Genomic DNA, 57,671 nt, shown 5'->3' with positions numbered 1-57,671 from the left:
ATGGCTTTTCAATATTTTCAATGTTTTTTGGATCAGGTAATCTAGTATTCCCATTACAAATAGGTGTAGAAGTTGGTAATCACTGGTTTATAGGTTTCATTGGATTATTTTTAACAGGAATAATTTTACCCTTTTTAGGACTATTTGTTATAAAGCTGCACAAAGGAAATTATAATGATTTTTTTGCAGAAGCTGGAACCTTATCTCGCTTGTTTCTTCCATTATTTACCTTATCTCTTTTAGGTTCTTTTGGAGTTGTACCCCGGTGCATTACTGTTGCATATGGCGGGATAGAATATATTTTTCCAGGACTTTCATTAATAATTTTTAGCTTTTTATTTTGTACAGTTTGTTTTGTTGTTTGCCTCAATGATCGTTATATGATTTCAATTTTAGGTAAATGGTTAACTCCTCTATTATTGCTCTCTCTAACTTTTCTAATTATCCTTGGTGTAATTAACGCTCCTGAAATTACAACTGAAAATCCCACTCTAAGACTGAAAGAGACTTTTTTAACTGGATTTCTACAAGGTTATGAAACAATGGATTTATTTGCTGCTTTCTTTTTTTCGTCATTAGTGTTTAAACAAATCCAATCTTTTATGGGAGAATCAGTAAATCACAAAGATATTATCAAATTTGCTCTGAAACCTAGTATTATAGGGGCAGCTTTACTATCAGTTGTCTATTTAGGTTTTGTTTACTTAGGATCTAAATATGGTCATTTATTACAAAATACAACAGCTGAATTGTTTTTTCCAACTATTATTTCACATTTGCTTGGGTCAAAAGCAGCACTGATTATAGGAGTTATAGTTATTTTATCTTGTCTTACAACGGCTGTAGCTTTAAATAATATATATGCACATTATATATGTTCTTCACTTAAAGTAAAAGAAAAAAGCTTTCCTGTTATTCTTTTGATTGTAACTATTATATCTTTTGCTGTATCATTAGTTGATTTCAAAGGAATAACTGGTTTCTTAGCACCTCTACTTGAAATTTCATATCCAAGTTTAATTGCTCTTACTTTTTTATCAATATTTTTAAAAGAGCATAGGCTATTAAAAGCAATATTATTTTATGGAATTATGATCGTAGTTCTATTGTATAAGTTTTTATACAGCTAATCCGGTTAGCATTACCCCGTCTATTAGCTAGGAGCTACAGACGAAGCAATCCATAAAAGTGATTAGAAATGGATTGCCACGACCACTATATGGTCTCGCTAATAGACTCTTGTACTTTTCTGCAATTTTTAAATTGCCATGGGGGTTATGTGTAAGGTGAGTTAGTAATAAACTAACAGGATTTAAGATGGCGCTATTAAAGTTTACTTTGCTCATTGAGAAGGAACTTATTAAAGATATTGTACTTTTTTATGGCGGTAATCCAAACTTGGTGGAACTGAAAATATGATCCCATTCGAACTTTCGACAGTTGTGGATGTCACCCCTGCGTAGGCAGGGGTCTAAAGAAGTAGCGAGGATTAGGTGCTTAAACATTTTTAGATCCCAGCTTTCGCTGGGATGACATCGTTTTGACGTTAGTACTACAACTGTAGTACTAGGTTAACTAGGAATTAAAATTAGGAAAGTGAGTAAAATTAAAAAGCAATATATATGTACAAATTGTGGTAATAGTACATCAAAATGGGCAGGACAATGTTTTGATTGTGGCTTATGGGGAGCGATTGAGGAAGAGGTAATTAGTCAAGTACAAGTTAGGTTAGGCAATAAACAACAAATACAAAAACTTGATGGTGTTGTTGTGGAATCATTACGTACTCCTACGCCTATAAATGAATTAAATAGGGTGTTGGGTGGCGGGTTGGTTTCCTCTTCGGCAATTTTAATTGGTGGTGATCCTGGCATTGGTAAATCAACTTTATTATTACACTTAGTGGCAAGTTCTTTTTGTGATAAAATTAGAATGAATTGCTTATATGTAACTGGTGAGGAATCCATTGACCAAATAAAGCTAAGAGCCTTAAGATTAGGCCTTAATAATGAAACAACATCTATCTTAGCTGCCACTAATATCGAAGATATTATCTCAACTATTGATGCTGATAAGAACAATATTGATTTGGTAGTAATCGATTCAATTCAGACAATGGTAACTCGCACACTATCATCACCACCTGGTACTATTTCGCAGATTCGGGCCTGTGCTAATGAATTGGTTAGCTATGCTAAGCAAAATAATATTATTATTTTACTGAGCTGTCATGTGACAAAAGATGGGCAATTAGCTGGTCCTAAGTTACTCGAACATCTTGTTGATACCGTACTATATTTTGAAGGTGATCATAATAGTCATTTTCGTATTTTGCGTTCTATTAAAAATCGATTTGGTGGAATAGGGGAAATCGGTGTTTTTGAGATGACTGCTAGTGGTCTTATGGAAGTCTCTAGCCCTTCCGAGCTATTTCTGATGAAAAGGGATAAAAATGTTAGCGGAACAACGGTATTTGCTGGAATTGAAGGGTCTAGACCGTTATTAATTGAGATTCAGGCATTAATTGCTCCCTCCAATATGCCAATGCCAAGACGTTCGGTTGTAGGATGGGATTTAAATAGATTATCAATGATAATAGCTGTACTTAATGTACGGTTTGGTCTTAACTTAACTTCTAAGGAAGTATATTTAACTGTTGCTGGTGGGCTTAAAATTTCAGAACCAGCTTCAGACTTAGCTGTTGCAGCTGCTTTAATTTCTGCAGCAAATAATAAAGCTGTGCCAAAACATAGTGTTTTTTTTGGAGAAATTGGTTTATCTGGTGAAATAAGAAAAGTCAATGCAGCAGAAATGAGAATAAAAGAAGCAACGAAATTAGGATTCAATAAATTAATTTGCTCCAAACTTGAAAAGTTAAGTAATAACCTAATTTGCCCAATTAGTAATATAAAAGAATTGAAAGAGTTGATATAGTTAAAATAGAGATACTGTATATGGTTAATTTAGATAATATAACCTTAGTTTGATGTAAGACATCGTTTTGACGTTAGTACTACAACTGTAGTTAATTGGGTTGATTTGGTTTTTCTCTCACTATTTCAAATAAGTTATGCATAATATTTACCTACAAAAATTAAAATTACTAAATTATCGTAATTTTCAGAATTTAGATATTAGTGCTGGTAATAATCCTGTTATACTAATAGGGGGGAATGGTAGTGGAAAAACTAACATTCTAGAATCAATATCACTATTTTCACCTGGTAAAGGTTTGAGATCAGCCAAATTAGATGATATTTGTCAAAGGGGAGAAGATCATTGCTTAGCTTATGCATTATTACACAGTAAACTTGGCTTAGTTGAAATTTCAACGAATTTAAAGCGTGAATCTAATAGACGTTTTACGGAATTTAACGGTGTTAAAATACAAAATAATGAACTAAGTAAGTTCTCTGCTATGATTTGGCTTACACCCCAAATGGAAGGTATTTTTTCTTCCGGTATTAGCGATAGGCGTAAATTTTTTGACAGGATTGTTTATAACTTTAATCCATCGCATGCAGGAATAGTTAGTAAATACGAATATTACATGTATGAACGTAGCAAAATACTAGCACAAGACCAAGTGGATACAAATTGGCTAAGAGTGGTTGAAGAAAAAATGGCGGAATTATCAATTGAGATCGCTATTAATAGGCTAAAAATTTTAGAACATATGCAAAAAGCTATCAATGATTTGGATAATGATTTTCCTAAAGCTATTTTATCGATTAATGGGGTTATAGAAGATATAATATTAAGAAATTCTGAAATAGATATTGATTTTATAAAAAATGAGTTAATGGTGTCTCGTGTTCGTGATAAGATATCTAATAGAACTAATTTTGGAGTGCATAAAAGTGATTTTGTAGTTATTCATAAAGAAAAAAATGCCTTAGTTAAATACTGTTCCACCGGTGAACAGAAGGCTATGCTCATTGCCATAATACTTGCCCAAGTTAATTATTCTATTAAAGAAAACATTGCTATGCCTATTTTACTGTTAGATGAGGTTTTTGTACATCTTGATAACAAAAGAAGGCAGTACTTAATTGATTTCTTTCTAGGGTTAGGATTACAGCTATGGGTGACTGCAACTGACTTAAATGGCATAGAATCTTTAACAAAAAAAGCAGAATTAATAAAATTATAGGATGAAATTTCTCTTACTTTAATATTTAACAATCAGGTGAAGAACCGCTTCAAACCTGATTGTTTCTATATGTATCCCGCAAGTTCGATGTAACAAGTTAACCTCAAATATTGATGTAATAAATTAATAGTAAGCTCAAGTAATCATCCCTATTAGGGGTGATGTCACCGCCATTATGTCATCCCAGCGAAAGCTGGGATATAGAAAAATAGACCGAGAGGGTTTGTTAAATTTCTTTAGACCCCTGCCTACGCAGGGGCATAGTACCCTACATTTTTCTATAATCGTCATCGCGAGGCATCTTTAGATGCTGTGGCGATCTAGGTAAACAGCGAAGCTGTTTTGTCTAGTACGCTTCGCGTATCCTGGATTGCCGCGTCGCCGCTTTCAGCGACTCCTCGCAATGACTATCAGCAGCCATTTTAATAGTGGTTATATAAAAAATGTAGGGTACTATGATGCAGGGGTGACATCCGAAGGGGTAGGGATGACACCCTAGGCTATTAAACCGATGTCTTATATACTTGGTGAACTTCAAGAATTGGCGTCGTCGTGTCTAAAGATCTCCGCTGCTCACGTACTAATGTACGCTCCGCTGCTTGACTTTGACACTCCTAGCTCTTCTTGAGTTTGACCTTCGTCTACCAACTATTCATTTACGAGCAGTATACCATTTCCCATTATTAACTACGCTAATACTACAGTTGTAGTTACTACCCAGAGCTGTCATTCCCGCGTAGGCGGGAATCTAAAAAAATAGCCTAAAAGACTATTAAACATTATTAGATCCCAGCTTTCGCTGGGATGACATAGTTTTGACATTAGTATTACAACTGTAGTGCTAAATAGCGTAGTTAATAATGGGAAATGGTATTACATCAATACTTGAGGTAAGTTACATCGAACTTCCGGTTAATTTTAAGGCAATGCCTTAAAACTTGATCACGGCGTTCTAATATAGCATTAAGGTAAGAATTATTTAAAAAATCAGAACCTTTTGCTGCTATAAAAATCTTTCTAAGAAGAGGTAAGTCTAATTTTTTTATAGCTTTTATAGTGTCGTCATAACATTGTGTCGGATAAGATATTATAAAACTCTTATCAAATGCATGATACTGACGCCATAGGCTGTTTTGATAAATAACAAACCGAAAAGGTTGGTTATAAGACTGAAAATTTTTGTAAAAGCTATTAGGTATTTGTTTTTTAAATCTTTGTTTTAGATTTTCTTCATTAGGGAGATCAATAACCTCTGCTTTATCAAAAGGAAATGGTTTATCATAATCATTGGTATTTAATTTATCACTATACAGTACTCTAACAAAAGGAAGTTCACCAAGCTTAACATATTGGCGATTACGAATGCCTGAATTATCTATTGCAATAAAATATGTTTTATTAGTATCTTTAAATATTAATAAATTATGTGGTCCAGAGTCCCACTGCCCAAAAACAAAGTAAAAAATGCGTAGGTTCATTTGATCTTCTATGGAAACCTCTTGAAGAGCTTTTTCATACTTTTCAGGTACTAAAGGATCAATTTTAGTATCAATGTAAAGTTGTAAGGATCCTGTCATTCCATTAATTTTACGCATTACTGTTGGAGGAATATGAGGGAAACCTAAAATTAGAGAAGCTTGATACGCTGCTACTTCAGCTTGTGCATCTCCTAAATCATCTACAGGTAATTTTTTAAAAACAGCTTTTACCTGATCATCTAAAGTAACTAAAAAAACTTCTCCATTGAATTCCACTTTTTTACCTTTCTCCGTGAGAAATTTTCTCATAGGTTCTATATGGTGTACTTTAGATGTTTTAAGCAATTTTGAGATTTCAACTTTTTTCCATGTTTTTGGATGGTTAAATGGGCTGGCATATACAAAATGTATAGTTAATAAGGATGGTAGAATCACATAGAAGGAGACTAAGAGTATTCTAGAAATTTGCATATAATTTTATTATTAGTTGATATTTTTTAATTCAAAATCTTTTTCTATTTTGTAGAGCTTCCTTGGCTATATCGAAGTCGCTAAATGGTAGTTTTTTATTACCGATTATTTGATAATTTTCGTGACCTTTGCCGGCAATCAGCAAGATATCATCTTCTTGTAAATTATTTATTGTTTCAGTAATTGCAATTTTTCTATTATTTATTTCTATATATCTATTAGTGATAGCTATAATACCTTGTATAATTTGCTGCCGTATGAATTTTGGGTCTTCATCCCTCGGATTATCGTCAGTGATAATAACTCTATCTGCAATTTGTGCAGCAACTTGCCCCATTAATGGTCTTTTACCACTATCTCTATTACCCCCACAGCCAAAAATTACTTTTAATGACCCCCTATTTGAGTATATTTCTGATTTTATTTTTTTTAGTTCTAGCAAGCTTTTTTCTAAGGCATCTGGAGTGTGAGCGTAGTCAATAAAAATATTGCTATTAGCTACTCTCTCTAAACGTCCTTTAACTGCTTTAATTTGTGGTAATTTCGATATGACTTGTTCAAAAGGAAAGCCAGTCAAATGCACCATCATAACGGCAATCAGCAAATTGGTTGCTTGAAAACTACCAACTATATCGGTAGTAAAATTATATTTCTGCCCGTTATAAGTACAAATTGTATTGTCGATAATTTTCAGATCACCATTCATGCCAACGGTTAAAAATTTTATATTACGTTCTTGTAAATAACTTTTGATATAATCTAATTGTTCTATTTCCGAGTTTAATACAGCAACTCCTGCCTGCGATAAATTATCTGTAAATAATTTTAGCTTGGCTAAAAGGTAATAATCCATATTTTTATGATAGTCAAGATGATCTTGACTAAAACTAGTAAAGCAGGCAGCATCTACTTTTATACCATGTAATCTTTCTTGATCTAGACCATGGCTGGAAGCCTCAAAAGCTACATATCTTATATTATTCTCAGCTAGATTATGTAAAATATGTCTGAAAGTTACAGGATCAAGGGTAGTGAGGGCAGGGGACTTATCTAAAATCTCTTGGATGGGTGTTAAATCGAAATTTTCAGGACATTCTATACCGATAGTACCAATAGAACAGCTGGATGCTCCTAGCAATGTGTATAGCTGTTTGCAATAGGATACTACCGAGGTTTTACCGTTAGTACCAGTAGCAGCTACCATATATTGTGGTAATAAAGGGTAGAGAATATTAGCAGCTTGGCTTAGTGCCACCCGTGCATCACTCACAAGCGTTATATGTACACCATTAGCGATAATGTTAGGGTTTTTCAAACTTTCAGCATCATCGGTAACAATGAATTTTACTCCTTTGTTTATTACATCATCAATAAACTTATTACCATCCGAACTTGCTCCTTTAATGGCGAAGAATAGACTAGTTGATTTAACTAGTCTAGAGTCGCAACATAAAATATTCATTATCTGCATCATAATATGTTATTTAAATGTTGTCACTACCATATTACAGTTCCCCAAAGCCTTGATCTGCGGTACGGAGTTCTGTACTGTCTGCAGTAGTGTCTTTTAAGGGCAAATCAAACTCAATGGCGAAAGCGGATTTTTCATCATCAGTGAAACAGCCTTCTGAGACTAATGTACGCTTCCAAATTTCAAGAAACATTTCAGGTGAGCAAGCTTCTTTAAGATCTTGTAAATAAGTGTGCTTTTCAAGAAAATTCAAAACCGGGAAGAAGCTCGAGCTATCTAATAAAACATGTTTAGGCAGACCTCTATAACTATCTACGGTAACCTGCTGCAGCTCTTTATCAGAATAAAGATGCCATAATTCAGGCATTAATATGGTTTCTTCTTGATAAAAATGCAGAAGATTGTCAGACAAAAACTTATCATATAAGGAGCAGATATGGCAACCCTGTATAACCCGTTCTTCATCATCCACTGTTTTTATCGCATTTGCAAAAATCCCCTGGAACTCCATCAGCTCATCTTGCTGGTTGAAATGCTCTTGTTCAACATGCTTATGCACGGTTGATCCTTTTTTATTAAACAGTGGGGTAAAATATTTTTCTTCTTTTTGTGCATGCATTTTTAGATCAAATACAATATTATCAAAAGAATCTTTAATACCGGTTACAGCTGCTATTTTTCGAAAATCTGTTTTACCTAGCTCCTCTCCGAACTGGTGCAGCTCCTTACGAATGAACTTATGTACACTTCTATACAAATCATATCTTGGCATTTGATTATACTCCTTAACTAAATTAAAGGTTTACATTCTACATAATACCGACCCCATTGCAAATTTTTTTACAGGAATATTCGGCATTGCCCAATAACTATAGATAGAACTCTAAATTTAGTAGATATTTCCAAAACAAAAGCAGCAAAGGTAATTTTTAAATAGTTAAATAATTTTTGCAATTTAAATATAGCCTAATTAGTTTTTATGTGTATGTTTACCACGTATATACTCAAATCATAGCAGTATATAGTAGCCCATGTAAAGTTAGTAGATAATTTGTTAACAAGAAATTTAGGGTTTCTTATGCAAAAAAAAGATATATCAATTCTAATAGGTAATGCTCTAGATCATTTTGATACGGCTATTTATGGTTTTATTGCTCCAATCTTAGCAACAATCTTTTTTCCCAAGAGTGATCCTATAGTTGCTTTGATCTTAACCTATAGCGTATTGACAACTTCCATAATTACTAGACCAGTTGGTTCGATAATTTTTAGCATAATTGTAAAAAAACGTGGGCCAACATTAGCTCTATCTTACTCATTAATAGGTGTTGCCATTACCACTATATCAATAGGATTTATACCAACTTATCAAACGATTGGCTGGTTCTCACCGTTGATGTTGACCATTATTCGAATGATACAAGGAATTTTTGCCGAAGGAGAATGTGCTATTGCCAAATTATATATTTTAGAAAATAAGGTACAGACTAAAGGCATACAAGCATCTTATCTATACCAACTGTCAACAATGTTTGGCATTATTATTGCCTCTTTTGTAAGTACCATTCTAATTAGTTCTAATCATCATGAATATTGGCGTTTATGTTTTATATTAGGAGGAAGTACTGGGATTGTAGGGGTTTATCTTAGACGTTATTCCAATATGTTTCAGAATACAATAAAACAAAAGTCTTATACTTTACATACGATATTGAATAATAAGTGCAATATTCTGCGTGTGTCTATAGTTAGTGGCTTTTCCTATATGACATATGTGATACCTTTTGTCGTGATGAATAGTTTTATACCTCTTATTACCTCTATCTCTTTGGAGATGATGATGACTTTTAATACAATCTTATTAATTATAGATGCGGCAATGATTCCAATAATAGGGTCTTTGGTTAAGAAATATCGTCCTGCAAATGTAATGATCATCAGTACTAGCATTTTATTTATTAGCATAGTACCGTTATGGTTATATATGTCTGATGCTTCCTTATGGTATATTAATTTTGTCCGTTTATGGATTATTACGTTAGGGGTAACTTTCTTATGTCCACTAAATTATTGGCTTAATAGCTTATTCCATGGCTCAGATAAATATATGCTGGTCAGTATTGGTGATGCTTTAGGTACTTCAATATTTGGACGATTTACCCCTGCAGTGTGCATAGCTCTTTGGCATTTTACTGGCTCTTCTATAGCCATAGGAGTTTATATTGCAATGATTACTTTAGTTACCATATGGGCGGTGAAGAGTATACTCAAATGATTTAAAGAATTGGAGAAGTGCTACTGAATAATAAATATCAATCTATTCTAATTTTACAGTCTAGTTCTTTGAATACTCCTGTTTCTTTCCATAAGTTCTTATTTCCTATAACATAGATAACTTCTTTAGCACGTGTAACTGCTACATTTAAGATATTAGGAGATCTACCTGCCCATATCCGAGTTTTATTTTGGTTTGGTGCTTGAGCCCCTAATACTAGAATTACCGCTTCAGCTTCTCGTCCTTGTACAGTGTGTATTGTTCCAATTCGTTCATTAAGCCAAAGATTCGTATCCATAGTTATCCAAGAATCTAAAACATGATGATCTTTTATAATTTTGCGTAAATTACCTGCAACAAGTTTAAAAGGGCTTACAATATATAGGTTTGGGAATATTGAGGCACTCTTTAGTTTATATAATAGTTCAACTACCTTTTTTCCTTCTTCTAGACACCATGTATCTAGTGCTTGACCTTGAACATCAAACCACATAGAAGGACCAAGACAGTTACGTATTGGAGAATTGTTGGGACTTTTTGCTTGTACCATTAAATTTTCGTAGGCAATTGCATTGGAAATACTAAACATAGGATCTGCACAACGCCTATGAACCAATAAAGGTACACCGACTAAACGACTTCCGTCTTTGGTATTAAATTCAGAAAAATATGAAGTTACAGAATCTGATAGGGTTTGAACTGATGCTTCTGGTGCATTAAAACGATTTGGGTCTACCAAAAATTGTTCACAGATACTTTTTGTTAAATTGTTAGGTAACGTAACCACTGGTTCTATCTGTAAAGGATCACCTGTAACTATAGCACGTTTTGTTCTCATTATAGCTCCTACAGCAGCTTGCGGCAGAGCCTGTCCAGCTTCGTCAATAAGAAGCCATCCAAGAGAATTTGTAGGGAGATCTTTTAACATTCTTCCTATAGATGCAAAAGTTGTTGATACACTAGGTACTACAAGGAAAAAAGATGACCATAAATCTGGCAAAAGTTCCACGGTTTTTTTATCTATTTCACTAGAAGAGCCACCAAAATTTCTCATCAGAACTCCAAGATTGTGACGTAAAGGTTTTGCTGCTGCGTCTATAAAAGCTTTATGCAGCTTTATAGCAGAAATAAATACCTCATCGCGTAAGGATTGTGTTTGCGTGTCACACCATGGGGAAACTATATGCCTTTCTTCATGGGATTTTGAAAATAAATTATTATCAATAAAATGAGATCCAAGTTTGTTAGCAAATGTAGGTACAATTCTTTTTACATAATCAAAATGAACAAGTTTTTGGCTTTCTTTATGGGCAATCCTTTGCCCTTCTTTTTGCCAAGCACGAAATGAAGGAGTATTTAGGATACGCCAAATAACATGTGGTTTTGATTTATAATGTTCTAATAAAAGCTCTTCTAACGTTTGCCCCTGTTCTGATCCATTTTCTAGATTTGCTAAATCTTGAACTAGATTTTTTATTTCTTGTAATTCAGAGAGTCTAGTTTGGCTTGCTTGTAATACATGTTTAAAATCTGTACTAGCTTGTCTCCAACGTTTTAAAGCATCACTGTGATTATGTGGGGGATCACTTTCTTCAATAATTCTCGGTTTTCTACGTTCAAGGATTTTGCCGGTTTTTTGATCTTTAATTTCAAATATCTGTGGCATTCCGCTTGCTTCTGCTAAATATGTTAAAAACCCAAAATCATTATTCCACCAAAAATTTTTACTAAAATTATTACAATTAGCAATATTTCCAAGTACTGCTGAAATCAAACCCCAACTTTTGCATCCAAATACTAAATCAGATAGAACTGTAAAATAACGCAAATCATTCGCATCGTTTGCAATAGCTTTTAAACTAGGTAATTCAGCACTAATATTTTCAACAGCCTTATTGTTAGAGGATGCAATTAATATTTCAAAACCTTTTAGACTCTTATCTAATTTATAGAGATTTAACCAACTCTGTCCCGTTTTTATTTTGTGTCCTGAATCGGTAAAAGCTTTTTCAGGATCAGCAAACTTCAGTAACGCTTCTGCTCGCTCTGTGACTAATTTTGCAACAATATCACGTAATAAAGTTGTTTTTCCTGTTCCTGGTGGTCCATTAATTGCAAGAATTCCACTGTCTTTTAGTTCAGTCATGGATAAATTAACTACAGCCTGTTGAAGTAATACTAAAGGATGTCGTCCTAATCCAGGCCATCTTGCTGTAGGAATGTTTTTGGGAGAAAGAATATTTTGTAAAACAGAAGGATCTAGGATATTATAACGCTTTAATGGGATATTCACACCTAAATACTGCAAGAGGTTTGTTTGAACATTTGGCTTTTGAATTAAATTACTAGCTTTAATTAGATCATTTAGGTAAAAGCTGTTAAGTAGTAAAGTTTTAGTAGGGGTATCTTTTTTACTTGATTCATAACTTTTGATAGCAAATTGTTTATTTATTAGCATTTCTGCTGGTATCTCAAAAGTATTAGTAAGGTAATTATGAGCCTCATCTATTACTACTTTATTCAAGGGAAGTTTTTGACCATTTTTATCTCTTTTACACAAGATTGTTTCAAGAGCTATTTCAGTATCTTTTTCAGTTGATGACCATTTACCTAAGTTTTTAAGATTTCCTTTTAAAGCTTGAGGAGCACCCCATGCAAAACTTGAAATATTAATAGAACTATCGTTTTTAATAAGATGGCCATATTGATCTACAATAATTACACCCATAATGGCTTCCCCTGATACATATTTTGCTTCTACATTTGTGTCACCATATTTTTTAGTTAGAGCGGAAAATACATTCTTAAGATTAATTGAACCTATTATTATTTGATAGAATAATTGGAGATAAGGAGGCAATTTTTCGCCGCCATTCTCCCAAGGTAGTCTATTATCTAATAAAACAACTAATTCTTTATTTCCTCCTACTAGGTCTTCTGGTTTATTAAATGATTGAGGCGTTAATATTTCCAAGACAGTCCAAGCTGATAAAACATCACATGCTTCTTGCGTAGTTAATTTTTTCATTTTATTAGCAATTTAATGTTCTAAGAAGTTTGCCCTTTAAGCATGCATTTTAAGAGAGTATATTGCAACTCGTGTAAAATAATAATTATTATAAAGTTTGGTTGAAAAACTTTATAATTATTCCTTATGATTGTAACTTAATAGTCTCATACCACAATATTTACTATTTTTGAGGGTATTATGATAATCTTTCCTTTTTGCCAAAGTTCTCCTGTAATATAATTATAAATCAAAGGTTTGCTGGTAAATCTCATTTGCTGGTAAACCTATAGCAGTTATATCAAATTTAAGAGATGGAGTTACTTTGCTTTCTGCATTGTGGATTCTAAAGTTGATGCTATAACCACGGTTAAATACGATGGTTTTTGAATATTGACCACCATTCTTATTGTTTATTGCATTAATACATGTTGGGTGCTTTGTACGTTTTATAGATAAGGTATTATTTAAATTAAACCCTTGTACAATAACCCGTTTTTTTCCTTCTCTAATGATTTTGTAAAAATCAAAACGTCCAACGATAAAAGATATAATTGTCTTGCAAAGTTCAATCTCTTTTATCTCGCTGATGGCACACACTCTACTTATTTCATTGCTCCACGCATCCAATATCGGCCAATAAAAGCGAGATGGTTTATTAATAACATCCCTCCATAATGCAGTTCCATTAGAATCGTTTTTAATTTTAGCTAACTCATCAAAGATTGTTGTGACAATGAGCCAATATTCATCACTACAGCCAGAGTCATCAATACTCCATTCTTTAATAAAGTTAGCTGTTCTTGATAACCTTGGGTGTTTTAAGGCTTTGTGATTATTTTTACAAGATATGCCGAATGTTTTGCCATTTATTGTTATCAACACATCTCGTACATCACCCTGCTTACCTGCAGTATCACTATTAAATGAAATTAATCCATTGTTACCGGATTCAAAGAAGACCTTTTCTTTCAACATAATATGTTCGATGGCGATAGTAGCTGCATTCAGGAAATCAGATTTGTCCCTATCTGCTATTTCATAAAATGCTTTCTCATTAATTTCTGAATAGGCATTTTCTTCAATTGACATATTTGTTTGTAATTTAAGTACTAAGCCTACCGCCCACTCAAAAGCTCTGCCATTATTTGTTTGCGTAGCCATTTATACCCCCAAGTCCTTTCTAATTGATTTGGCTACCCAGTACGCCAAATTTACTGGTACAGCATTACCAATCATTTTATAGCCGTTTCTGATATTGGTATAAATGAACTCATAATCATCTGGAAATGTCTGAATTCGTGCACATTCTCGGACTGTTAATCTTCGATATTTGTTTTCATGACCAGGGGCGAATTTTCTTAACTCTTGTCCATCAACTTTTATCATTTTAGGAGCTTGTGGATGGAATGGAATATGTCTATCTGTTGCCAAAATAGTAAATGATTGTTCATCCCAACCTCGCACTCGATTTCTCGACATAAAAATTGGGGAATAGCCTGAATCAATTAGCTCATGATTTTTAACTTCTCTAGTTGTTCCAACTTTTAGATTAGCTAGGTCACCTATCACTTGTTTTAAAGTGATTTTGATTCCCAAAGGTTTAGGAAATTCAAATTTTTTGTTCAAAGATTTGTGATAACCAATTATAAAAACTCGCTCGCGATCTTGGGCTACACCGTAGTCACTTGCTTTTAACAACTTCCAAGTAACCTCATAGTCTTCTTTTTTGAACATATCTATGATATTCATAAAGGATTCAATATTTCTTGAATGGATTATTCCATGAACATTTTCTGCAACACAAAACTTTGGCTGTACATGCCTAATAACCCTGATATATTCGTGGAATAATTGACCTCTTAAGTCATCAAGTCCACGCCTAGCACCAGCTTCTGACCATGATTGACATGGCGGTCCACCAATAACACCTGTTGCACCAAGTGGAATATCTTCATCTGGAATATCCAAAATAGAACGCCCATCAAACTTTGATTCAGGAAAGTAGTTTTGATAAGAAGGGGCAATTGTTTTATCATACTCGTTTGCCCAAATTGTCTTGAACCCAGCTTTTTCAAAACCAATATCCATACCACCTGCACCGGCAAATAATGAAATAAGAGTAATGTTTGAGGCAGATTCTTTTTGTTTTGCTGTTTTAACTGTAGCATTTTTATTGACATTGTCTTTCATCCTTATTCACACCACAATATTTACTATTTTTTTTGGTACTATAATAAATTTTTTAGGCTCTTTACCATTTAAGTGTTTTTGAATTTCTAGTAATTGCATTACTGTGTTCTGAATTTCAATATTGCTCGCCACAACAGCGAATTCATGCGTAGCTCTCAGCCTACCATTAACTTGGATGGCCATAGTATAAGATTCTAGTTCTAAGAATGATTCGTTGAAAGAAGGCCAAGGGGTTTGATATAATCTTTGCTTTTTACCTAATTTTTGCCAAATTTCCTCTGTAATATGTGGAATAAATGGGTTAAGTAATATAATCAAGATGCCGAAACTCTCTTTGATGCTATCAATATCAGCTTCCTTGCCCTTAGATATTTCATCTGACAACGCATTAAATAGTTCCCGCATCCTTGCTATGGCTTTATTTAGCTTAAACTCCCTTATCTCGCTGGTAACATGCTTAATAGTGTGATGAGTAAGCTTTGTTAGTTTATTCAGTCTATTTCTAGGAGTCTCTGTTATTTCACTATTAATTATTACTTCAGCCATATTTTCTAACTTACTAATAAAACGGCTGCACCCTTCAAGACCATTTGCTGACCATTCACAATCTTTCTCCGGTGGGCTATCAGAGAGTACAAATAGCCGGATAGCATCTGCACCATGGTTTGCTAATATTGATTCTAAATCCACGACATTCTTTTTGGATTTACTCATTTTTTCTATTCGTCCTTGAAATATTTCTTCTCCTGTATTTTTATGAACCCATTTATTAGATTGTTTTGTTACCTCATTTGGGTACAACCAATTATTATTGGCATCTTTATAAGTAGCATGTAATACCATACCTTGAGTCAGCAAACTAGTAAAGGGTTCACGAATATTAAGATAGCCTTGTTCGTTCATTACTTTAGTGAAAAACCTTGCATAAAGAAGATGCATTACTGCATGTTCAATTCCACCAATATACTGATCAACAGGTAACCAATAATCACAGGCTTGTTTGTCAGTCATATCTTTTGCATCTACATTACAATAGCGGGTGAAATACCAAGAAGACTCAAAAAATGTATCTAACGTGTCAGTTTCGCGAATAGCTGGTTTTTGACATTTTGGGCAATTAGTATGTTTCCAAGTAGGGTGTGAATCAAGAGGATTGCCATGCCCATCAAATGTAACATCGTTTGGTAGGGTTATCGGCAATTGTTCTTTAGGTACTGGTGTGATTCCACAAGTCAAACAATAGATTATTGGAATAGGACAGCCCCAAAATCTTTGCCTAGACACTCCCCAGTCTTTTAGTCGGTAGTTAATGGTACGTTTGCCTAAACCACGTTTCTCAAGTTCTTCTATAGATTTTTGCTTAGCATCTTGGACAGCAAGACCATTCAGAAAGTCTGAATTGATCATGATACCATCACCAGTGTAAGGTTTCGAGTATACGTCTATTTGAATATCCTTATTAATTATTACCTGCTTTATTGGTAATGCCATTTGTTTGGCTAATTTATGATCTCTTTCATCATGTGCTGGGCATCCAAAGACCGCTCCAGTACCGTAATCCATTAGTACGAAATTTGTTATTATAACAGGGATAGTAATGCTAGGATCAAATGGATGAATGGCCAAAAGGTTAGTACATACCCCTTCTTTTTCAGCTTTATCTACGACAACATTAGTGTCTAATTGCGAACATTTTTCAATAAAAGATATTATAGCATCATTTTTATCTACTAACCGCCCAATTATTGGGTGGTTATAGGCTATCGCAACAAAGCTTGCTCCAAAGATAGTTTCTGGTCTAGTAGAAAACACTTCTATCGCACTGTCATTCGAGCTGTGGCGGGAATCTAGATCCTCGCCGTAGCTCAGATGACATAAGGAGGAGCGTATTTTAAAACTAAAATTTACTCCTTCCGATTTGCCTATCCATTTCTCCTGCATAGATTTAACAGAATCAGGCCAAGAGTCCAGTTTTGTAATCTCATTTAACAGTTCTTCAGCGTAATTAGTGATTTTTAAAAACCATTGTTTTAGCTGTCGTTTTTCAACTAAAGCACCCGAACGCCATCCACGACCATCTACTACTTGTTCGTTAGCTAAAACAGTGTTATCTACAGGATCCCAATTGACTAGAGATTCTTTTTGGTATGCTAAACCTCTCTCATAAAGTTCTAAAAAGAATTTCTGTTCATGCTTATAATAATCTAGATCACAAGTTGTTATTTCTCTTGACCAGTCATATGAAAAGCCAATTGATTTTAGCTGATTTCGCATAGTTGCGATGTTTGAATAAGTCCAGTCTTTAGGATTAGAATTATTATTAATGGCAGCATTTTCTGCTGGCAAGCCGAAAGCATCCCAACCCATAGGGTGTAATACGTTATAGCCCTGTGATTTCATAAAACGGGCTATGCAATCTCCGATAGAATAGTTACGTAAATGTCCAACATGAATCTTCCCAGAAGGGTAGGGTAACATTTCAAGTACGTAATATTTAGGCTTGTCGCTATCGTTTGTTGCAGCAAAAGCTTTTTCCTCAAGCCAAATTCTTTGCCATTTCTTTTCAATATCTCTCATAAATTTGTATTGTAAACTATCCTTATTGTAGCAAGTATATCATTCTTTTCTTTCAGCCCTAATATATAATTCTCTAGATTTTCTTAAAATTTTATCTTCTATGCTATTAGCTAGGTTCGAATTAGTATGATTATCTAGCCAATTACCATTTTTAAGTGTTTGTTCAAATATTTTTACTTGGATGGCATCCGGGCTAATAACGTTATCTTTAATAAAAATATTTATTTTAAATCGAAAATTTGTTTGTCCTTTTGGACTATACCATTCAGTAATAATGACTCCGCCGACTGAATCGGTTGAAGCAAGAGGCACAAAACTTAAGGTTTCTATAGAAGCTTGCCATAAATATTTATTAACGTTACAGCCCACAGTTTTTGTAGATTCATTTTTGATTCTACTTGGTCTAAACACCAAACCTTCTCCTCCAACTATCGACCCCATTTCATCCATATTTCTTTCTTGCACAGTTTTGGGATAGTCTCCATTCCTTGCAATTGTAGAAGTTGGAAAAAGCAATAAAGCTAACATTATGCCAATAATAGTTTGTTTTAAATGTGTTTTCATAAATGATTTTATTTTTTTACTATTTACCCCAGTTCGGGATAAGAATTAGTTAATTCTTATCCCGAATTCGTGTTATACCATTTCCCATTATTAACTACGCTAATACTACAGTTGTAGTTACTACCCAGAGCCATCATTCTTAGCAACGGCGGGAATCTAAAAAAATAGCCTAAAAGACTATTAAACATTATTAGATCCCAGCTTTCGCTGGGATGACATTGTTTTGACATTAGTACTACAACTGTAGCACTAAATAGCGTAGTTAATAATGGGAAATGGTATTATTTCAAGTAGTTTAGCTTCAGTGTACCATAAGAACCACGTGATGTAAAGGATAGCCCCGTTCTTTAATTAACAAAATAAATATAATATAGTTGTAAAAGAATAAAGGATACGATAATTTAAATCTCTATAAGAAAATGTGGAATATCCATCTTCTAATAGAAGTTATGCGAATTCGGGATAAGAATTAGTTAATTCTTATCCTGAATTGGGGTAAGTTATTAAACATAAATGGTAAAAAATGAAAAATTTGTTATTTTTAATCTGTTTGTATTCCACTATTGCTATAGCCAGTGAATCTAAGTTTTATCCTAATAAGCTTAATTGTTGTAAGATCACTAAGAGTACAATGAATGATTACGAACCGGAAGAATTCCAATTATCCAATAACTTACTTAGAAAGACAGGACAACAAGCAGTCTATCGTGGTACAAAAATTATAGTAAAGGGTAGATTATTAGACCAAGATTGCGTTCCAGTAGCAGATGCAAAAATATATTTATGGCAGGTTGGAAGTGACGGAAAATATTCATACATACCACTTCGTACTTGTATCAATAAAAAAATGCTAAACCTTGTAAGTAAATCAAGTTTTACCGGATCTGGCATCGCTACTACTAATAATAAAGGGGAATTTTATTTTATTACTATATATCCTAGTGGAGTTTCGCGTGAAACGCCTAATGTAAACATTAGAGTTGACCACCTATATCTTGGACAGCTACAAACAAAGCTATATTTATCTAATTCAAGGGCTAATTTAGAAAATTGCGGAGAAGTTAGCCATGCTTTGTCCACTGCACTAGATGGCATTAAAACGTATGAATTTGACGTAGTAATGCCGGGACAAACTTTCAAAAGATATTAATGTTTTGAGTGTTCACACCCTCCGCAACAATCTTCTGCAACTGGATTTTCTGAAGGTGGGTTTTCTAATGGTTTTTTTAATCCACAAGAAGTTAAGATTAAGCAGCTTAATAATATTAGAGATAAAAAAATATTGTTTTTCATGATGATAAATAAATTAATTGGAAATATATTTGTTATTTATATGCATATTAAAAAATATAGTAAACGATTTTTTTTAATTGTAACATATTTGTTGATCAGCACTAATAGTTTTGCATTAGATCAGATCAAATCAGGTGTTAAAATGCTTGATTTATCTAGTGTTCCTGATACGGTGGTTTTCTTTGATGATAAAGGAGAAAAATATTCTCTTGATAATTTTGAAGGAAAAACGATATTATTGGTATTTTGGGCAACATGGTGTGCATCTTGTATTAAAGAAATGCCTGATTTAGATGTATTGCAAAAAGATTTTAGAAAGCTGCCATTTGCGATAATTCCTGTATCACAAGACTACCAAGGAATAGAAATTATCCAAAAATATTATAAAGATTATGATATAAGATATCTGCCAATTTACCATGATTTTAAGAATCAACTATTTAAAGCTTTTTCAATAGTTGGTTTACCAACTGCTATTCTAATTAATCCAGATGGAAAAATGTTAGTAAGTTTTGTTGGTACTATTAATTGGTATGATGAAGAAATTCGCAATATTATTTTGTCAAATATTCCTGGAAACCACCCAGAACCTAAAAATAGTTATCGGGAACAAACGCTTAATCAACCGGTTAATAAACAGTTAAAGTCTGAAGAGCAGGAAAACAAAGATGAAAAACCAAAAATACAACAGAATAATGAGGAAAATAATGCTTCTAAAAACGATAATAAGGAGTAACTAATGCACATAGAACATAATAAAAATTCAATTGCTGAGGCAAAATTTGATCAGGTAATTGCTAAACGTCAAATAGGTAAGTTAGAGCAATTACTTTCATTACTACCTGGAATAGGTTCTAAGGCATCAAAGCCGGTAATTGCTGTTCTTCGCCTTAGTGGGATTATAGGTAAAGTAAGTTCAGTAAAATCAGGACTCAGCATTGAGTCACTAAATGAGTTAATTGACAAAGCTTTTGAGATCAAAAATCTTAAAGCTTTATGTTTAACTATCAATTCTCCAGGTGGTTCACCTGTACAATCTGAACTGATTAGCAAACGTATAAGGTCATTAGCTGGGGAAAAGAAAATACCAATTTATAGTTTTGTAGAAGATGTAGCGGCATCTGGTGGATATTGGCTTGCTTGCATTGGTGACCAAATATATGCATCTAAGAGTTCAATTATTGGTAGTATAGGGGTGGTTTCGGCTGGTTTTGGTTTTCCTGTTGCTATCAATAAGCTTGGAGTAGAAAGGAGGGTTTATGCAGAAGGTAAAAATAAATCTATTCTCGATCCATTTCAACCAGTACAAGAGGAGGATATTGAAATTATTAAGCATATACAAAAACAGATTCACGGGCATTTTATAGATTATGTTAAAGAGCGTCGTATTGGTAAGTTAACACAAGAAGATGATATTTTATTTAATGGAGCATTTTGGTCTGGGGAAACTGCTGTTGATTTTGGTTTAATTGATGGTATAGATGATATGTATAGTTTCATAAAACAGAAATATGGTGATGTAACTATTAAATATATATCTGCTAAACAATCGTGGCTTAAGAAGAGGTTTGGTATAGTAAGGCAAGATTTCGTGCAAGAATTTTCTGATACATTGATTGAATCGGTAGAGAATAAGATTAGTTATGATAGGTTTAATATACGGTAATGGGAATATACTACCTAACTCTTGAAATCATAGCAGTATATACTCAAATGATTTGAAGAATTGTTTTTTGAAAATATCATGGATTCGCATGCTCACGTACTATATGTACGCTCCGCTTGCTCGCCATTCATTTTCAAATCCAATTCTTCAAATCATTTGAGTATACCAGCGTGGATCAAAACCCATAGTATCCTACATATTTTTATATAACCACTATTAAAATGGCTGCTGATCGTCTATTAGCGAGGAGTCGCTGAAAGCGGCGACGCGGCAATCCAAGATACGCGAAGTGTTAATCTAAAAAAACAGCTTCGCTGTTTACCTAGATCGCCACGGCATCTAAAGATGCCTCGCGATAACGATTATAGAAAAATGTAGGGTACTATGATCAAAACCTCCAACATAAGTAATGGTACTTACAAGGGCAGAAACGATGTCATATATGGACGAAGTCCATGCAATCATCCTTGCATCGATGTCATCCTCGTCCTTGCATCGATGTCATCCTCGCGTAGGAGAATACCGCAAATTTTAGCTTAATATCTTGCTTTGTACTTGACATTTAAACCTCCTTTTTCTTCTTTTTTGCCTCTGAAACCCTAATACTCTTAAGATTTTTGCTCTTTAAGTAGTTACAAATTATCTGAACTTATTATATTTGTCAATATGATTAAAATTAAGACAAAAATTTTTTTTACACTACAGAAAACCAACAAAAAAATAGTACTTTTACACCATATTTTCATTTGATTTATTTATTAACTTAATAGGCCCAGTGTTAGGGAATAAGCGATAAAGTGCCAGTTATATTTCAGACAGGAAATTTCTTAATTACATTATCATATTCTTTCTGAGCATCCCCTATAGATAATTTTGAATAAATCTCTAAAGATTGACGACTTTCATGCCCTGAATATGGCTGAATTAAAGCATCTTCTACTCCTTGCTTCTTTAACCAAGTAAATAAAAAATGTCTTAATTTATGTGGGGAAATGGATTCTTCTATGCCAGCTTCTTTTGTATACTGCATTAGGATTTTTCTAATACCTCGATCAGTATATGGCTTTTTCCAAGATGATTCGAACAAATATTGTGCCCCTATTTTTTCCATTGTCTCCACATGTAATGCTAGTATTTCCTTAAAGTTATTAGGAAACGGAACTATTCTGTCTTTTTTACCCTTACCTTCGATGATTCTTATTTGACATCTATCTGAATCAACGTCACTTAATTTTACCTTAACTAACTCACTAACCCTTATACCTGTATATAATAAAGTCTTAATTATTACTACATGTTTCATATTACGAGATTGCCAAACTACTTTATAATATTTACCTATCTCCTCTTCAGTTGGCACGTATGGTAGTTTCTTAACTTTATGATTTACTTCTACGTTTAATTCTTGTCGCAAATGCCGAAATAACTCGCGTAAATAATCATAATTTGGATATTCTTGTCTTAATGATTTAGCTAATTGCTTAGCCTTTTGACGGACAGGAGTACGTGTTAATCCAGTATTATTAATCATGCTGCTACCTTTACTTTTGGTTGCTCTATGATTAAGCGTTTATCCATATCTAAAGGAAATAAGCCATATGGATTAATATGGCTATGAATTAGTGGACTTAAAGCTCTTTTATCTTCAATAGTTAGCTTATTTTGCCAAACTGGATCTGATAAAACTTCCTGTATAATCAATGTATTAATATATACCATACATACTTGTAATAAATGTAGGCAAACTATGGCTAATTCTTGATCATCTCGGTTATTGGTAGAGATTTCACCCAACTTACCATAAAATATGAAACCCATTATACTATTTAATCTCTCAACAACATTTAATGCTTCATGGATTTCTATACGCAATTCTTCGGACATTAGATAACGAGATAGAAATATGGTCTTTACCGCTCTACCAATCTCAATTAGCGTCTTATAAACAGGATGATCATTATTGCTGTTACTCAGAATTTTAAACATAACCTCTGGTTCAACGTGACCAGTCCTTAATGCTGCTATGTATCTTATTACCTCATGATAGTATTTCTTAATCAAACTCCAATTTATCGATGATTCTAAAATACTAGTTAAATTTTTATAATTTCCTCTATCTTTTGCATGCGAGTAAAAAAGTTTTTGTTTCTTTATGTTTTTAAGACGTGGTAATAAATCAAAAGTTAATAAGTAACTGCAAGCAAAACCAATAATACTTTGTCCGTGAGTATCTACATAGGTTTTTTTCATATCCATTTTACTCGAATGGTCAAGTACTCCTTTGATCATAGATCCAACTTCCGAGGAAGAACATGTTTTGAGTTGAGAGTATATGCATGCGGCATTTTTATCTACATGCCAATAAATCATTACACCACGTCCTTTATAACGTGTATGCCATTCTGTCATTAGATTTTGATCCCAGCTACTTACCTTAGTTGAGTCGCAAGCACATCCGGTAGTAGCATCACCCCAAATTTTAGAATCTCTTGTTTCTAAAATAGCATTGATAACTTCAGCTGTAGCCTCTCGTACATTAGCTGTATTGAGATATCGTCTCTTAATATAACGCAAATCGGAGTAATTTATTTCATCATTAGCGGCACTAATACGTTTTAATCCTGTATTACTACCGATAGCATATAATGATAGTAGTATACGTTTAAGAAGTTTAGATTCCTTAATATTCTTTCTACTTGCTACTGTATGAAAATGTTTAGTAAAACCAATACGTGAGTCTGCTTCTTTTAATACATCTATTAAATTTATGGTTCCCCAACGTTTATTAATTGATTGTTGGAATGCTAACAAATTAGTTGGTTCAATTTGAGCATCATATGGAGTTAACTTAATATGTCCATTAGTACTATTCTTAGCAATAGCAATTTTTACCTTTTTATTATCACAGATGTTTTTGTTAAATTCTTGTAAATGCTTATCTAAGCTATCTTGCAATGATTGAATGAATTCATTGCCATCCATTGGTAGTCCTAACTTTTGATAATAATATTGTGCATTGGAATCAAAATCCTTTGGTAAATCCTCTTCTGGATTACGGTAACGATATGCCCCTTCAACCCATATTTGCTTAGTATCTAATAAATTATGTAATGTTTCTAAAATCGCTACTTCATAACTCATTCGATTGATTTTAACATTTATAACTTTATTTATATTATTTTTCTTACTATCTTCAACTACTTCTTGTTCCTCTATTACCGTAGCTTGCCACTTACTTGGGATATCCTCTTTAGCTGGTACAAGCTTGGAGTCAGGATAATATTTATCCTTAATATTCTTGTTAGTCTTAATAAATTCAATAGCTTGCAATATTGCTTTACAAGCTTGATTATTTGATCGAAAAGTAAATATTTCTAATAACATTAGTAATATGCGGCGATTGGCATGTGAGTAACTTGAATGCATTTTCTTTTGCACTTCTGATTGATACCAGCTATTTTTATTAGATACTAGTTCTTTAGCTAGATCACTCAGCGTTTCTTTACTAACTTTTGGATAAATTGTATCATGAATTACACCATGTGGTTTGGCTATAGATGTGTCGGCTAGAGTATACAAAATATCAAATTTACCATTAACACATTTAACTTCAGACAATATATCTTTATTAACTGATATTTCCGCTGATGTTCTTATTTTATGAATTAACTGAATTAATGTTGTTACTAAATTATCTGTTATTAATCCACAACGAAAATGACAAAATATTGCCATAGTTGCATAATGAGTATCAGTCTTAAGATCTTCTATCTCACTTGGTAACTCAGCACAAATTCTTGTATAGTATTTTTGCTTTAGTTTTCTTGGAACTAAGCTTAGCATACTAGGTAAATTCAGTATTCTTAGTCGCTTTAGTTTATCTATTTCATCACTAACATTTTTTAATTTAGCTCCTGCTATATCTTTTTTAAGATGCCTTAATTGAATTTGCTTTAATCTTTTAATAATATCTTCTTTATTATTGACTTTATAGATGGTTGCATCATTTGACTCTTTCTCTAGTGTTTCATTGTCATCCTCTATTTTTAATAAAGCATCTATAGAGTTCATAGTATCAACAGATAATTGCTGTGAAATACTAAAGAAAAATTGCATCTCAAATCTATGACAAGCTGATGCAATATAGCGATCTAATTGTGCAGGTTTAAATGGTTCAAACTGATGTTTAGTACAAAATTGATAAGCTTGTTCTGTAATTTGAGGTAATGTTGGTACTTGTGGTAAGATATCTTCTATTAACCAAGCAATTAACTTCTTGCTATCATTTACACTAGCTTTTCTATACCCTAATAACAACCTAATTGCTTGACGAAATCGCTTTGAACTTCTGCTATCCCAGTTATAATTATCAAGGCTGACATCTAGGCAATCTAGTTGGATAGCAAGACTATTAAACATTGGTTGTGGTATTACATCAATCTCCCTAGGGTATCGTTTTTCCAGTTGAAAAAACTTAAGCATAACAGCAAAAGCTAATTTATTTTCTTGAGTATTTTTACCCTGTGCCAAAGCAATTTCTTCGCTATCTAACGTAAAAATAGCTTCATTATCAAGAATATTATTATGTTGGGATAAATTGTTTTGCATTTTCTATATTTTAGATCCGTATTATTACTTAAACTGAACTAATTTTGGATCAAACTCTTCTGGATTAAAATCATCACCTAACCATTCGATACGCTCCTCGTATTCTTCATGATTTGGATTGGCTATAATCTCTAAAAGATATTCATAACCACCTACTCCTCCACAGTCTTCTGGTGGGCATGCCATTTTACCAGCAAGACATTGAGGATAGGTAGCACCAACAACTGCAGGTAAAATCTCTTCTAAAACAATTTCATGTTTCCATCCATCCCCAAAATCATACTCATAAATCGCTTTATCTTTAGGGGATAGAAAATATTTAGCTATTTTTGCTTTATCTTCAAGAATTACATCGCAAAACCCTTCATCATCTGGCATACTAATCAAATCTTTTTGGCCAGTCTTAGGGTTTATTATCTCAAACTGATGTAAATGATAGTTCTCCCATCCCATACAGTTTTGAATGGCAAAGTGTAGATCTTCAAAACTGTATTTTTCTAGCACTTGTATACGTCGCCAAATTTTAGGTTTTGTATATTTCAAAGTAATTTTAAATTGATAAATATTAGAGACTTTTGTTATCATATTTGTTATTCTGTTGATTTATATTAAGTTCCTAGAACCACTAATGTCGGCACTTAATAACCAAGATATAGAATAATTATAATTTTGCAAGCCTGATTTGTAGACATAAGCAAAAATATATTTGATAGATTTCTAATCTAATTCTATCACTGCATTATACTCGGTACTTTATAAATTGCAATATTTCTATTCTTATTTTATCAAACTGGCACTTTGTCGCTTGTTCCCTAACACTCCGCCAACTATCCTAGATTATTTGAATCAATTAGAAGATTTTAGTTTTTGGATTTCTTCAATAGTTAAACCAATAACTTTGGCAATATATTCAAATGTGGCATTTTCTGCCAATAATTTTAGAGCAGTAACAGTTTGAGGATCGTAAGTCATTATTTTAGATTTTCTATTTGAGATTTACTTAACTTAGTGTATTTAATAATTTTTTCCATCGGCTCATTGTTTAATAGCATTTCTTTTGCCATAGATATTCTTTCTTCCTCTCTACCTTCCTTTTTACCTTCCTCTCTACCTTCCTCTCTGCCTTCCTCTCTACCTTCCTCTCTGCCTTCCTCTCTACCTTCCTCTCTACCTTTTTCCAGTTGTTTTTTTAGAGTGTTAGCTTCTATACGAAGCCATTTAAGATGGTCTTCATAGGCCTCTCTTTCTTCGTCAGTAAAGTTCATAACATCTAGCACTGTTAGAGCTTTTTTTAAGGAGGCATTGTCTAATTCTTTAGGCAAATTATCTTTGTTCAGTAGATCATGTCTTGTTAAAAAAGCTGTCCACATATCTAAAGAGTTTTTTACTTTTTTCAGTATATCAGGTAATTCCTCATAAGAATTATCAGTAAACTTATTAAGCTCAATAGTATGTAATTCGAGATCCTTGAAATACAACAATCCACTATCTTTTTCAACTATATGAAAAACATTGTGATACTTAGTTACATTCGGAATAGAAGTAAAGTTTAGAATATGAATACCAATGGCTTTGCTTAGGGTAGAATAGTCCTGAGCTACCTTTAATTGTTCAGTATATAATTTAGCCCAGTAATATAAAGCTCGCTTATCATAATCAGCTTCGTCGCTAATTTGAATTTCAATATTGAACCTTTTGCCATCAACGGATTTGGCTTTAACATCTAATATTGAGAGTTTATCACTCTTAAAGTTCTTTGGATTATATGGATTAAGCAGCGTTAGTTCTGCCACCTGATCTTCCTTAGATACAATTGAATTAATCAAGGATATCAGCAAATCCTTATTCTCTTCTACGCCAAAGATTTTCTTAAATGCCAAATCAACTCTAGGAGTTATTTTATCCATATATATGCTGCTATTAGTAGTTATCAATTATAAAGCTATAGCTAACACGAAAAGGTTTAAGGCATAGTAATGGTAATAGAATTGATGTCATTCCCTCGTAGGCGGGAATCTAGAATGTTTAAAGCACCCTTTCTGTCTGTTTCTTTAGATTCCTGCTTTCGCAGGAATGACATCGCTTCTAGCTAAACTAAGATTAACTATAACTAAAACCTTTTCGGGTTAGCTATAGTATAGCACATAAATTATAAAGCACTAAGTAATATAATGTGAAAAAAATCGTAAAATGTGAATTACCAAGTGTCTTTTGGCAGTTTGGTAGTTCACTATAGGAAAGTAATTGCTATAAATTATTCAGATCAGAATCACTATTGGAGTTTTGTTGAGAAGCCTCATGGAGTTTTGTTGAGAAGCCTCATCATTATCAGCAGTAGTGGGCTTAATTCTACCAACCATTTCATCTATTGATATTTGAAAATGATCTGCTAGGGCTACTATAATTTGATTATTTAAAGTTTTTTGTTCTCTATTACTATTAACAAAACTATGTAAAGAGTTATTACTAAATCCTATATCTATACTTAGTTTATACAAATTGATATTTTGGTTACTGACTTTATTTTTTAGAAAATGCTTTATATTAGCTGTCACCTCATCTAAAGTTATTTCATGAAATTCAAAGTCTTTTGAACTATGTAAAGTAATATATTTATTTCTCCCAATAACTTCATCAATTGGACATCTAAAATAATTAGCAATTTTAAGTATACTATTTATAGAAGGATTTAATTTAAGTCCTTTTGTTATATCAATTACAGTAGAGTAAGGAATACCACTTTTTCTAGAAAATTCCTTTCTTTTTAAGTTCAATTCATCGAATTTTTTCTTTAAAAATTCTTGTATTTTATGAACAAGAGCCATTATATTAACATAAAAAGTGCTACTTAAATAAAAACACGTCACCATGACGCAATTTTTTTCTTGACACCTCAAAATAATTGTAATAAACTCCCAAAAATAGGATGAGAGCAAAAAAATAGGTCAGTAACTACTGACTATTTTTTTAGAACCAAAATACACATTTTGGTTTAGCTATCCGATTAGTATTTAGCCATATAAATTGGCGTCATTGCGAGAAGCTACTTTAGTAGCGACGAAGCAATCTAGAAAAATTAAATTTGGATTGCTTCGTCGTGCTTATGCACTCCTTGCAATGACGGAGTAATGCTAATCGGATTAGCTATGAGTCTCAAACTAAAAAAGCCAGTGTAACGCTCAAGTGTTTAGCTTATTAATAAAGTTAAAACTTGAATGTTACATTTGGGATATACACTAGTAAGTACTCTAAAGTTTGAGTGCTCAAAGTACTTACTAGAAAAATTAATCCAATAGCACTGCTATTAAATTACAACCATTATTGAGGTGTAACTATGATCATACACAAATTTTCTCCACTAGTCAAACTCTATTATTTTTGCAGTCTTATAACGTAAGTATTACCACGATATTGACGTCATTGCGAGAAGCTTTAGATTGCTTCGTCGCTATTGCCCCCCCTAACCACATAAAAAAATTAGTTAATTTTGGTTAAAATTCAGATAGAATTTTCTAAAATCATTGTAATTTTTAATTAATACCGTAGTCTATTATTTTAATCTTTAATCTACATCTTTCCCTCCTCTAAAACTTTTATTACCAGTTTCTATGATTTGACAATGATGTGTCAATCTATCGATAATTACTTTTGTTGCCTTAGCATTACCAAACATATCATTCCATTCTTCAAATCTCAAATGGGTAGTAATGATCACTGAAGTTTGCTCATACAATTTAGCAAATAACTCAAATAACAGGAATCTAGCTTCGCCTTTTATTGGTACATAGCCTAATTCATCTACTACAATCAGATGGAATCTCTTAACTGAATCGATGAATTTGCTTTCATAATTATGGATTCTAGCATTAAGCAATTGGCTAGCTAATTCATTTAAAGTATAAAATCTTACCCTGTAACTTTTTTCAATGGCGGTGAACGCCAAACCAATTGCTAGATGAGTTTTTGCAGACCCAGAACCACCTATGAACATGATATTCTGATGATTATCAATCACTTTTTGTATATCAATATTTTCAACCAATTTAGCTTGGCATGTATCTGATAGTAACTTTATGGTTGGGAACTTAGCTAGTTGCAACCTATAACCTAGCGAGCGTGACTTCTTATATTCACACTCTGCTTCAAGAAGTTTCTTTAACACATCATACACACTAGTAGTAGGAACATCATTTGTTAAATTACTTGACTCAGCTAACTGCATCTTCATACCGACTAAACCTAATTTATCTAATAACAATATTAAGTCTTTCATTTAATTTACCTCCGTTGTTAAATGCAACTTGCTATAAATACTACAATCAGCATCAGGAGGATTTTTTAGCTGAATAAACTCAGTCTCTTGGATATCTAGTTTCATTGCTGGTTGCAACAAATATTGCTCAACTAATTTAGAGCTACAGCCGCCAGCAGCAATTGTTAGGTTACAAGCATTTGTTACCTTTTCTAATCCATACTTATTAACAAGTAGCAGGATATCTATAAATTGTTTATCACCATCCTTGTAAGTCTCTAACTTATTTCGTAGTTTGCCAAATATCTCAGGTAACAAACTCATTAACTCTTTGAACGGTCCACCATTACGTAAAGCACCGGGTTTACGTTCTAGAGCTGCTATATAGTGCCATGGATTATAATTCTTCTGATAGCGTTTAAAACTACGAACATGCTCTGCAATAATCTTGCTTTTATGTAAAATCACTATTTGCCAAGCATAGGATTTAATCTGTACGCTAAGTCCCACATATTCACACGGAACACTATACATATTGCTGTCGTATTGTATTAAACTCAAAGGTGATACGGTCGTTGGATGTAATCTATAACCGGTAAACTGCCCTCTATATCCTATTAAATATGCCTTCTCTTCCTCATATATTTCTAGAATCGTTCTTTCTGTAAATTCAGGATGTCTTTTAGTTTTAGCCCACTCTATAGACATCTCTCTTAGCTGAATGTTAATAGCTTCATAACTATCTCCTTTCAATATTGGAGTAAAAAAGTTACGTCTAGTGTCTCCTACTTGTTTCTCAACCTGTCCTTTCTCCCATCCTGATGCTGGACTACAGGCAAGTGGCTCAAATAAATGGTGAGAGACCATTTGGATAAACTTCTCGTTAAAGATACGATCCTTGCCAATCAATATTTTTTTGACAGCCGTCTTCATATTGTCATAAATACCATTCTTACAACAACCAGCAAAAAACTTGAAAGCTTGATCATGGGCATCCATAACCATTTCCAGCTGCTCATTAGGATAAACCACTACCAAAGAATAACGACTATAGCATAGCTTTATTCTCGCTGCTTTAACTCTAGTAACCTCCCCATTTAAACATATTTCTTCCTCTCCCCAATCAAACTGAAACGCCTGACCAGCTTCAAAATTTAATGGAATAAAAACTTGCCCGCCCCTTGCCTCGTATTCTCTACGGAAGTTTCGTACAATTAGATTCACAGATTCGTAACTTCCTGTATAACCCGATATCTGAAGCTGTTGGTATAGCTGCCGTCATTCTACGTCGAACCGACTCCTTGCTATTCTCTGCTAATAGCTGATTTAGTACTTCAAGATGATTGCCAAGAACAGGCTTACCTTTGCTATATTTTGCTAACTCAAATTTAGTTTGATTGCTGCGAATGACTTTTTTTACTGTATTCTTTGATATATTCAGTTCTCTAGCAATTGCTTTAATTGCTTTGCCATCAACGTAATACATTCTACGTATTCTTCCAATTGTTTCCACTATAAACAACCTTTTAAAAACTCCTTAAAAAAATATTAAAAATATTAATTTTTTGGAGATATTGTTACTTATTTAGGGGGGCAATTTTCATTACAATTTTTCCCTTAAAGGGGTCAATAGCTGATTACAATTTACATACTAAGAGCTGTAAGATAAATTCCAGCCTTCAGTAGCAGGATATTTGTTTAAATATCGTTGCCACTCGACAGTTTCACCTGCAGTAAATGATGTTGGTTCAGAAATCACCGTAAGATATGATTTAGTAATTGAAAAATTTTATTGTTGACTTTTGCTAACTATAGTTTAAAACTAAAAGTGAAATAACTGCAAGGTTATTTTGGAGTGTAACAACCTCCATTCAGCAGCGGTATACATCAGCCTGTAAAAATGATGCCCCTCGATTTGCCATGGTCGGGGTGATGATAGCTATGTTCAGGGCTTGGGGTGTAAATCTCAAGCCTAAAAGCTATTGTGCTGTCTGCTGACGGTGTTGTTACCCCCCGATCGCCAAGATTATGTATAACCTATAAAACCTTGTCTTTTATCATTTTATCTTGGCGATCAAAACTCTTAATTATTAAAATATTAGAGAAGGGGTCGCATATGAACAACCAACAAGCCATTATCTTATTATATTCATCACATGCCCGTTTTGAACTCATAAGGCAATCTTTGATCAATTTTTGTAAGGAAAATAATTTTACAATAATAAAAATTATCGACACACCAAATAAATACGATGACCGTATACTTCGCGAATTAATTTATACAGTAAGCAAACAAAATAATTATAATAGTCCTATCAATCTAATCATCGATGATAGTATATTTGGTAATATTTGTTATTTCGTAACTTGGGTGGTAATTACTACTTTATTAGAAGCTAAGCTGATTAATAGGCTTTATATTCAAGAAAATATATTGCATACTGCCAATACTGAAAAAGATAAATTTGATAATTTTTTAGCAAGTAACATAATAACAGAGCATTATTTATTAAAATACTGTTTCTCATATTTTAACGTTATAATGCATGCTGCTAAAGCAACAGATGATGAAGAATTACATAAAGTCGGCAATGCATAATATATCGAGATTTTTTTAAGTGTTTTTAAGATTCCCGTACTTACTTGTTTTTTCCAGCCTAGAAGTTAATTTTTTATATACTTCATTACGGTTTCTTTTCCCTATGCTTAAAACAAGTACTGTTATTCGTATGTCATCAACTTCATAAACTAACCTATATCCTGCATATTTTAGCTTTATTTTATATAAATTAGTCCCTCCACTTAGGGCATCTTTTAGTATATGAGGATTAATTAACCTGCTTGATAATTTCTTTTTGAATTGTTGTTTAATAACTTCACCTAATTTATCCCATTCTTTCTTTGCAGCAGGAACAAATTCAAGTTTATAAATCATTTAGATTAACTGCTATAGCTTCTTTCTTTTCTTTTAGTCTTTCTTCAGCAAGTTTAAGTAAATCTCTATCATCTAATATTTCAACTATTTGTTCGTATAGCTCAGCTGGAACTAAATAAGCCGTTGGTTTATTATGATTCAATAAAGCAATTGGCTCACCGCTAGATTTAGCCAGCAATGCTGTAGGACTTTTTTTAAATTCTGATATACTGTCGGTAAGATTAGTATAAATATGGTGCATTGTTATACCGTGATTAATATTTAATTAACCTCAGTTTGATGTAATAAATTAATAGTAGGCTCAAGTAATCATCCCCATCAGAGGTGATATCACCCCTGCTTCAGTGCGGGGTCTAAAAATGCTCAACAGTACCTCGATCTACTTTCTTAGATCCCGCACCGAAGCAGGGATGACACCCTAGGCTATTAAACCGATGTATTACATCAAACTGAGGTTAATTATGTACCTATTATAGTACTTAATTTAGGTTTTAACAATATTTTAATTTACCAATTTTTGACAAAACCAGTTGTTCTTATGATTGGCTTGATAAACTTTAAACTCAGCTTTTCCTCAGCTTCTTTAACTTCTACTTTTGTTGTTTGCTCAAGCATTTTATTTGCTAAAAGTTCTAAATTTGGGTTTAGTATGTACAAGGCTGCTAATACTAATTAGCTTTCAATATAGAATGAATATGGTATAATTTAAGTTATAGAATAAAAATAAAAAAGCTAAAGTCAGGTTATCAATATGTTTATCCATCAGAAACAGTTTGTCGGATGGACTTTTTAGGGGGCAATATTTCAGGAATTTTAGCTTGAATACCACATATAAACCACATATGGATTTTTTAGTGAAATTAGAAAAATTCTGAATCCCTAATAGAAGAATGGTGGACCCTAGTGGATGATTTACGAACCCAAATCGATGTAAGAATTGCTATAAATCAGCATCTATATTATGCCAGCACGCAACCATAAAACTTCCAATAACCATATGGCTAATATACTATTTTAGTAGTTTGTTGATTTCTTCAATACTTAAACCAGTAATATTAGCTATATGCTCAGATGTCATATTTTCTTTAAGTAATTTTCTAGCTATAGTTATTCTTTCTTCTTTTAATTTAGTTTCACTGATTTTTCTTTCTTCCTCCCTACCTCTAGCTTCAGCAGCTTTTTCAGCTTGTGCAATTTTAAACTGTTCTACTGCTAGATTGTCTAGCTGGGTTTTGGTTATTTTATCATAGGTATTTAACTCTGCTTCCGTCCAAGAGGCTTGGTCTATCGCTTGAAAAGCTCTTTTAATGATAATATCATGGCCAATTAAATGTTCCATTTCAGCTAAAGTGCTATGATGAGCATGCTTGAAAAAGTACATCCATTTTTCTTCAATATTCTCTAACTGATCAATGGTTTTATGGAATTTTTTTAGTTCAGCAAAGATAAAATAAAAATCTTTGAGATCATGCTCATGCGTCTTGCTGTCCAACATTCGATGGGTTGATTTCCAATCTTTTTTGTCAGGAAACATGATGAAATCAGCAATAGCCAAAAATATCACTCCTTTCAGTTTAGCATATACTGCTAACTTCTTATGATTCTCATCTTCTTTGAGTATTTGCTGTGAATAGGCTTTAGCTGCGTAATATTGAGCCCTTTTTTCAAAACCAGCATGTTCACTAACTTGCATCTCGACAATTACTTGCGTGCCATTTTGGTCTTTACACAAAACATCTACTATAGATTGCCGATATGCTGCAATAGCAGGGTCTTGTATAGTTTTAAGAAAACTAACCTCAATGATTTGATCTTTTCCTTGATATCCCAAAATATCATTAAGGAAGTGAATTAATATATCTTTATTTTTCTCTGTACCAAAGATTTGCTTAAAGCAAAAATCATTTTTTGGATCGAGAAAACGGGAAATAGCCATACTAGATAATCAAAATTATATCATATTTTATTTAGCATAGTATAGCACAGAAATTATAAAGCACTAAGTAATATAATGCAAAAAATTAATAGCATAGTATCCATGAAAATTCAATGCACGCTACGCTATAAATGCATTGAGTTTCCATGGATACTATGCTGAAAAGGTCTCCTCAAGGATGAATGCCAAAGGCATTCATCTGATTTATTTCTATTTTTTTATTAAATTTTAACATTTTTTTGAGGTGATTTATGACTAAATATTTTAATAGTGGGCTTTATGAACTGACATTTTATGCCAAACATGAAATAGACTATCACACTGATACTATTATCGAGGATATAGAATATAATATGGAATTACTAATGGAATATTATGCCCCTGATCTTGAAGAGTATAAGGATGAGAATGATAAGTGGGACGCAGTGGAGGAGATATTTTGGGATAATTTGAGCTACTGGTCTACATATTTTAAGCCTTTAATTTTTGATGAGAAAGTAGCTTTAGAATGTGGGCTAACACCTTTTACTTATAAGGGAATAGATATGTTAGCTTTATCGGGGTGCGGTATGAATTTGTCGCCTAAATTAGATGCTTATCAAGTCTTAGTACATAATACGATTGATAGATGTAGTACATTCTTTTCTAAAGATAATCAAGGTGACAAATATTTTGAATATGTGGTAGGAAAAGATGTAACCAACAGAGTACGACAAGCACTTGGTATTTAATATTTATGTTTTTCGGTATTTTGCTCTAGAAGTATTTCAGCCCTAGAGCAAGATATTCTGAAACCGGAGTTAATGCAGGGTAAATAACTTTCATTTTGCATTAACTTCCTTCCTCTTTTAGTTCTTAATTGGTATTAAAGTTCAATAAATAGACTTGCAAATTAACAACATAGTTAATGAAGTTATAAATAGAATAGTAACTTATTTTCTGATTTCTTGTAAATATTTATAATCTAGACAATTTTAACAATAACTATTATAATTAAGCACATTGAATTAGGTGAAAAGATAATTGATATAATCAGTTGACTATAGGAATTATTTTTAGGCTCTTTGTCACCTAGACTATATTATAAATAATAACAATTATAAAAAATGAGAAGAAATAGTATGAGTGAAATAGATGATAAAGAATTAGGATTGTTGCTAGAAGCAATTGATAATTATGATTTATATGCACCAAGTTATCGTAAAGTATTAAAGACGCTTGTTAAGTTGGCTATAGATGATGTTGTAATAGTTAGTATTACAAAGCTTTATAAAATGTCAAATGTCTCTAGACCTATGGTCTATCAAGCTTTAGAGATATTCCAAGACACTAAAATTATTGAACTAATTAAAAAGCCAAAATGTAAGATTACCAAATTTATACTGAAGCCACTTGAATTTCATGAGATAATCAAACATTATAGAAAACAGCGAGAAATAAAGACAAAATATTTACATGAATAAAGAAATATCCTTGACATAAATACAAATTTAATAGGACAGTCTTAATGTGTGCGAAGAGAGATAACTACGCTGATATAATCAGTTTGTTGGAGTCGTTATAAATTATTCAGATCAGAATCACTATTGGAGCTTTGCTCAGAAGATTTGTCAGTATCTTTAGTAGGGGCAATTCTACCAACCATTTCATCTAGTGATACTTGAAAATAATCTGCTAGGGCTACAGTAACTGTACTACTAAGTGTCTTCTTAGGATTACTTTCTTTTAAGAATTTGGGAATGACTTCTTGGCTAAAACCAATAGTTATACCTAATTGAGATGGATTAATATTTTTCTCTTTAAGTTTTTTATTAAGAAAGTGTCTTAAATTAGTATTTATGTCTTCTGAACTAATTATTTGAAAGTTATAATCTTTTTGATTTATAGAAACATATTCATTTCTACCAATTACTTCGTTCATAGAACATTTAAAATAATTAGCAATTTTCAATATAGTTTCCAATTCCGGATTAGATCGTACAGAATTAATAATATTACATACGGTTTTATATAAAATATTACTATTTTGTGCGAAAGTTTTACGTTTTAAATTATTATCTTTTAATTTATGTGTTAAAAATATTTGTATTTGATGAACAAGAGCCATACTTTAAATAATTTAATATTTCTAATAAAAAATGAACAAACATTGTTCATTTCTCTTGACACCCCAAAATAATTATAATAAACTAGCAAAATAGGATGAGATCATTAAAAAAAAGATCTGTGATTATTGATTAATTTTTTAAAGCAAAGAATATACTTTGCTAAATCTCAAACTAAAAAAACCCAGTGTAATACTTAAGTATTAAGCTTATTAATAAAGCCAAAACTTAAATGTTACATTGGGGAATAATATACTGGTAAGTACTCAAAGTTTTGCAGGCTCAAAAGTACTTACCAGTGAAATTAATCAAATAGCATCAAATGCTATTTAAATAACAACCTTTTTATTGAGGTATCACTATGATCATATACAAATTTCTTAGCCAAATCAACCCCCTTTATTTTTACAGTTCTATAGCAGCAATCAATCAGCCAAGCGAAAGGCTATAGCAAACAAGCACAATCCTAGGCAACAAAGGAAGTAACATATGAATTACCAAATATTGGCCTTGGCTATTTTAGCATTCAGCATAATCATCGGACAGATACTCTTACTCCTAATATCGATAAAATGGCTTAATAATATCAGATTAGCCTATAGCGAGATCGAGGTTATTTGCAAGGATTTCTCTAATATCTACATTAAAGCACAAAATGAAATAGCAAGTCTGTATCAAAAAACCACAGAGCTAGCTAACAGTACAGCTAAGAAAGAACATCACATATTGCATGCTACCTTTCAGTTAGAAGATATAAATCTGCATCTTAAAATGCTACTTGATGAATTTAGAGTATTTGCTAGGTCTAATACTAATTAATAATAAAGTGATTATCGATGCTTTAGCTGGTAAATTTTAGTAAAATTACTTGTATTTATTTTTTAAATCGGTGATATTTAAGGTAACAGTGTGATTTGATAGCAGCAAAAGCATAGAAAGGAGATATCCTCTTTTTCATAACACAAAGCTAGATGTCTATGGTGTCAGGTTTATCACTACAAACCATTGCTTGGCAGATTAATTGGTCAAGAGTAAAGGGTTCTTCAGATTGGATAATTTCTACTATCGTTAGTCCGTGCTTTTGGCTGGCAATGATAATTATCCTTTCTGAGCTTAAGGCTGTCAGGGGTGTCATAAGGTGGATTCAGTAAAACTATTGCTTTGTTGAAATCAAGGTTGTTGTATAATAAGCTTATTAATCTTTATTTTGAGTATTATGATGACAAAAAGACAGCGATTAACAAAAAAGGAAGTAAACGCCATTCCTCTCAATCATAGACAAGAACATTTAGTTTCTTATTTTTCTAGTGATAGTGATCCGGAATATGATATCGTGAGGGATTTTGCTCTCGAGACTATTTCTAAGACACCAAATTTTCCTCTTATGATAAGATATTTTAAACAAGCAAATAATCAGCTAAAAAAACTGTTAGTTTTAGGGTTAAAATATCACCCTACAAATTTGTTGTTTTTAACGAATCTTGCTGAGTTTCATATATACTCACCTATGCAGCAAGAGTTAATAGATGCATATATTAATGCTTGTAAAATAGAAGATGATCCCAAACATTTTAAAAGTATAGTAGCAAACTTCATACAAGAAGGGGTTGAATCTAAATTTAACGCCTTAGCTATTTTGAAAGAACTTTTTATGACTACTGATAGCTATAAGGCTGAATTTATAAAGCTAAAATTAAGACAGAGGGATGGCAATGTTTACTCCCTCTTTTGTTAATCGCTGTCTTCTTATATCATCAGAATACTTAAAATAAAAATTAACAAGCTTATTATACCTGTGTTTATTTATTTTTTTTCAAATCAACTATTTATCACAGGCTTAAAATCCTTGCAACCCCTATTATATATCAACTATTCTCTCTTACCTTATCCCGAATTTGCGTAAGAAACAAAAATAATCCTACTCCCATAAATCAAACATAGAGGAAGAGTATTTTTATACGTCACGGCTACTGTGAACCTTAGTACTTCTTTGATGTTGATTCTATCGTATACCAATTCTTTAAAGCAAAAGAGTATGCATTTCAAAAAAGTTATAGCTCCGCTATAAGTTCAATTCAAGGATGAATGCCATTGGCATTCATCGGGTTTATTTTCATAAAGTTTGATATATGTCCTAACTGCTCTTTCAAAGATTTCTGATTTAACATTTTGAGGGAAAGTCAAATAGAAGTCATATAATTCTTGTGGAACTCGTAAAGAATAAGTGAGTTTATTTTTCGTACTCTCTTTTATATCATGAGCAGTTAATGTCATGCCATTTTTGTGGGCTACAAGTGCATTACGTAATAGATCAGAAACACTAGTATACTGATAATTACCGGCTGCTTTGTTTGAAATAATAATATTTTTTAACTGATTAAGTAAAGAACCACTTAAATAAGTACTAAGTGTACAATTAAGTGGTTTCTTGTTCTGCATATCATTAGCCATGTTAATGCTCTTACATGTTTTGTTAAAAATGCTTAATTCTTTAAAAAAGAGTGAAGCTTAGTTTTTGTTGAAAAAACGTAAGGTAAATTGGTTTCGAGATCGTATTGGCTATAATCAAAAGTCATAGTGTGAATAAGACAATGGTCAACCTCGTTCCCTCTAGATTTTTCTAGATATACTATTTTTTGCATCATTTGCTTTTCTACTACTTCTTCTCTTTGAATTTCTTCCCAAGCTTCGATGTAATCCGGATCTTGAGAGCAAATTTCAAGCCAAGCTGCTGTAGCTTCTTGATGTGACATTTCAGCAAAAAATTTTTCATCTTCTTCTGAATATTTTTCAATATTGTTGTTCATAGTATTACTCCTAAATTATCTTACTTACTAATAATACATTACAATACAATACATTTATTGGATATTTTATAAAAAAATTATTATATTTACTGATTGATGCAAAATAACAACAGTATAATTATATATGATAAATTATAGCTATTAGTAGAATTAGATATTAGAGGATATGTAGATTAATGACATACTAGTTAAGTGAATCTTTAATAATTTGCAGATCGTACTTAACCTCAGCAAGGGCATCTTTTAAAGCTGGTAGATTTGTAACGTATCCATACCATTCTTCCCGCAATCTGTTCCATTTGAGTGAATGGGAACGAATAGCATCCCGAATCTCTTTAGAAGGTTTTTCAGTAAGAATTCTTTCATAATCGTTAATTACAAACTTAATATAGTTTACATTCGAACAACTACTATATATTGTAAATTAAAATATTATTCTAGTTTTTTCTAGCAAGAGTTCTATAATATAAATTTTACTGGTACTTTCTTGTCTAGTCACGTTTACACAACGATTTGTAGGGTATGTGAATATAAAGGGAGTAGCTGTCTATTTATACAACAAAATGCAAAAATATTCATCTTTTTCAAAAAAATATAATAAATTCCTAGTAATATTCTAATTTTTAGTTTAACTTGTATAGTGATTTAAAATATTATAGTTTTTTTATGGAAGAAGAAGAGATTAATTATTGGGACAACTCACAGTATGAATCTTGTCAATATGCACTAGATTACTGGACAAATTACGTAAGATGAATGAGGAAGTAAACCGACCAATAGATATTGATGAGGTTAGAAAGGCTATTTATTACGCCAAGAAATATCATGGTAGCCAAATGAGGCAGTCAGGTGAGCCTTATTACTCTCATCCAATAGAGGTGGCATATATGATCTCTGATTATCTTTACCGCACTGACATTATTGTTACCAGCATACTACATGATACCCTCGAAGATACAAAACTTACCGAAAAAATGATTGCTTATATTTTTGGGGATCAGGTTGCTAGTCAAGTAGAATCTTTAAGTAGGAACAAGCCACACGGTAAGATTAGCTCGGCAGAAACATTAGCTTTATTAGTTCAACAAAAAAAATATGATGTGGCTTTGATTAAATTATTTGACAGAAAGCATAACTTGCAAACAATAGGGGCTAAATCTCCGGAGAAAAGAGAGAAGGTATTGCTAGAAACGTTAAAGAGCTTTATTACTCTTAGTATGTATCTAGGTATGCCAGAAATAAAAGATGAATTTATGGAGATTTATTTACAATCGATATCTACTGTACAGGATTTAGAGGTGTCAGCTGTTCAACAAATTTCTTTTCAGAATAATTATCGTTATCCATTTCTAACTGCTCAAAATGCAGTATCCCGAATCTGTAGCCTATACTTAAAGGAATAGTAATAATTAATATTCCCCAATTGCCAAAATGCTCTACAAGATAAACAAAACTAAAAGATGTAACCACATATACTAAAGCACGTGATAGAGCATATAAAAAACTTGAGTAAGAAAATCGTTTGAAAACAGGAAAATATTTGAAAAAAATCGGCACAGCTGGTGCATCTCCTAAACCAAACACAACTATGATCGATTGTATTAAAAGTAATTCAAACGGGCTGTGAATATTATTTAGCCAATAAGGACATACTACTATAAATAATGAAAATACTACTAAAAACAAACGAAGAATTTTTAGAGGGTGTACTTTGCTACTTAGGTAAGTTCTCAATATTAATCCACCGGCTAATTGTACTATTGCAACAATAAGATTGTGTCTTATAATTTCTTCAGTATGATAATTAAAAAGTTTTTTTAGAATGTCACCGCAATATATATACGCAAGAAAAAAAGATACGGGCCAAGAGCATTGTATTAAAAGATAAGCTAAGGACGTTTTCCAATTAACTTTTTCTTTCCAAACAGGATCATGTTCAAGGATATTAATATCCACTTTAGCTTTATTGAAACTACTTTGGACTTGGCGTTTTGCATCGACAAAATCAGGCGTTTCCCTCAATCTAATTCTAGCAATACCACCAGTTATTGCGATTACAGTACCGATGAAGAAAGCTATACGCCAACTAAAACCTTGGGAAGTAACAATGGATGCTACACCTAAAGCAGCGACACTGCCAAAACCAGCAAAACAGGAGATTATTGCTACAACAGGATATTGTATAGCCGGATTTTTTATTAGCTCTGTGAGGTAAAGCTCTGCTCCTACTATTTCTCCTAATGATGACACACCTTGAACAATACGACATATTGTAATCAGCCAAGTAGCTGTTATACCTATTTGAGCATAGGTTGGAAGAGTCGCCATAATAGCACAAGATATAGCCATCAAAAAAGTTGTAATAACAACTGATGATTTGCGACCGTAATTATCCCCTACCCAACCAAATAACAAAGCTCCAAACGGTCTGAAAACGAATGTAGAGCAGAAAGCGGCAGCGGAATAAATAGTTGCCGTATGAGCATCAGTTTTTGGAAAAAATAACTCGTTCAACAATACAGCCATATGTACATATAACATCAGATCAAAATACTCAAGGAATGTTCCGGCTCTGTCCAAAAAACTGTGTAAATTTCGAAATAGGTTATATATAAAAGTATAACAAAAAAGGAAATTACATGAATAAAAAAACTAATGAATCAATAAAGCAAGCAGTAGATTTATTAATAGATAATGATACAGATGTAAGTACAATACTGAAAGAAGGAGGTTTATTAAAAGAATTGACCAAACGTTTAATAGAGAAGGCACTGCAGTCAGAAATGAATAATCATCTAGGCTATGATAAATACAGTTGTGCAGATAATGATAATGCTCGTAATGGTATAACTAGCAAAAAACTGATCTCCGAACATGGAGCTGTAGAAATAGAAGTACCAAGGGATAGGCATAATACCTTTGAACCCGCAATACTACCAAAACGCCAGAAACGTTTTGATGGTTTTGACGATAAAGTACTATCATTATATGCTAAAGGCATGAGTATATCTGATATTAAGATTCAGTTACAGGAGTTATACAGTGTTGAAATAAGTGAAGGCTTAATCAGCCAAATTACTGATGATGTAATGGATGAGGTTAAAGCTTGGCAGAGTCGACCATTAGAAGAGATATATCCGATAGTATTTTTTGATTGTTTAGTAGTAAAAGTCAGGCAAGATAAAAGGATAATCAATAAGGCAGTATATGTTGCATTAGGAATTGATTTATCTGGTAAAAAAGATATATTGGGATTATGGATCAGTGAAAATGAAGGGGCAAAATTTTGGCTCGGTAATTTTACCGAAATGAAAAATAGAGGGCTAAAAGATATACTGATTGCCTGTAGCGATAATCTTACTGGTATGTCTGAGGCAATAGAAGCAGTTTATCCAAAAACAGAACATCAATTGTGTATTGTACATCAGATTAGAAATAGTTTAAAATATGTGTCGTATAAAGATAGGAAGCAACTGTCTAGCGATTTAAAGCCGATATATACTGCAGTAACGGAAGAACAAGCCCATTTAGCTTTAGTATCTTTTGAAGAAAAATGGAATAAACAATATCCACAAATTGCCAAATCATGGTATAATAATTGGGACAATCTAATGATTTTTCTAGGGTATCCTGAGTCAATTAGAAAGGTAATTTATACAACTAATTCAGTTGAATCTGTCAATAGTCAATTGCGTAAAGTAACAAATAATAAGCGGGTTTTTCCTAATGATAATGCTGTTTTTAAAAGTTTATATTTGACAATTGACTATATGACCAAAAAATGGACTATGCCCATTCCAAACTGGAATGAAGCTATGGCTCATTTGATGGTTAAATTTGAGGATAGGCTTAACAAAATTTAATGACCTATTTTTTCGAATTTACACAGTTTTTTGGACAGAGCCGATTTTTGATACTTACCAGCTCGCCACTCTAAATCCCTGCCATAGCTATCCAACTGGCTTTGAGCAGCTTCCCCATAACTTCTTAACTGGTTTTGCAACCCTTCAGCATGCGATCGCTGCCTTGTATAGTCAGCAGTGATTTGCTCTTGTCTATTCTGTTCTTGTTTGTATTGTTCAATCATGCTGAGCAATTGTTGTCTAGCATTATCAAAGTTACTAGTATCCTGCGACAATCGATTTTGCTGTGATTGATAGTTAGTAAGCTGATGTTCAAGATTAGCTTTTTCCCTTGTTAGCTGTTGATGCTCTTTGGTGATGCTATCCATCGAATGGCGTATTTTACTTTCTGTTTCACTACGTTGCTTTTTTAACAATTCAACGTCTTGCTGATATTGAGTAATATGGCTACCGGCTTCCTCTTCGGTTAAACCTTTCAAGCTTTCTCTTCGCTGGGCTACTTGATCATACAGGTTTTGAAACTGACCCGGTAATTGCTCTACCTCACTTATTTTGAAATCAAGGGCGGGAGCTTTTTGTTTCAAGCTTTCAAAAGCTTGTTTTAGTTGATTGGCTGATGCAGACAAACTAGCTCTTTGTGATTCTATGTTTCTTAAGCCACTATCATATTGTCGAGTATGATAATCTAGTTGGTGTTGCATATCATAGCTTCTCATGCTAGCTTGATACTGTTGCTCTTCTAGAGAGTGTAAGCCCTGCTGAGATTGTTGCAATTGCTGCGACAAATTATTGATAGTATTTTGTGCTTCACTCGCATAACTACTATAACGATCTCGTGACTCATTATAGAGACGCTTCTGTCTTGATGTATCAGCTCCAGTAATGTACCTGTTCCTAGATGCACCAACCGCTAAAGCACCAAGTCCTAGTAAACCTAATATTGGCCACATATATTACTTTGCCTTAATTATTTATTAATTACCATTTCAATTATTTCATCATCAATTCTTGCTTCTTCTGCTCCATCATCTTTCCAACGCATTGTAATCATTCATTACTTTACGATACTGTAATATATTATATTGGGATTGCTGTTGCTCATTACCAGTTTTTACATCCATCGCTAAATAACAAAAGCTCTCGGTTATATCAGTTGCTCTAGATGAATTAGAATGCACTCCTCTTTTGGTAGCATCAAACTCGAAAAGTCCGTTAATGCCACGTTGACATTTTTGGGCGTCGATGCGGCATTTACCCAGTAGTATTCTTGCCTTGGTTATCATTTCTTCCCGTAAATATTTCCGACCAATAGCAAAAGGCGAGAAGCCTACTTTCTCTGCTACCTCATTAGCTTGTTGTAATCTTGTATCCAAAGTTGGCATTTGTCTTCGACTCATATCATGGGGCAATACATTGCGTCCATATTGATAAGGTCTAGTTCTTAAATGCGTCAAGTAAAACTCTAAATCCTTACCCCTGTTCATATAAAAGTCAATAATATCGATAGAATCTTTTTTTTCTTGAACAAACCAAATAACCGTATAATCAACAATCCCTATATCCCAGTAAGTATGAACCTGATAGGCTGGGTCATATGGTACATAGCCAATACGCCCCTGACTTTCAGCTAGTCGTAACTGTTCAACAAAAGTACCACCTTGATCAGCTCTCTTATAGCGATAAGCAGCAAAGTCACAATAAAACTCTCTTTGAATCTCTTCGTTACTCATGTCGACTGAAGTCAACTTGTTTTTATCAACTAATGGCTGCCCCTCATGATCAGTAGTATCTTCGATAGTTTTTATTTGACAAAATACTTCCGGGCTATCTTGATATTTTCGGTATAATTCTTCACCATGTGTTAATTTCGGATTATCGGAAGGAGTATACAAATAAAGCAACCAACCATTATTACGAATTACCATCGGCTCTATAACGCAACTCATAGCTCGTGGATCATGATAAGAATACTCCGAGATAACTGCTCCCTTAATACCACTACCCCTGATAGTCGCATAACGATCGCTACCAACAAACTGAATCACTGAACCATTTTTAAATAATATCCGTTGCTTATATTGCTGACTACGAGCAATAATCCCTTTAGGAATAAATGACATATAAGGACGCCCCGATAATGTCATACCATCCCATATGCTCATTTTAGCTTGATTATAGGTAGGATAGACATACCAATAAATGCCAACTTCTCGAATAGCACTAGCAGTGATCCAGTTAATACCCATAATATCCTTACCAGCTCTTCTATGCCAAATGGCTATAGCTTTCTTACCACCCGAGTATAAATATCTCCACAAAGGCAACTGAAATGGATAGGGTGACCAATCCACCGGGAATTTAAGACTTTTAGAGGCAGAGCTAGTAACCTCTTTGCTGCCTTTAGTTTCACTAGTAGTTTTCATCACTTTGGTCTTACTGTCCTTTGGCAAGTGCATATTCTGCTTCATACGATTCTATTTCAAAATTAGCTACATCTATCATTTTTGACATTTCTCGGGCTTTGGTTACTTGTTCAGCTTCATCACTATTTTTCCTATGGTAACTAGCATCATGCTTCCTCGTTTGATATTTTTGCGAATTGGCTTTAAGATATTCCAACAATGACTTAGAACAATATTTTTTCTTAGTAGCTATTGCCTGATTATCCTTGTCATAGGTCACTTCCTCATAACCGTTAATTGCCCTGTCATATAACACCCCTTCTGCTCTATCTACTGCAATGGCTAAAGCTAAATTGACGCATTTTTTTAGGTATTTATCATTGTGAATGATCCGATGTAACATAAGAGGCGAGATACAATCAACCTTGCTAATAGCAGTAACAATGTTGCCACACTCACAAAGATGCAACAGAAAACTAGAGATATTATTGATTGAACCAAACTTGTTGATAGTGCTAGATGATATCTTTGCTAAATATTTTTCAAATAAGCTATAATTTGTAGTCATTTCTGTTCTTTGAAATTTCTTTGCTATTAGCCTTATTATAGCTCTTTTTCAGTCTTTTTTCCAGTCTATTAATTAAAATAGGTTAGATATCTTGCATTATTATTTTCTACTTATTAGTGCTTATTAATTAATTATTTTCTATTTTATATATTATTCTTGCTGAATTTTTTATATATTGTTTTTAGAATAAATAAATATTAGCAACTAATTTTTTTATAAAAATAATTAGATTTTTAAATGACACAGATTAACATTACACAAGATGAAGCTGATTTTCTGTTTAAAATGAAAAAAATTAAAACGGATAATAATATTTGGAGTCTTCCGGATCTTGGCGGTAAAATAGCAGTACCTTTGATATCTCTTGATAAAAGGGAACATTTTATACTGGATGTTAGTAGAGGAAGATTAGATATGAAAAGACAAAAATATCAAAATCGTTCTAGAGAAGTCATAATATTGGCACGCTTAGATTTAGGGAGTAGTCATAGAAATCCTGATGGTGAAGAAGTAGGTATACCGCATTTGCACTTATATAGAGAAGGATATGGTGATAAATGGGCATTTGCTATCCCAAATAATATTTTTCGAGATATAAATGATTTTTGGCAAACTTTACATGATTTTATGGGGTATTGTGAAATTATTGAAGTTCCAAATTTTTCAAAAGGATTATTCTCATGACTTCAAGCTTAAATATAGAACATCTTTTAGAAAATTACTATAAATGGTTAAGAGATAAAACAGCATGGAAACAATTAAAAGATTGGCTTGAGATAACTACCCCTTATCTTGACCGCCATAATGACTACATACAAATTTATCTAAAACAAGAGGGGAATAGTTATATCTTGACTGATGATAGTTGGACTATTGATGATTTAGAACAATCAGGATGTTTGCTGGACTCTGACAGACGACAGAAATTTTTAGAAATGACTCTTAATGGTTTTGGTGTACATAAAAATAATAATGAAATGTTTGTTAAAACCAATCAGCAAAATTTTGCTTTAGCCAAACATAATCTCATTCAAGCAATTCTTGCCGTTAACGATATGTTTTACTTAGCAAGACCTAACATTGCCTCGTTATTTTATGAAGATGTACAAATGTGGCTAGATGCTTGTGATATCCGATATTCTGAAAGAGTTGCATTTTTAGGTCAATCCGGTTACCTTAGACATTTTGATTTTCTTATTCCAAAATCAAAATATGCCCCTGAGCGTATGATTCAGACAGTAAATACTCCAAATAAAAATAAAGCAACTAGTATTATGGGAGATTGGTTTGATACGAGAGAAGTACGTTCATCCGACGCAAAAGCATATACTTTCATAAATGATAATGAGAAACCTATACCAGAAAATTTTCAAGATGCTTTAAAAAATTATCAAATTATCCCTGTACCGTGGAGTAAACGAGATAATTTTAAGAGCGAATTAGCTGCTTAGTATTAAAAATGAGATTTTAATACTAACTGATTAATTACCTCAAAAAAATTTTTCGCGTGACGCCCCCTATACCCCATTTTGCGACGCGTACACCCCCCGGGTGATTCCGCGAACAATTTTTGCCAAAAAATGTAAAAAAGTGACAAAAACTGCTAAAAATCTCAGCAAAATAGCTATAGATGGTGAATTTAAGGGCGAGCTTCTGCCTAGCCGGCAGAGGTTCGACCTTTGTAACCTGCATTACTCTCATATTTTCCAAATCCTTACAATTTCATATGTGATTTTTATGTACTCTTCAACCTTCAGTAACTGGTTGATTATTATTAACTTCTTTGTAATCATTCTTTTTTCTCAACTGATACAATTAGTTTCATCAACTTAACTACCAATTCAAATTTTCGTTTGTTATTGCAATAATACCTTAAAATTTCGCAAATATAGACTCGTACAATAGCGTTATTTGTTTTTAATATTTCCCCTAACTAAAAATTAAATCCTCTTATAAACATATTTAAAATAGCTTTAAATGCTATTTACCATAGCTTACAGCCCAGCCATTCTATCGACTTTCATAAACTCAAAAGTATAATTCAGTTTACTGCAAGCATATTCCAAATCTTTGCTGTACTTATTCTTAATCCAATCCCCAATAAAGGCAGTAGCTGGTTTGAGAATAAGCTTATTGCAAGTCGTATCTTCTTCAATTGCTTCTAACTTGCTAAACCAAGCTTTGTCCAAGTGTTCACCGTATAATTTTAACAAATATTTCCTTACTTTATACCATACTGACTCTGGATTTAGCCCACTTAGCTCTAAATGATAATCCGATACCTCTCTTTTGTTGGTAATACGCAATTGCTGAACATCTTTGCCATATACCTCTTGCACTGTCTTGAGCAATGTGCATTTGTCAGTTTCTGACAAAGAGATATCCGCTAGATCAATCTTGTATTCATCGTCACATACTCCAAAAAAACTGCACCTCTTCAGCAATTGATAAGCAGTACTAGGCTGATGCTCCTCAAAAGCTTCAACAATCTTACGTTTCAATTGATTCAGTGGTTTAACGCCCTTACTATCTTTTACCTTTTGCAAATAAGCCTTTCTTGCACTAGTAGCATTGTTCAGATCGAAGTTAAAATTTGGGTTATTTGCCTTAGCTGGTGGACGCCTTTCATGAATCAAAGTTATCTTCATGTAATTCAGTACTGCTTGCTTGCAGGGAAAGAGATTATTAGGAGAGTCCAAGCTATGTTTAATCAATAGCTTGTTGATAAAACTCAATTCGTAATTACGACCTGTTGTCTTTCTTAACCAAGCAGCATCTTCTTCGGTCAATGGGTAAAACATCTCTAGCTTCCTACGTGAATACCAGCCTTTAGCCTGTTTGGTAATATCACTGAGCCACCTAGGCAATTTCCCACTAGCTTCTTGCTCAGACCCGCTACCTCCTGAATACCCATCTGTTGAATCAGAATCTGAATCGCAGTCTGACTCGTCATCAGTTGGAGCTGCCTCAGAGGAATTGTCGTCTGTGGAATTGCAGGGTAACGTTTCATTTACTGAGTTTACCTTTGTTTCCATAGGTAAATTAAAACTTTTTTCTTCAGTTGACTCAGGTTTTGGTAAACTTTTTTCACTTGAACTTACCGTTATCTCCGGCGATGAATCAAAGATTTGCTCCGTAGTTGACGCAGATTCTGACACATTTTTTTCACCTCTTTTTGCCGTTACCTCAAGCGGAAAATTAATGTTGTGTTCCTCAGTTGATTCAGGCTTTGACACAGTTTGTCCACAGACTTGTCCACAATTTTCTTGATTTTTTCCATATCTAGATATTATAGATATATCTATAGATGCGTTTTTTTGAAAATTTTTTACAGTTGGGTGGTAATTTTTTTCCGGTTGAATTGAAATTTTTTTATGGCTAGATTGAATATTTGTGTAATTAAAGTGATAAGAACTATTATTAGCTTTACGAAAATTCATAAATTTCTTAAGGAGTTTGATAGATAAAATATTACGGCATTTCACGTTATGTTTGATCGTAGTAGTAATTAAAGTAAAAGCAATAAATCCACTTTCTTGTAATTCTGTTAGACATTGTTTAACCCGTTTTTGACAAACTTCTAGTTCTTTCTCGAAAAAATGATAGCCTTCTTGTAATTCATCCGAATTTCTATAATTACTAGTTTTCATGCAAGAAACTATCAACGATAAAAGTTGACGAGAAGTTTTACTTAATTGCTTACCACAATTGTCGGTAAGATTCCGCCACTCAGGCGGGACAAAATTACCGACTATGTTATAAAAGATAATATCTTGATTTTCAACTACAGAGCGAGAAAAAGTTAACGATTCTGTCATATTTCCTCCCCTTGTAATAGGGTTAAAAATAGATTTTTTTGTAGGTCAAATTTCAGGAAATTTGTCTGAGAAGTTACATATAAATTACATATGAAATTTTTAGTAAAGTAAGAAAACCCTAGAAGGGGCATAAGTATTGGTGGAGACGAAGGGAATCGAACCCCCGACCCTCTGCGTGCAAAGCAGATGCTCTACCCCTGAGCTACATCCCCAAACCGTATTAATGATAGGTAGCTTATATACCTTTTTACAGGCAAGGTCAACAAACTTGTTTGAAAACTTAATATTTAGGCTAAATTTTTGTTCTGTCCCAAGGTAATGCCTTGCCATCAGATCCAACTACCAAATCTCCTGATACATCATATTCTGCTGCTAAAAAAGAAGATTTACCTGATATAAGTTTTACAGGCCTAATTTTTTGTCCATTATGAAAATACTCCTTTGCCTGTTCTCTAGAGGTTGGGTTATTTTTAGACGCTGTTTTAGCTTTTGACATATATGTAATAATCTCAAATATTTTTCTATAATATACAAACCTAAGTACAAAATATCTCACCTTTAATATTTGTCAAGAAAAAGCTGTGAAATGATGTAATAGTGAATTATAGTGTATCACTACAATTATATCATATTTTATTAAACCACTAAGATGTTTAAAATACTTCCAAAAACATTTTATGAAAGAAATACGCTTATTGTCTCACAAGAGTTACTTGGAAAGGTTTTGTGTTTTGGTAATATAGAAGCACGAATTATTGAAACAGAAGCTTATGTTGGAGAAGATGATCCTGCTTGTCATGCAGCAAAGGGTATAACGCCCCGTACAAAGATTATGTATGGTTCTGCAGGTCATGCATATGTATATTTGATTTATGGTATGTATTATTGTTTAAATATAGTAACAGAAAAACAGGGATTTCCAGCTGCTGTATTAATTAGGGGAGTGTATCAATATAGCCCTTTACAAGTTTTACTTGATGGACCTGGTAAATTATGTCGTACTCTTGGAATTAATAAAACCCAAAATGGTCAAGATGTAACTAGTAATAAGTCTTTTTGTATTATTGATGTAGGTAATACCCCTAAATTTATTAGTACTCCTAGGATTGGTATTAGCAAAGGTACAGACAGACTTTGGCGTTATTTAGAAATATAATTTGGGAGTACCTGTGAATTGATTCTTTTTAACCTCAGTTTAGGATTAATTTCATTAATCCAATTATACCTTCAATTAGCCCTATATACTCGATGAAAATCAAGAATTGCGTTGTCGTCTTCAGGGATCTTCGGTGCTCACGTACTAAATGTACGCTCCGCTCCTCGACCCTTCGACTCCTAGCACTTCATAATTTTGATCTTCGTCTATCAACTCTTCATTTACGAGTAGTATATTATCTATTCTTGAATTTTTGGTATTGGAGGTATTGATTTAGGATCAGGGCATTTACGAGTTTGGAACATTAATTGATCAATAGAATGCCCAAATTTATCAGTGCTTAGTAGATTTTTATTTATCCATTTTGCCATTATCAATTTACCCAGCTCAGAATGAATAACTGGAATATCCGGTACGGCACTAGCACCTACCCCTGCAATTTTAATATGATAACCCTGTTTATCTAATCCATATTGTTGTAATACTTTATCAACTTCTCTTTGAGTAACAATTGTTTGGCGTTCAATATGAGGATTGTTACTGACAAACAAAATAACAAAGTCTTTTTGTCTACCAAATTTTCTACTTAAAATTCTTTTAGCAAAATTAACTGCTGCATCATGAGCAGTAGTGGCTGTATCAGGCCTTTCGTTATTCTTGCCTACTTTAGTATTGATTATTTCAGTACGCTTAACTTGATCCTTATTAAGGAACTTGTTTACTAGGTCACTGCTCATCAGGTCTTCTGTGATTTTTCTCTCATTGCTGCTTGCATAATTAGGATAGAGTCTTCTAGGAAAAAGACCTAATGGACATTCTTCTTGTGTTTTATATTGAATAAATGGCTGAGCTTTATTTAACTTAATATCGTAATCTTTAGCAAGAGACTCGATATACCTTTCACCTTCCTCAATACAAGATGAATCATTTCCAACTAATTGTACAGTATCCAATCTATTATTAATATCTGCCTTTCCTTGCCATGCTTCTAGCAATTCAGTGTATGTTTTGGGAGTAATGCCATCGAGATTAGCCCATAATGGTCTTGCTCCTGTTAATACTAGTACTGATCCGTTAACTTTAATTTGTTCTGTTAATTTATTATAATAGATCATACGTGTCAATAACCTAATTCTAGCTGCCCCGGCAATCCAAGCTTCGTCGTATTCTTGATAGTTAGGTTTTATTTCATTAATAAGTCCCAATTGTCTAGCATCTACAATATATTGAGACTTATATTTAGTCATCCAATCTTTAGTGGTCAGTTCATTTCGTTCCTGACCAGGATTAAGATCAAACGCATCCTGAGCAATAAATAGTAACCAATCTTCAACATTTCGTACATTTATCTCATTAGTAGATTTAAATAAATTTTTACGCAATGATTTAGCATTGAATTTACTAGGAACGTTTTGATTAGCACTAGCTTTAGCCAAACTGCCCTGAATCAAACGAAATATTTTGTCTGCATTAGTCTTGTCAAAACATACTAGATCGTGCCATAATTTTTGTGGTTCAAAATATCCAGCTAGATAAAAAATCTTTAACAAAGCTTCTTGCTGGGTTGGTGAGGTAAAACCTAATTTGCTAGCAGCTAATTCGAACCCTGAAAGTTCTGATGAATGTTTATAATCCGCGTATGTTACGCTGGTAGTTAGGGTAACTGTTACAGATAATAGCATTCTTTTTAAGGCTTGAAGCATAATATAATTTTCTTCGTTTAATTATAACCCTAGACTTTTGGGCTTTTGGTACTTAATCCAAATATCAATCAACAACTTAGTAATAATAATCGCAGAAAACATAGATGATATTATACCAATAGTTAGTGTTACTGCGAAGCCTTTTATAGCTCCAACTCCAAATATAAAAAGTAAAAATGCTGCAATCAAAGTTGTAACATTTGAATCAAGGATTGTAGCAAAAGCTGATTCAAATCCTATCCTTATAGCATATAGATTAGATGCACCTTTTTTAAGTTCTTCTCTTATTCTTTCATAAATGAGTACATTGGCATCAACTGCCATACCAATCGTTAGGATTATACCAGCAATTCCTGGCAGAGTTAATGTAGCTTGGAAAAGTGACAATAACGCTAAAATATAAAGTAAAGCTAAGCTTAATGCTATATTGGCAAAAATGCCAAGAATTCCGTAAGACCAAATCATGAATATCACCACACTAACAAAACCAATCATACCTGCTTTCTTGCCCGCCTCTATTGAATCTGCTCCAAGATTTGGCCCTACGGTTCTTTCCTCTATTATTTTTAAAGGGGCTGGCAGCGAACCAGCTCTAAGTAATAACGCTAATTCATTTGCTGATTCAACAGTAAAATTACCTGAAATTATCCCGCTTCCTCCAAGAATTGGTTCATTAATTACTGGTGCACTTAATAATTTGTTATCAAGCACGATAGCAAGCCTCTTGCCAGAATTATTCTTGGTTATTTCTGCAAATAATTTACTACCAAGATTATTAAAAGAAAAAGCAACAGCAGGCTGAGAATTTTGATTGAAAGAAGCTTGGGCAGTTGTTAGCTGGTCACCACTAACAATAACTTTTTTCTTAACAACTACGTAATATTCTTGTTTATTTTCATTTTCCCCTTTCACTAAAATTGAACCAAAGGGTAAATGTCCATTTAATGCTTGTTGTATGTTGGCAGTTTCATCTACTAAATGAAAGGTTAGTTTTGCAGTTTTGCCAAGAATATTTTTGAGTTGTTGTGGATTTTCCTCACCTGGTACTTGCAGTAATATATGTTTATCACCTTGCCTTTGTATGTTAGGTTCTGTTGTGCCGGTGCTATCCACTCTCATTCTGATTATTTCAATTGATTGGGCAATAACTTGATACCTTAATTCAGCAAGCTTCGAATCACTATAGCTAAACTTAATATTAGTATTATCATTTTCCACAGTAATTTCTCGGTCAACTTTACCTAAGATCTTTTTGACCTGTTTATAATCTTCTAGGTTTCTTAATTCAAACTGCACCGCCTTGTTCTTAACAACAAGATTTTTATAACCTATTTTATCTTCCCGTAAATATTTCCGTAAATGGTCAGCTAGACTGTCCATTACATCATTTAAGTAACTATCAAAATCTACATCTAGCAATAGATGAGCACCACCTCTTAGATCAAGACCAAGATTCACCTTATGGTTTGGCAGTATTTTAGAATCTATAGTTGTAAAATTAGGTAAAGCACAAATAAAGGCTGCTATTGTACATAAAATAGAAAGGAATATTTTCCATTTAGGAATATTATACACAGCTTATTTCCCTTTATCTTTTTTACTTTTGGCAGTAACTTCTGTTTTATGACGACTTGTAATATCAAGTATTGAAGATTTTAGAATTTTGATTCGTATATTTTCAGCTATTTCAAGATCTACTGTGTTGTCAGCATCGTTAATCTTGCTTACCACCCCGAAGATTCCACTATTAGTTACCACCTCTTCTCCTTTCTTAACGCTACCAACTACAGCCTCTTTTTCACGACGACGTTTATCTTGTGGTCTAATTAGAAAAAAATAGAATACAACGAAGATTAATACCATCGGTACAAGGCTTGTTAATATTGATTGAGTAGATGATGATTCAGCTACTGGAGCTACTTCCTCAGTTTCTGTTATTGATATTGTATCTTTGTTATCTGCATAGGCATTTTCTATAAACATATATATCTCCTGACGTATTATGTAAAAGTAGTTGTATTATTTATTGTATACTCGATGAAAATCAAGAATTGCGTTGTCGTCTTCAGGGATATTCGGTACTCACGTACTAAATGTACGCCTAGCACCTCGACCCTTCGACTCCTAGCACTTCATAATTTTGATCTTCGTCTATCAACTCTTCATTTACGAGTAGTATATATACTATTCTGCTTTGAAGAATTGTTTTTTGACAATGAGAGACTCACGTACTCTAAAAAAGCTTGTACCCTTGCAATATAAGGCTGTTATCATTTTATTTCAATAAATATTTTTTCGGGCGAAACCTATAGCTTTCAGACGTTCGCACACTTTTTCAAACATCGCTTTTGGTAAAATATTTAGTGTAGAAATTTCAATATATCTATTATCTTTTAACTCAAGAGAAAAAGATGGTGACTGAAATCTTGGGCCATCAATTGCCCTAGCAATTTTTATAAAATTACCTATTATATGGCTGTTACAATAATCGTATGAATTAATCATTCTTTTTGCTAATCTATTAATATATGTATCACTTCTTGCTGTATAGGTAAGTGCAAGAGCAATACTAAGCATCAACCTTTGACGATGACTAAAAGGAATATCTGAAGCTAAAATAAATTCAACAATAAAATTAGAGCGAAGAGTTTTATCTATATTTTTATTATATTGTGCAAGCATTATGACCAAAGTAATTATACTAATTGTTGTTGTATTTGGTTGAATTAAGATAGGCTTAATGACTTCTGTATAATTTTTGATATTACAAGTAGTTTCATCAAAATTTACTAATGTCTTGATTCTTTCATAAATAATATCTTTCTCCTGTTCTTCTTTAGGGAGACAAGTAAATCTAACACCTTCTTTTAAACCATAATTTGAAATTATTACCTTTTCAGGTAAAAAGACATTTAGCATAGATTTTGCCACCAAAATTGCGTTAGAATGAATTCTTGATTTATATTGTGTTCTCATACTATGAGCATGAGCCAATTTTTCGAGATATAGTTCAAATTCTCTACGATTTATTTCAAGGTTATGTAAGTTCTTAAGAGGATAATGAACAAACTCCATGTAAGAACGTCCAATTAGCCTTAAAGCTCCTCCTATTAAGTATAAGTTTGGACAATGATACCCTTGTTGACATTGTTGTATACCCGAATGACTTGAGTATACCTCTCCAAATTCTTTGTTGATTATTTGGCTAATTATATTAATATCATCAAAATGATTATTAGTGATTAGGCTAGTGCCTAAAGGTAGAGACTTTAAGATACCCACTTTTCTGTCTTTGATTTGGACAAGCTCAAGACTGCCTCCACCTAGGTCTGCTGCTATACCACAAGCATCATTGATACCAGAAATTAATCCGGCAGCTGTAAGATAGGCCTCGCGATCACCAGAAATAATTTCAATATTAATATTAAATTTTCTTTTAACTATTTCTCTAAATTCTTCAGCTCTTGGATGGCCTCTAAGTACAGCAGTAGCAACGCATTTAACATCTGTTACTGATAACCTATCAAAAATATGTACAAAATATTGTAGTGACAGATATGCTTGATGCTTTACTTCTAGGTCATCTAGATTAAGTAAATTGATAACATCACTTTTAAATTTATCATTGAAAATTTCTGGAGCTCCAAGTCTATCACATTCATAAACTACAGCTCTTATGGCATTATAGCCAATATCAATAATGGCTGAACGCATAGAGGTTTATCTTATTTTTTACTTAAAAAATTAATCTTCTTTAGTAGTAGAATCTGTATTTTCTTTCTCCTCATCTACATTATTTTTATTAGGATCATAAGGTTTTTGAGTTGGAACAAATGTAGGCGGTAATAACCTATTTGTAAAGAACTTATCCTCATAATACTTAATTTTTAAAGATTTAATAGGTGGAAAAGATTCAATTAAAACGATTTGTTCATCTTTTGGTAATTGAATTACTTCTTGAGGCAAAAGCAGAGCCCTTGAAACTTGGGATACATTCTGCGTTCTTGTTGAAATATTAAGATCAAAAAATAGTGGTTTACTATAAGATCGTTGTTCAACTGTTTTATTACCCACTAGCTGTGATATTAGGTTAGCTGTTTCATAGTTATTAGCTGCAAAAGTAATACGATATGTAGCATTTGACAAGAACGAGTTCATTCCAGCATCCTCATAAGTTCCTTTGAGCTGTTGAGTATCTTGTATAATCAAGAATAGGCGAACTCTATATCCCCTGAAAAATGCGATACCAGCCTTAAATGTATCCATTTTGCCTAAAGTAGGGAATTCATCAAGCAGGAACATAACCCCATAAGGTTCTTCTTTTAAATCAGGCATTTTGCGGCTTAAAAACTCTGTAGCTTGCTGGTAAA

General features: G+C 32.9%; 51 protein-coding genes, 1 tRNA gene and 1 pseudogene (2 of these 53 only partly in view). 17 read left to right on the top strand and 36 right to left on the bottom strand.

Annotated elements, in window-relative coordinates; translation table 11 throughout:
• The 3 genes from AB3211_RS07190 to recF all read left to right on the top strand — a co-directional run.
• On the top strand, window positions 1–1,130 hold the 3' portion of the coding sequence (locus AB3211_RS07190; protein ID WP_367364135.1) for a branched-chain amino acid transport system II carrier protein. Its footprint begins 22 nt before the window's first position; 1,130 of the gene's 1,152 nt are visible here — the last part of the coding sequence; its start codon lies beyond the left edge, outside the window; its stop codon occupies window positions 1,128–1,130.
• A 466-nt stretch (window positions 1,131–1,596) separates the two neighbouring features.
• Window positions 1,597–2,934 carry a DNA repair protein RadA gene (gene radA / locus AB3211_RS07185; protein ID WP_367364134.1) on the top strand — a complete coding sequence of 446 codons (1,338 nt, stop codon included), beginning with the start codon at window positions 1,597–1,599 and terminating at the stop codon, window positions 2,932–2,934.
• Window positions 2,935–3,070: 136 nt separating this feature from the next.
• Window positions 3,071–4,153, top strand: coding sequence for a DNA replication/repair protein RecF (gene recF, locus AB3211_RS07180; protein WP_367364133.1), 1,083 nt, complete (start codon window positions 3,071–3,073; stop codon window positions 4,151–4,153).
• 878 nt (window positions 4,154–5,031) lie between these two features.
• On the opposite strand, the gene AB3211_RS07175 is transcribed toward recF, so the two are convergent.
• The 3 genes from AB3211_RS07175 to AB3211_RS07165 are packed head-to-tail and all read right to left on the bottom strand — an operon-like array spanning window position 5,032 to window position 8,345.
• Complete coding sequence (locus AB3211_RS07175; RefSeq protein WP_367364132.1) at window positions 5,032–6,102, bottom strand: hypothetical protein; 1,071 nt, start codon at window positions 6,100–6,102, stop codon at window positions 5,032–5,034.
• 31 nt (window positions 6,103–6,133) lie between these two features.
• On the bottom strand, window positions 6,134–7,576 hold the full coding sequence (locus AB3211_RS07170; RefSeq protein WP_367364131.1) for a UDP-N-acetylmuramoyl-L-alanyl-D-glutamate--2,6-diaminopimelate ligase: 1,443 nt from the start codon (window positions 7,574–7,576) through the stop codon (window positions 6,134–6,136).
• A gap of 31 nt (window positions 7,577–7,607) precedes the next feature.
• Window positions 7,608–8,345: a hemerythrin domain-containing protein gene (locus tag AB3211_RS07165; RefSeq protein ID WP_367364130.1), complete on the bottom strand. Its 738-nt coding sequence runs from the start codon at window positions 8,343–8,345 to the stop codon at window positions 7,608–7,610.
• Between the two features lie 306 nt (window positions 8,346–8,651).
• On the opposite strand from AB3211_RS07165, the gene AB3211_RS07160 reads away from it, so the two are divergent.
• Window positions 8,652–9,848, top strand: coding sequence for an MFS transporter (locus AB3211_RS07160; RefSeq protein ID WP_367364129.1), 1,197 nt, complete (start codon window positions 8,652–8,654; stop codon window positions 9,846–9,848).
• Window positions 9,849–9,885: 37 nt separating this feature from the next.
• Here AB3211_RS07160 and AB3211_RS07155 read toward each other — a convergent pair whose 3' ends face one another.
• The 5 genes from AB3211_RS07155 to AB3211_RS07135 all read right to left on the bottom strand — a co-directional run bounded on the left by AB3211_RS07155 (window position 9,886) and on the right by AB3211_RS07135 (window position 18,189).
• A complete protein-coding gene (locus AB3211_RS07155; RefSeq protein ID WP_367364128.1) occupies window positions 9,886–12,876 on the bottom strand; it encodes a DEAD/DEAH box helicase in 2,991 nt (996 codons plus the stop codon).
• A 222-nt stretch (window positions 12,877–13,098) separates the two neighbouring features.
• Window positions 13,099–14,019 (bottom strand): HaeIII family restriction endonuclease, encoded by a 921-nt coding sequence (locus tag AB3211_RS07150; protein ID WP_367364127.1) that lies wholly within the window; start codon window positions 14,017–14,019, stop codon window positions 13,099–13,101.
• Window positions 14,020–15,048, bottom strand: coding sequence for a DNA cytosine methyltransferase (locus AB3211_RS07145; protein WP_367364126.1), 1,029 nt, complete (start codon window positions 15,046–15,048; stop codon window positions 14,020–14,022).
• A gap of 6 nt (window positions 15,049–15,054) precedes the next feature.
• Window positions 15,055–17,625 carry a leucine--tRNA ligase gene (leuS, locus tag AB3211_RS07140; protein ID WP_367364125.1) on the bottom strand — a complete coding sequence of 857 codons (2,571 nt, stop codon included), beginning with the start codon at window positions 17,623–17,625 and terminating at the stop codon, window positions 15,055–15,057.
• 39 nt (window positions 17,626–17,664) lie between these two features.
• Window positions 17,665–18,189, bottom strand: coding sequence for a DUF3576 domain-containing protein (locus AB3211_RS07135; protein ID WP_410521591.1), 525 nt, complete (start codon window positions 18,187–18,189; stop codon window positions 17,665–17,667).
• 523 nt (window positions 18,190–18,712) lie between these two features.
• On the opposite strand from AB3211_RS07135, the gene AB3211_RS07130 reads away from it, so the two are divergent.
• The 3 genes from AB3211_RS07130 (at window position 18,713) to AB3211_RS07120 (ending at window position 21,148) form a co-directional block, all read left to right on the top strand.
• Window positions 18,713–19,339: a dioxygenase gene (locus AB3211_RS07130; RefSeq protein ID WP_367364124.1), complete on the top strand. Its 627-nt coding sequence runs from the start codon at window positions 18,713–18,715 to the stop codon at window positions 19,337–19,339.
• Window positions 19,340–19,522: 183 nt separating this feature from the next.
• The gene (locus tag AB3211_RS07125; protein WP_367364841.1) at window positions 19,523–20,218 is read left to right on the top strand and encodes a TlpA family protein disulfide reductase; all 696 of its coding nucleotides are present in this window, start codon (window positions 19,523–19,525) and stop codon (window positions 20,216–20,218) included.
• A gap of 3 nt (window positions 20,219–20,221) precedes the next feature.
• Window positions 20,222–21,148 (top strand): S49 family peptidase, encoded by a 927-nt coding sequence (locus AB3211_RS07120; RefSeq protein ID WP_367364123.1) that lies wholly within the window; start codon window positions 20,222–20,224, stop codon window positions 21,146–21,148.
• A gap of 811 nt (window positions 21,149–21,959) precedes the next feature.
• Here AB3211_RS07120 and AB3211_RS07115 read toward each other — a convergent pair.
• The 9 genes from AB3211_RS07115 to AB3211_RS07075 all read right to left on the bottom strand — a co-directional run bounded on the left by AB3211_RS07115 (window position 21,960) and on the right by AB3211_RS07075 (window position 31,494).
• A complete protein-coding gene (locus tag AB3211_RS07115) occupies window positions 21,960–22,679 on the bottom strand; it encodes a tyrosine-type recombinase/integrase (RefSeq protein WP_367364122.1) in 720 nt (239 codons plus the stop codon).
• Window positions 22,676–25,756, bottom strand: coding sequence for a Tn3 family transposase (locus AB3211_RS07110; protein WP_367364121.1), 3,081 nt, complete (start codon window positions 25,754–25,756; stop codon window positions 22,676–22,678). Before AB3211_RS07110 ends, AB3211_RS07115 begins: the two co-directional genes overlap by 4 nt.
• 24 nt (window positions 25,757–25,780) lie before the next feature.
• Entirely contained in the window at window positions 25,781–26,341 is a 561-nt protein-coding gene (locus tag AB3211_RS07105; protein ID WP_367364120.1) for a plasmid pRiA4b ORF-3 family protein, read from the bottom strand.
• A 261-nt stretch (window positions 26,342–26,602) separates the two neighbouring features.
• Window positions 26,603–26,728, bottom strand: a complete 126-nt coding sequence (locus tag AB3211_RS07100) for a hypothetical protein (protein WP_367364119.1) — start codon at window positions 26,726–26,728, stop codon at window positions 26,603–26,605.
• On the bottom strand, window positions 26,728–27,663 hold the full coding sequence (locus AB3211_RS07095; RefSeq protein ID WP_367364118.1) for an Rpn family recombination-promoting nuclease/putative transposase: 936 nt from the start codon (window positions 27,661–27,663) through the stop codon (window positions 26,728–26,730). The genes AB3211_RS07100 and AB3211_RS07095 overlap by 1 nt, the downstream gene beginning before the upstream one ends.
• Window positions 27,664–28,014: 351 nt before the next feature.
• The gene (locus AB3211_RS07090; protein WP_367364117.1) at window positions 28,015–28,581 is read right to left on the bottom strand and encodes a helix-turn-helix domain-containing protein; all 567 of its coding nucleotides are present in this window, start codon (window positions 28,579–28,581) and stop codon (window positions 28,015–28,017) included.
• A 737-nt stretch (window positions 28,582–29,318) separates the two neighbouring features.
• Window positions 29,319–30,029, bottom strand: coding sequence for an ATP-binding protein (locus tag AB3211_RS07085; RefSeq protein ID WP_367363726.1), 711 nt, complete (start codon window positions 30,027–30,029; stop codon window positions 29,319–29,321).
• Window positions 30,030–31,232: an IS21 family transposase gene (gene istA / locus AB3211_RS07080; protein WP_367363756.1), complete on the bottom strand. Its 1,203-nt coding sequence runs from the start codon at window positions 31,230–31,232 to the stop codon at window positions 30,030–30,032. It lies immediately after the preceding gene.
• On the bottom strand, window positions 31,204–31,494 hold the full coding sequence (locus AB3211_RS07075) for a LuxR C-terminal-related transcriptional regulator (RefSeq protein WP_367364116.1): 291 nt from the start codon (window positions 31,492–31,494) through the stop codon (window positions 31,204–31,206). Before AB3211_RS07075 ends, istA begins: the two co-directional genes overlap by 29 nt.
• A gap of 630 nt (window positions 31,495–32,124) precedes the next feature.
• Here AB3211_RS07075 and AB3211_RS07070 point away from each other — a divergent pair.
• Window positions 32,125–32,607, top strand: coding sequence for a hypothetical protein (locus tag AB3211_RS07070; RefSeq protein WP_367364115.1), 483 nt, complete (start codon window positions 32,125–32,127; stop codon window positions 32,605–32,607).
• 15 nt (window positions 32,608–32,622) lie between these two features.
• On the opposite strand, the gene AB3211_RS07065 is transcribed toward AB3211_RS07070, so the two are convergent.
• The 3 genes from AB3211_RS07065 to AB3211_RS07055 all read right to left on the bottom strand — a co-directional run bounded on the left by AB3211_RS07065 (window position 32,623) and on the right by AB3211_RS07055 (window position 34,879).
• Complete coding sequence (locus tag AB3211_RS07065) at window positions 32,623–32,943, bottom strand: type II toxin-antitoxin system RelE family toxin (RefSeq protein WP_367364114.1); 321 nt, start codon at window positions 32,941–32,943, stop codon at window positions 32,623–32,625.
• Entirely contained in the window at window positions 32,933–33,184 is a 252-nt protein-coding gene (locus AB3211_RS07060) for a type II toxin-antitoxin system Phd/YefM family antitoxin (RefSeq protein ID WP_367364113.1), read from the bottom strand. The genes AB3211_RS07065 and AB3211_RS07060 overlap by 11 nt, the downstream gene beginning before the upstream one ends.
• A gap of 768 nt (window positions 33,185–33,952) precedes the next feature.
• Window positions 33,953–34,879 carry an Rpn family recombination-promoting nuclease/putative transposase gene (locus AB3211_RS07055; protein WP_367364112.1) on the bottom strand — a complete coding sequence of 309 codons (927 nt, stop codon included), beginning with the start codon at window positions 34,877–34,879 and terminating at the stop codon, window positions 33,953–33,955.
• Between the two features lie 251 nt (window positions 34,880–35,130).
• Here AB3211_RS07055 and AB3211_RS07050 point away from each other — a divergent pair, with 251 nt between their 5' ends.
• Entirely contained in the window at window positions 35,131–35,610 is a 480-nt protein-coding gene (locus tag AB3211_RS07050) for a hypothetical protein (RefSeq protein ID WP_367364111.1), read from the top strand.
• A gap of 375 nt (window positions 35,611–35,985) precedes the next feature.
• Window positions 35,986–36,342 carry a hypothetical protein gene (locus tag AB3211_RS07045; protein WP_367364110.1) on the top strand — a complete coding sequence of 119 codons (357 nt, stop codon included), beginning with the start codon at window positions 35,986–35,988 and terminating at the stop codon, window positions 36,340–36,342.
• 95 nt (window positions 36,343–36,437) lie between these two features.
• Here AB3211_RS07045 and AB3211_RS07040 read toward each other — a convergent pair whose 3' ends face one another.
• The gene (locus AB3211_RS07040) at window positions 36,438–36,986 is read right to left on the bottom strand and encodes a helix-turn-helix domain-containing protein (RefSeq protein WP_367364109.1); all 549 of its coding nucleotides are present in this window, start codon (window positions 36,984–36,986) and stop codon (window positions 36,438–36,440) included.
• Between the two features lie 487 nt (window positions 36,987–37,473).
• Here AB3211_RS07040 and AB3211_RS07035 point away from each other — a divergent pair, with 487 nt between their 5' ends.
• Window positions 37,474–37,803, top strand: a complete 330-nt coding sequence (locus tag AB3211_RS07035; RefSeq protein WP_367364108.1) for a hypothetical protein — start codon at window positions 37,474–37,476, stop codon at window positions 37,801–37,803.
• Window positions 37,804–37,951: 148 nt separating this feature from the next.
• Here the strand turns inward: AB3211_RS07035 and AB3211_RS07030 are convergent, their stop codons facing one another.
• Entirely contained in the window at window positions 37,952–38,119 is a 168-nt protein-coding gene (locus AB3211_RS07030) for a hypothetical protein (RefSeq protein ID WP_367364107.1), read from the bottom strand.
• An 81-nt stretch (window positions 38,120–38,200) separates the two neighbouring features.
• Here AB3211_RS07030 and AB3211_RS07025 point away from each other — a divergent pair, with 81 nt between their 5' ends.
• Window positions 38,201–38,719: a hypothetical protein gene (locus AB3211_RS07025; RefSeq protein WP_367364106.1), complete on the top strand. Its 519-nt coding sequence runs from the start codon at window positions 38,201–38,203 to the stop codon at window positions 38,717–38,719.
• A gap of 335 nt (window positions 38,720–39,054) precedes the next feature.
• Here AB3211_RS07025 and AB3211_RS07020 read toward each other — a convergent pair whose 3' ends face one another.
• Window positions 39,055–39,435, bottom strand: coding sequence for a hypothetical protein (locus AB3211_RS07020; RefSeq protein WP_367364105.1), 381 nt, complete (start codon window positions 39,433–39,435; stop codon window positions 39,055–39,057).
• A gap of 32 nt (window positions 39,436–39,467) precedes the next feature.
• Window positions 39,468–39,791, bottom strand: a complete 324-nt coding sequence (locus AB3211_RS07015) for a hypothetical protein (protein ID WP_367364104.1) — start codon at window positions 39,789–39,791, stop codon at window positions 39,468–39,470.
• A gap of 752 nt (window positions 39,792–40,543) precedes the next feature.
• On the opposite strand from AB3211_RS07015, the pseudogene AB3211_RS07010 reads away from it, so the two are divergent.
• Window positions 40,544–40,960: pseudogene (locus AB3211_RS07010) on the top strand (HD domain-containing protein); the annotation flags it as partial.
• 109 nt (window positions 40,961–41,069) lie between these two features.
• Here AB3211_RS07010 and AB3211_RS07005 read toward each other — a convergent pair.
• On the bottom strand, window positions 41,070–42,371 hold the full coding sequence (locus AB3211_RS07005; protein ID WP_367364103.1) for an MFS transporter: 1,302 nt from the start codon (window positions 42,369–42,371) through the stop codon (window positions 41,070–41,072).
• A 59-nt stretch (window positions 42,372–42,430) separates the two neighbouring features.
• Here AB3211_RS07005 and AB3211_RS07000 point away from each other — a divergent pair, with 59 nt between their 5' ends.
• Window positions 42,431–43,654: an IS256 family transposase gene (locus AB3211_RS07000; protein WP_367363661.1), complete on the top strand. Its 1,224-nt coding sequence runs from the start codon at window positions 42,431–42,433 to the stop codon at window positions 43,652–43,654.
• Here the strand turns inward: AB3211_RS07000 and AB3211_RS06995 are convergent.
• From AB3211_RS06995 to AB3211_RS06985, 3 genes are all read right to left on the bottom strand, one after another.
• The gene (locus tag AB3211_RS06995; protein WP_367364102.1) at window positions 43,651–44,604 is read right to left on the bottom strand and encodes a hypothetical protein; all 954 of its coding nucleotides are present in this window, start codon (window positions 44,602–44,604) and stop codon (window positions 43,651–43,653) included. The two genes, AB3211_RS07000 and AB3211_RS06995, sit on opposite strands and share 4 nt — an antisense overlap.
• A gap of 75 nt (window positions 44,605–44,679) precedes the next feature.
• The gene (locus AB3211_RS06990) at window positions 44,680–46,122 is read right to left on the bottom strand and encodes a hypothetical protein (protein ID WP_367364101.1); all 1,443 of its coding nucleotides are present in this window, start codon (window positions 46,120–46,122) and stop codon (window positions 44,680–44,682) included.
• Window positions 46,088–46,624, bottom strand: coding sequence for a hypothetical protein (locus AB3211_RS06985; protein WP_367364100.1), 537 nt, complete (start codon window positions 46,622–46,624; stop codon window positions 46,088–46,090). The genes AB3211_RS06990 and AB3211_RS06985 overlap by 35 nt, the downstream gene beginning before the upstream one ends.
• 237 nt (window positions 46,625–46,861) lie before the next feature.
• Between AB3211_RS06985 and AB3211_RS06980 the strand changes: the two genes are divergently transcribed.
• Together AB3211_RS06980 and AB3211_RS06975 are read left to right on the top strand one after the other, a co-directional pair.
• The gene (locus AB3211_RS06980) at window positions 46,862–47,308 is read left to right on the top strand and encodes a DUF6978 family protein (protein WP_367363872.1); all 447 of its coding nucleotides are present in this window, start codon (window positions 46,862–46,864) and stop codon (window positions 47,306–47,308) included.
• Entirely contained in the window at window positions 47,305–48,075 is a 771-nt protein-coding gene (locus tag AB3211_RS06975) for a DUF1828 domain-containing protein (RefSeq protein ID WP_367363871.1), read from the top strand. The genes AB3211_RS06980 and AB3211_RS06975 overlap by 4 nt, the downstream gene beginning before the upstream one ends.
• Window positions 48,076–48,618: 543 nt before the next feature.
• Here the strand turns inward: AB3211_RS06975 and AB3211_RS06970 are convergent.
• From AB3211_RS06970 to AB3211_RS06960, 3 genes are all read right to left on the bottom strand, one after another.
• Entirely contained in the window at window positions 48,619–50,442 is a 1,824-nt protein-coding gene (locus AB3211_RS06970; protein ID WP_367364099.1) for a DnaA N-terminal domain-containing protein, read from the bottom strand.
• A gap of 137 nt (window positions 50,443–50,579) precedes the next feature.
• Window positions 50,580–50,654: transfer RNA gene (locus tag AB3211_RS06965), tRNA-Ala, on the bottom strand.
• 80 nt (window positions 50,655–50,734) lie between these two features.
• Window positions 50,735–50,938: a hypothetical protein gene (locus AB3211_RS06960; RefSeq protein WP_341758148.1), complete on the bottom strand. Its 204-nt coding sequence runs from the start codon at window positions 50,936–50,938 to the stop codon at window positions 50,735–50,737.
• 153 nt (window positions 50,939–51,091) lie between these two features.
• Between AB3211_RS06960 and AB3211_RS06955 the strand changes: the two genes are divergently transcribed.
• Window positions 51,092–51,598, top strand: coding sequence for a DNA-3-methyladenine glycosylase (locus AB3211_RS06955; RefSeq protein ID WP_367364098.1), 507 nt, complete (start codon window positions 51,092–51,094; stop codon window positions 51,596–51,598).
• Window positions 51,599–51,837: 239 nt separating this feature from the next.
• On the opposite strand, the gene AB3211_RS06950 is transcribed toward AB3211_RS06955, so the two are convergent.
• From AB3211_RS06950 to AB3211_RS06930, 5 genes are all read right to left on the bottom strand, one after another.
• The gene (locus tag AB3211_RS06950; RefSeq protein ID WP_367364097.1) at window positions 51,838–53,301 is read right to left on the bottom strand and encodes a hypothetical protein; all 1,464 of its coding nucleotides are present in this window, start codon (window positions 53,299–53,301) and stop codon (window positions 51,838–51,840) included.
• A 21-nt stretch (window positions 53,302–53,322) separates the two neighbouring features.
• Window positions 53,323–54,876, bottom strand: coding sequence for a protein translocase subunit SecD (secD, locus tag AB3211_RS06945; protein ID WP_367364096.1), 1,554 nt, complete (start codon window positions 54,874–54,876; stop codon window positions 53,323–53,325).
• 3 nt (window positions 54,877–54,879) lie between these two features.
• Window positions 54,880–55,284 (bottom strand): preprotein translocase subunit YajC, encoded by a 405-nt coding sequence (yajC, locus tag AB3211_RS06940; protein WP_341758155.1) that lies wholly within the window; start codon window positions 55,282–55,284, stop codon window positions 54,880–54,882.
• 297 nt (window positions 55,285–55,581) lie between these two features.
• Window positions 55,582–57,015, bottom strand: a complete 1,434-nt coding sequence (locus tag AB3211_RS06935) for a Ppx/GppA family phosphatase (protein WP_367364095.1) — start codon at window positions 57,013–57,015, stop codon at window positions 55,582–55,584.
• Window positions 57,016–57,045: 30 nt separating this feature from the next.
• A protein-coding gene (locus AB3211_RS06930) for a type IV secretory system conjugative DNA transfer family protein (protein ID WP_367364840.1) crosses the window boundary here: on the bottom strand, window positions 57,046–57,671 show its 3' end. The gene runs 1,144 nt beyond the window's last position; the window shows 626 of its 1,770 coding nt (coding positions 1,145–1,770); its start codon lies off the right edge, out of view; its stop codon occupies window positions 57,046–57,048.

It is taken from the genome of Candidatus Tisiphia endosymbiont of Nedyus quadrimaculatus, from assembly GCF_964059235.1.
Lineage (GTDB): Bacteria > Pseudomonadota > Alphaproteobacteria > Rickettsiales > Rickettsiaceae > Tisiphia.
This window is presented reverse-complemented; position numbering and strand designations above follow the sequence as displayed.

What these genes read in the sequence shown, in the direction of transcription:
- recF (WP_367364133.1), top strand. Translation starts at nt 3,071, where the DNA reads ATGCATAATATTTACCTACAAAAATTAAAATTACTAAATTATCGTAAT.
- AB3211_RS07175 (WP_367364132.1), bottom strand. Translation starts at nt 6,102, where the DNA reads ATGCAAATTTCTAGAATACTCTTAGTCTCCTTCTATGTGATTCTACCA.
- AB3211_RS07170 (WP_367364131.1), bottom strand. Translation starts at nt 7,576, where the DNA reads ATGATGCAGATAATGAATATTTTATGTTGCGACTCTAGACTAGTTAAA.
- AB3211_RS07165 (WP_367364130.1), bottom strand. Translation starts at nt 8,345, where the DNA reads ATGCCAAGATATGATTTGTATAGAAGTGTACATAAGTTCATTCGTAAG.
- AB3211_RS07160 (WP_367364129.1), top strand. Translation starts at nt 8,652, where the DNA reads ATGCAAAAAAAAGATATATCAATTCTAATAGGTAATGCTCTAGATCAT.
- AB3211_RS07155 (WP_367364128.1), bottom strand. Translation starts at nt 12,876, where the DNA reads ATGAAAAAATTAACTACGCAAGAAGCATGTGATGTTTTATCAGCTTGG.
- AB3211_RS07150 (WP_367364127.1), bottom strand. Translation starts at nt 14,019, where the DNA reads ATGGCTACGCAAACAAATAATGGCAGAGCTTTTGAGTGGGCGGTAGGC.
- AB3211_RS07145 (WP_367364126.1), bottom strand. Translation starts at nt 15,048, where the DNA reads ATGAAAGACAATGTCAATAAAAATGCTACAGTTAAAACAGCAAAACAA.
- leuS (WP_367364125.1), bottom strand. Translation starts at nt 17,625, where the DNA reads ATGAGAGATATTGAAAAGAAATGGCAAAGAATTTGGCTTGAGGAAAAA.
- AB3211_RS07135 (WP_410521591.1), bottom strand. Translation starts at nt 18,189, where the DNA reads ATGAAAACACATTTAAAACAAACTATTATTGGCATAATGTTAGCTTTA.
- AB3211_RS07130 (WP_367364124.1), top strand. Translation starts at nt 18,713, where the DNA reads ATGAAAAATTTGTTATTTTTAATCTGTTTGTATTCCACTATTGCTATA.
- AB3211_RS07125 (WP_367364841.1), top strand. Translation starts at nt 19,523, where the DNA reads ATGCATATTAAAAAATATAGTAAACGATTTTTTTTAATTGTAACATAT.
- AB3211_RS07120 (WP_367364123.1), top strand. Translation starts at nt 20,222, where the DNA reads ATGCACATAGAACATAATAAAAATTCAATTGCTGAGGCAAAATTTGAT.
- AB3211_RS07115 (WP_367364122.1), bottom strand. Translation starts at nt 22,679, where the DNA reads ATGATTAATAATACTGGATTAACACGTACTCCTGTCCGTCAAAAGGCT.
- AB3211_RS07110 (WP_367364121.1), bottom strand. Translation starts at nt 25,756, where the DNA reads ATGCAAAACAATTTATCCCAACATAATAATATTCTTGATAATGAAGCT.
- AB3211_RS07105 (WP_367364120.1), bottom strand. Translation starts at nt 26,341, where the DNA reads ATGATAACAAAAGTCTCTAATATTTATCAATTTAAAATTACTTTGAAA.
- AB3211_RS07100 (WP_367364119.1), bottom strand. Translation starts at nt 26,728, where the DNA reads ATGACTTACGATCCTCAAACTGTTACTGCTCTAAAATTATTGGCAGAA.
- AB3211_RS07095 (WP_367364118.1), bottom strand. Translation starts at nt 27,663, where the DNA reads ATGGATAAAATAACTCCTAGAGTTGATTTGGCATTTAAGAAAATCTTT.
- AB3211_RS07090 (WP_367364117.1), bottom strand. Translation starts at nt 28,581, where the DNA reads ATGGCTCTTGTTCATAAAATACAAGAATTTTTAAAGAAAAAATTCGAT.
- AB3211_RS07085 (WP_367363726.1), bottom strand. Translation starts at nt 30,029, where the DNA reads ATGAAAGACTTAATATTGTTATTAGATAAATTAGGTTTAGTCGGTATG.
- AB3211_RS07075 (WP_367364116.1), bottom strand. Translation starts at nt 31,494, where the DNA reads ATGTATTACGTTGATGGCAAAGCAATTAAAGCAATTGCTAGAGAACTG.
- AB3211_RS07070 (WP_367364115.1), top strand. Translation starts at nt 32,125, where the DNA reads ATGAACAACCAACAAGCCATTATCTTATTATATTCATCACATGCCCGT.
- AB3211_RS07065 (WP_367364114.1), bottom strand. Translation starts at nt 32,943, where the DNA reads ATGATTTATAAACTTGAATTTGTTCCTGCTGCAAAGAAAGAATGGGAT.
- AB3211_RS07060 (WP_367364113.1), bottom strand. Translation starts at nt 33,184, where the DNA reads ATGCACCATATTTATACTAATCTTACCGACAGTATATCAGAATTTAAA.
- AB3211_RS07055 (WP_367364112.1), bottom strand. Translation starts at nt 34,879, where the DNA reads ATGGCTATTTCCCGTTTTCTCGATCCAAAAAATGATTTTTGCTTTAAG.
- AB3211_RS07050 (WP_367364111.1), top strand. Translation starts at nt 35,131, where the DNA reads ATGACTAAATATTTTAATAGTGGGCTTTATGAACTGACATTTTATGCC.
- AB3211_RS07045 (WP_367364110.1), top strand. Translation starts at nt 35,986, where the DNA reads ATGAGAAGAAATAGTATGAGTGAAATAGATGATAAAGAATTAGGATTG.
- AB3211_RS07040 (WP_367364109.1), bottom strand. Translation starts at nt 36,986, where the DNA reads ATGGCTCTTGTTCATCAAATACAAATATTTTTAACACATAAATTAAAA.
- AB3211_RS07035 (WP_367364108.1), top strand. Translation starts at nt 37,474, where the DNA reads ATGAATTACCAAATATTGGCCTTGGCTATTTTAGCATTCAGCATAATC.
- AB3211_RS07030 (WP_367364107.1), bottom strand. Translation starts at nt 38,119, where the DNA reads ATGACACCCCTGACAGCCTTAAGCTCAGAAAGGATAATTATCATTGCC.
- AB3211_RS07025 (WP_367364106.1), top strand. Translation starts at nt 38,201, where the DNA reads ATGATGACAAAAAGACAGCGATTAACAAAAAAGGAAGTAAACGCCATT.
- AB3211_RS07020 (WP_367364105.1), bottom strand. Translation starts at nt 39,435, where the DNA reads ATGGCTAATGATATGCAGAACAAGAAACCACTTAATTGTACACTTAGT.
- AB3211_RS07015 (WP_367364104.1), bottom strand. Translation starts at nt 39,791, where the DNA reads ATGAACAACAATATTGAAAAATATTCAGAAGAAGATGAAAAATTTTTT.
- AB3211_RS07000 (WP_367363661.1), top strand. Translation starts at nt 42,431, where the DNA reads ATGAATAAAAAAACTAATGAATCAATAAAGCAAGCAGTAGATTTATTA.
- AB3211_RS06995 (WP_367364102.1), bottom strand. Translation starts at nt 44,604, where the DNA reads ATGTGGCCAATATTAGGTTTACTAGGACTTGGTGCTTTAGCGGTTGGT.
- AB3211_RS06990 (WP_367364101.1), bottom strand. Translation starts at nt 46,122, where the DNA reads ATGAAGCAGAATATGCACTTGCCAAAGGACAGTAAGACCAAAGTGATG.
- AB3211_RS06985 (WP_367364100.1), bottom strand. Translation starts at nt 46,624, where the DNA reads ATGACTACAAATTATAGCTTATTTGAAAAATATTTAGCAAAGATATCA.
- AB3211_RS06980 (WP_367363872.1), top strand. Translation starts at nt 46,862, where the DNA reads ATGACACAGATTAACATTACACAAGATGAAGCTGATTTTCTGTTTAAA.
- AB3211_RS06975 (WP_367363871.1), top strand. Translation starts at nt 47,305, where the DNA reads ATGACTTCAAGCTTAAATATAGAACATCTTTTAGAAAATTACTATAAA.
- AB3211_RS06970 (WP_367364099.1), bottom strand. Translation starts at nt 50,442, where the DNA reads ATGACAGAATCGTTAACTTTTTCTCGCTCTGTAGTTGAAAATCAAGAT.
- AB3211_RS06960 (WP_341758148.1), bottom strand. Translation starts at nt 50,938, where the DNA reads ATGTCAAAAGCTAAAACAGCGTCTAAAAATAACCCAACCTCTAGAGAA.
- AB3211_RS06955 (WP_367364098.1), top strand. Translation starts at nt 51,092, where the DNA reads ATGTTTAAAATACTTCCAAAAACATTTTATGAAAGAAATACGCTTATT.
- AB3211_RS06950 (WP_367364097.1), bottom strand. Translation starts at nt 53,301, where the DNA reads ATGCTTCAAGCCTTAAAAAGAATGCTATTATCTGTAACAGTTACCCTA.
- yajC (WP_341758155.1), bottom strand. Translation starts at nt 55,284, where the DNA reads ATGTTTATAGAAAATGCCTATGCAGATAACAAAGATACAATATCAATA.
- AB3211_RS06935 (WP_367364095.1), bottom strand. Translation starts at nt 57,015, where the DNA reads ATGCGTTCAGCCATTATTGATATTGGCTATAATGCCATAAGAGCTGTA.